37 protein-coding genes (1 of these 37 running past the window's edge) are annotated in these 57,671 nt (G+C 74.1%); 22 read left to right on the forward strand and 15 right to left on the reverse strand.

Annotated features, from left to right (window positions below):
- Positions 1 to 149 precede the first annotated feature (149 nt).
- From glgB to GWJ10_RS19160, 4 genes are all read right to left on the reverse strand, one after another.
- Positions 150 to 2,381, reverse strand: a complete 2,232-nt coding sequence (gene glgB / locus GWJ10_RS19145) for a 1,4-alpha-glucan branching protein GlgB (protein WP_163188921.1) — start codon at positions 2,379 to 2,381, stop codon at positions 150 to 152.
- A gap of 84 nt (positions 2,382 to 2,465) precedes the next feature.
- Positions 2,466 to 3,965, reverse strand: coding sequence for an aminoglycoside phosphotransferase (locus GWJ10_RS19150; RefSeq protein WP_163188922.1), 1,500 nt, complete (start codon positions 3,963 to 3,965; stop codon positions 2,466 to 2,468).
- 128 nt (positions 3,966 to 4,093) lie between these two features.
- The gene (gene treS, locus GWJ10_RS19155) at positions 4,094 to 5,899 is read right to left on the reverse strand and encodes a maltose alpha-D-glucosyltransferase (RefSeq protein WP_083711947.1); all 1,806 of its coding nucleotides are present in this window, start codon (positions 5,897 to 5,899) and stop codon (positions 4,094 to 4,096) included.
- Entirely contained in the window at positions 5,896 to 7,911 is a 2,016-nt protein-coding gene (locus tag GWJ10_RS19160; RefSeq protein WP_241005909.1) for an alpha-1,4-glucan--maltose-1-phosphate maltosyltransferase, read from the reverse strand. Before GWJ10_RS19160 ends, treS begins: the two co-directional genes overlap by 4 nt.
- 277 nt (positions 7,912 to 8,188) lie before the next feature.
- Between GWJ10_RS19160 and glgP the strand changes: the two genes are divergently transcribed.
- Positions 8,189 to 10,792, forward strand: a complete 2,604-nt coding sequence (gene glgP / locus GWJ10_RS19165; protein WP_086150736.1) for an alpha-glucan family phosphorylase — start codon at positions 8,189 to 8,191, stop codon at positions 10,790 to 10,792.
- A 465-nt stretch (positions 10,793 to 11,257) separates the two neighbouring features.
- Positions 11,258 to 12,169, forward strand: a complete 912-nt coding sequence (locus tag GWJ10_RS19170; RefSeq protein ID WP_163188924.1) for a DUF559 domain-containing protein — start codon at positions 11,258 to 11,260, stop codon at positions 12,167 to 12,169.
- Between the two features lie 86 nt (positions 12,170 to 12,255).
- Here GWJ10_RS19170 and GWJ10_RS19175 read toward each other — a convergent pair whose 3' ends face one another.
- From GWJ10_RS19175 to glgX, 3 genes are all read right to left on the reverse strand, one after another.
- Positions 12,256 to 13,431, reverse strand: coding sequence for a hypothetical protein (locus GWJ10_RS19175; RefSeq protein WP_061269337.1), 1,176 nt, complete (start codon positions 13,429 to 13,431; stop codon positions 12,256 to 12,258).
- A 20-nt stretch (positions 13,432 to 13,451) separates the two neighbouring features.
- Positions 13,452 to 15,206 (reverse strand): FAD-binding dehydrogenase, encoded by a 1,755-nt coding sequence (locus tag GWJ10_RS19180; RefSeq protein WP_163188925.1) that lies wholly within the window; start codon positions 15,204 to 15,206, stop codon positions 13,452 to 13,454.
- Positions 15,207 to 15,301: 95 nt separating this feature from the next.
- Entirely contained in the window at positions 15,302 to 17,752 is a 2,451-nt protein-coding gene (glgX, locus tag GWJ10_RS19185; protein WP_277394961.1) for a glycogen debranching protein GlgX, read from the reverse strand.
- A gap of 112 nt (positions 17,753 to 17,864) precedes the next feature.
- Here glgX and GWJ10_RS19190 point away from each other — a divergent pair, with 112 nt between their 5' ends.
- The 3 genes from GWJ10_RS19190 to GWJ10_RS19200 all read left to right on the forward strand — a co-directional run bounded on the left by GWJ10_RS19190 (position 17,865) and on the right by GWJ10_RS19200 (position 21,960).
- A complete protein-coding gene (locus tag GWJ10_RS19190) occupies positions 17,865 to 18,680 on the forward strand; it encodes an electron transfer flavoprotein subunit beta/FixA family protein (protein ID WP_061268713.1) in 816 nt (271 codons plus the stop codon).
- Positions 18,681 to 18,693: 13 nt separating this feature from the next.
- Positions 18,694 to 19,701 carry an electron transfer flavoprotein subunit alpha/FixB family protein gene (locus GWJ10_RS19195; protein ID WP_076406030.1) on the forward strand — a complete coding sequence of 336 codons (1,008 nt, stop codon included), beginning with the start codon at positions 18,694 to 18,696 and terminating at the stop codon, positions 19,699 to 19,701.
- A 126-nt stretch (positions 19,702 to 19,827) separates the two neighbouring features.
- On the forward strand, positions 19,828 to 21,960 hold the full coding sequence (locus GWJ10_RS19200; protein WP_163188926.1) for a PhoX family phosphatase: 2,133 nt from the start codon (positions 19,828 to 19,830) through the stop codon (positions 21,958 to 21,960).
- Positions 21,961 to 22,038: 78 nt separating this feature from the next.
- Here the strand turns inward: GWJ10_RS19200 and GWJ10_RS19205 are convergent, their stop codons facing one another.
- Entirely contained in the window at positions 22,039 to 23,085 is a 1,047-nt protein-coding gene (locus tag GWJ10_RS19205) for an aminoglycoside phosphotransferase family protein (RefSeq protein WP_163188927.1), read from the reverse strand.
- 290 nt (positions 23,086 to 23,375) lie between these two features.
- On the opposite strand from GWJ10_RS19205, the gene GWJ10_RS19210 reads away from it, so the two are divergent.
- A complete protein-coding gene (locus tag GWJ10_RS19210; protein WP_163188941.1) occupies positions 23,376 to 24,608 on the forward strand; it encodes a cysteine desulfurase family protein in 1,233 nt (410 codons plus the stop codon).
- Positions 24,605 to 25,792: a tRNA 2-thiouridine(34) synthase MnmA gene (gene mnmA / locus GWJ10_RS19215; RefSeq protein WP_061268717.1), complete on the forward strand. Its 1,188-nt coding sequence runs from the start codon at positions 24,605 to 24,607 to the stop codon at positions 25,790 to 25,792. Before GWJ10_RS19210 ends, mnmA begins: the two co-directional genes overlap by 4 nt.
- Here the strand turns inward: mnmA and GWJ10_RS19220 are convergent.
- On the reverse strand, positions 25,765 to 26,193 hold the full coding sequence (locus GWJ10_RS19220) for an ester cyclase (RefSeq protein WP_163188928.1): 429 nt from the start codon (positions 26,191 to 26,193) through the stop codon (positions 25,765 to 25,767). The genes mnmA and GWJ10_RS19220 overlap by 28 nt on opposite strands.
- A gap of 149 nt (positions 26,194 to 26,342) precedes the next feature.
- Here GWJ10_RS19220 and GWJ10_RS19225 point away from each other — a divergent pair, with 149 nt between their 5' ends.
- The 3 genes from GWJ10_RS19225 (at position 26,343) to GWJ10_RS19235 (ending at position 30,826) form a co-directional block, all read left to right on the forward strand.
- On the forward strand, positions 26,343 to 27,395 hold the full coding sequence (locus GWJ10_RS19225) for a hypothetical protein (RefSeq protein ID WP_163188929.1): 1,053 nt from the start codon (positions 26,343 to 26,345) through the stop codon (positions 27,393 to 27,395).
- A gap of 168 nt (positions 27,396 to 27,563) precedes the next feature.
- Positions 27,564 to 28,352, forward strand: coding sequence for a beta-phosphoglucomutase family hydrolase (locus tag GWJ10_RS19230; protein WP_061268720.1), 789 nt, complete (start codon positions 27,564 to 27,566; stop codon positions 28,350 to 28,352).
- Positions 28,349 to 30,826, forward strand: coding sequence for a glycosyl hydrolase family 65 protein (locus GWJ10_RS19235; protein WP_043656207.1), 2,478 nt, complete (start codon positions 28,349 to 28,351; stop codon positions 30,824 to 30,826). Before GWJ10_RS19230 ends, GWJ10_RS19235 begins: the two co-directional genes overlap by 4 nt.
- A gap of 95 nt (positions 30,827 to 30,921) precedes the next feature.
- Here the strand turns inward: GWJ10_RS19235 and GWJ10_RS19240 are convergent, their stop codons facing one another.
- A complete protein-coding gene (locus tag GWJ10_RS19240; protein ID WP_163188930.1) occupies positions 30,922 to 33,141 on the reverse strand; it encodes a prolyl oligopeptidase family serine peptidase in 2,220 nt (739 codons plus the stop codon).
- A 206-nt stretch (positions 33,142 to 33,347) separates the two neighbouring features.
- Between GWJ10_RS19240 and adhE the strand changes: the two genes are divergently transcribed.
- The 3 genes from adhE to GWJ10_RS19255 all read left to right on the forward strand — a co-directional run bounded on the left by adhE (position 33,348) and on the right by GWJ10_RS19255 (position 36,983).
- Complete coding sequence (gene adhE, locus GWJ10_RS19245) at positions 33,348 to 36,092, forward strand: bifunctional acetaldehyde-CoA/alcohol dehydrogenase (protein ID WP_163188931.1); 2,745 nt, start codon at positions 33,348 to 33,350, stop codon at positions 36,090 to 36,092.
- Positions 36,093 to 36,307: 215 nt separating this feature from the next.
- Complete coding sequence (locus GWJ10_RS19250) at positions 36,308 to 36,529, forward strand: helix-turn-helix transcriptional regulator (protein ID WP_031315411.1); 222 nt, start codon at positions 36,308 to 36,310, stop codon at positions 36,527 to 36,529.
- 64 nt (positions 36,530 to 36,593) lie between these two features.
- Positions 36,594 to 36,983, forward strand: a complete 390-nt coding sequence (locus tag GWJ10_RS19255; RefSeq protein ID WP_128957449.1) for a hypothetical protein — start codon at positions 36,594 to 36,596, stop codon at positions 36,981 to 36,983.
- A 7-nt stretch (positions 36,984 to 36,990) separates the two neighbouring features.
- Here the strand turns inward: GWJ10_RS19255 and GWJ10_RS19260 are convergent, their stop codons facing one another.
- Positions 36,991 to 37,716, reverse strand: a complete 726-nt coding sequence (locus GWJ10_RS19260) for a response regulator transcription factor (protein ID WP_277394962.1) — start codon at positions 37,714 to 37,716, stop codon at positions 36,991 to 36,993.
- On the reverse strand, positions 37,713 to 38,936 hold the full coding sequence (locus GWJ10_RS19265) for a histidine kinase (RefSeq protein WP_163188932.1): 1,224 nt from the start codon (positions 38,934 to 38,936) through the stop codon (positions 37,713 to 37,715). Before GWJ10_RS19265 ends, GWJ10_RS19260 begins: the two co-directional genes overlap by 4 nt.
- 195 nt (positions 38,937 to 39,131) lie before the next feature.
- On the opposite strand from GWJ10_RS19265, the gene GWJ10_RS19270 reads away from it, so the two are divergent.
- From GWJ10_RS19270 to GWJ10_RS19280, 3 genes are all read left to right on the forward strand, one after another.
- Positions 39,132 to 39,713 (forward strand): M15 family metallopeptidase, encoded by a 582-nt coding sequence (locus GWJ10_RS19270; RefSeq protein ID WP_081896044.1) that lies wholly within the window; start codon positions 39,132 to 39,134, stop codon positions 39,711 to 39,713.
- Positions 39,714 to 39,834: 121 nt separating this feature from the next.
- Positions 39,835 to 42,222 (forward strand): NAD-dependent DNA ligase LigA, encoded by a 2,388-nt coding sequence (gene ligA, locus GWJ10_RS19275; RefSeq protein ID WP_061268739.1) that lies wholly within the window; start codon positions 39,835 to 39,837, stop codon positions 42,220 to 42,222.
- A 34-nt stretch (positions 42,223 to 42,256) separates the two neighbouring features.
- Entirely contained in the window at positions 42,257 to 43,363 is a 1,107-nt protein-coding gene (locus GWJ10_RS19280; RefSeq protein ID WP_163188933.1) for a hypothetical protein, read from the forward strand.
- 4 nt (positions 43,364 to 43,367) lie between these two features.
- Here GWJ10_RS19280 and GWJ10_RS19285 read toward each other — a convergent pair whose 3' ends face one another.
- The 3 genes from GWJ10_RS19285 to GWJ10_RS19295 all read right to left on the reverse strand — a co-directional run bounded on the left by GWJ10_RS19285 (position 43,368) and on the right by GWJ10_RS19295 (position 46,194).
- Positions 43,368 to 44,267 carry a dihydrodipicolinate synthase family protein gene (locus GWJ10_RS19285; RefSeq protein ID WP_076406049.1) on the reverse strand — a complete coding sequence of 300 codons (900 nt, stop codon included), beginning with the start codon at positions 44,265 to 44,267 and terminating at the stop codon, positions 43,368 to 43,370.
- 10 nt (positions 44,268 to 44,277) lie between these two features.
- Positions 44,278 to 44,943: a ThuA domain-containing protein gene (locus GWJ10_RS19290; RefSeq protein ID WP_021483712.1), complete on the reverse strand. Its 666-nt coding sequence runs from the start codon at positions 44,941 to 44,943 to the stop codon at positions 44,278 to 44,280.
- Positions 44,944 to 45,012: 69 nt separating this feature from the next.
- Positions 45,013 to 46,194: an ROK family protein gene (locus GWJ10_RS19295; protein WP_061268728.1), complete on the reverse strand. Its 1,182-nt coding sequence runs from the start codon at positions 46,192 to 46,194 to the stop codon at positions 45,013 to 45,015.
- A gap of 398 nt (positions 46,195 to 46,592) precedes the next feature.
- Here GWJ10_RS19295 and GWJ10_RS19300 point away from each other — a divergent pair, with 398 nt between their 5' ends.
- The 6 genes from GWJ10_RS19300 to GWJ10_RS19325 form a co-directional block, all read left to right on the forward strand.
- A complete protein-coding gene (locus GWJ10_RS19300; protein ID WP_061268729.1) occupies positions 46,593 to 48,113 on the forward strand; it encodes a sugar ABC transporter ATP-binding protein in 1,521 nt (506 codons plus the stop codon).
- Positions 48,110 to 49,150 (forward strand): ABC transporter permease, encoded by a 1,041-nt coding sequence (locus GWJ10_RS19305; protein WP_241005907.1) that lies wholly within the window; start codon positions 48,110 to 48,112, stop codon positions 49,148 to 49,150. The genes GWJ10_RS19300 and GWJ10_RS19305 overlap by 4 nt, the downstream gene beginning before the upstream one ends.
- 116 nt (positions 49,151 to 49,266) lie before the next feature.
- The gene (locus tag GWJ10_RS19310) at positions 49,267 to 50,334 is read left to right on the forward strand and encodes a substrate-binding domain-containing protein (RefSeq protein WP_076406051.1); all 1,068 of its coding nucleotides are present in this window, start codon (positions 49,267 to 49,269) and stop codon (positions 50,332 to 50,334) included.
- Positions 50,335 to 50,453: 119 nt separating this feature from the next.
- On the forward strand, positions 50,454 to 51,626 hold the full coding sequence (locus tag GWJ10_RS19315; protein ID WP_021479936.1) for a Gfo/Idh/MocA family oxidoreductase: 1,173 nt from the start codon (positions 50,454 to 50,456) through the stop codon (positions 51,624 to 51,626).
- 252 nt (positions 51,627 to 51,878) lie between these two features.
- On the forward strand, positions 51,879 to 56,864 hold the full coding sequence (locus GWJ10_RS19320) for a ThuA domain-containing protein (protein WP_163188934.1): 4,986 nt from the start codon (positions 51,879 to 51,881) through the stop codon (positions 56,862 to 56,864).
- A gap of 255 nt (positions 56,865 to 57,119) precedes the next feature.
- Positions 57,120 to 57,671: the 5' portion of a hypothetical protein gene (locus tag GWJ10_RS19325; protein WP_163188935.1), read on the forward strand. It continues 246 nt past the right edge of the window; only the first 552 of its 798 coding nucleotides appear in the window; it begins with the start codon at positions 57,120 to 57,122; its stop codon lies off the right edge, out of view.

The raw sequence follows: 57,671 nt of genomic DNA on the forward strand, positions 1-57,671 counted from the left end.
GGCGGTGGCGCCGGGTCGTGGCGGGCCTGGCGGGAGCCGCGAGGAACGAGCGGCGGATGGTAGACCCGGCGCCACCGCCCCACCCACCACCCAGGGCGACCAGACCACGACCTCGGCGAACCAGGCCTCTACCTCGGCGGACCAGACCTCTACCTCGGCGACGGGACGAGGTACAGCGCGCCGAGCGGCGGGACGCGCAGGGCCGCGGAGTACGCGCGCCCCTTCCACGGGACGGGCTCCGCCTCGACCTCGCCGAGGTTGCCGACACCGGAGCCGCCGTAGACCTCGGCGTCGGTGTTGAGGACCTCGCGCCACGCGCCGCCCGACGGCAGGGCGACGCGGTAGCCCTCGTGCGGCGTCCCGGCGAAGTTCACGACGACGGCGACCTCGCTGCCGTCGCGCCCGCGGCGCACGTAGGCGAGGACGTTGTGGTCGGCGTCGTCGGCGTCGAGCCACTCGAACCCCGCGGGGTCGTGGTCGAGCTCCCACAGGGCCGGGGTCGCGCGGTACAGCGCGTTGAGGTCGCGCACGGCGTGCTGCACGCCCTGCCGGCCCGGGTCGGCCGCGAGGCCGTCCCAGTCGAGCGACCGGCCCTCGTTCCACTCGGAGTGCTGGCCGATCTCGCTGCCCATGAAGAGGAGCTGCTTGCCGGGGTGCGACCACTGGTAGGCGAGGAACGCGCGCACGCCGGCGCGCTTCTGCCAGTCGTCGCCGGGCATCTTCCCGTAGAGCGAGCCCTTGCCGTGCACGACCTCGTCGTGGCTGATGGGGAGCACGAACTGCTCGGAGTACGCGTAGACCATGGAGAACGTGATCTCGTGGTGGTGGTACCGGCGGTTGATCGGCTCCTCGGCGACGTAGCGCAGGGAGTCGTTCATCCAGCCCATGTTCCACTTGAGCCCGAACCCGAGGCCGCCCGCGGAGGTGGGCCGGGTGACGCCCGGCCACGCGGTCGACTCCTCGGCGATCATCATGACGCCGGGCGTGCGCCGGTACGCGGTGGCGTTGGCCTCCTGGAGGAACGCGATGGCCTCGAGGTTCTCGCGGCCCCCGTGCACGTTGGGGTGCCACTGGCCGGGGCCGCGCGAGTAGTCGAGGTAGAGCATGGACGCGACGGCGTCGACGCGCAGCGCGTCGACGTGGAACTCCTCGAGCCAGTAGGTGGCGTTGGCGACGAGGAAGTTGCGGACCTCGTTGCGGCCGAAGTCGAAGACGTACGTGCCCCAGTCGGGCTGCTCGCCGCGCAGCGGGTCGGCGTGCTCGTAGCAGGGCGTGCCGTCGAAGCGGGCGAGGGCCCACTCGTCGCGCGGGAAGTGCGCGGGGACCCAGTCGACGACGACGCCGATCCCGGCGGCGTGCAGGCGGTCGACGAGGTAGCGGAAGTCGTCGGGGTGGCCGAACCGGGACGTCGGGGCGTAGTAGCCCGTGACCTGGTAGCCCCACGACCCGCCGAACGGGTGCTCGGCGACGGGCAGGAGCTCGACGTGCGTGAACCCCTGCTCGACGACGTACGCCGTGAGCTGCTCCGCGAGGTCGCGGTAGGACAGGCCCTGGCGCCACGAGCCGAGGTGCACCTCGTAGATGCTGAGCGGCTGCGTGTGCGGGTCGTGCGCCGCGCGCTCGGCGAGCCACGCGTCGTCGGACCACTCGTACCGGGACTCGACGACGACGCTCGCCGTCGCCGGGGGCACCTCGGCCGCCTTGGCGAGCGGGTCGGCCTTCTGGCGCCACGAGCCGTCGGGCCCGAGGATCTCGTACTTGTAGCGCGCGCCCGCGACGACGCCGGGGACGAAGAGCTCCCACACCCCGGTGGACCCGAGCGAGCGCATCGGGTGCGTGGGTCCCCAGCCGTTGAAGTCGCCGATGACGCGGACCGCGCGCGCGTTGGGCGCCCAGACGGCGAACGCCGTGCCGGTCGTGTCGCCGAGCGCGCTCGGGTACGTGCGCACGTTCGCGCCGAGCACGCGCCACAGCTCCTCGTGCCGGCCCTCGCGGATCAGGTGCAGGTCGACGTCGCCGAGCGTGGGCAGGAACCGGTAGGGGTCGTCCACGGTCGTGGACTCGTGCCCGTAGCGGGCACGGACGCGGTAGTCGGGGGCGTGCCGAGTGCCGTCGGCGTCCTGGTGCACCGGCACGACGGCGGCCCATACTCCGTCCTGCTCGTGCACCGCCGGGTGCTCGCCGTCGGCGGTGACGACCACGACCTCGTCCGCGAGCGGGCGCAGGACGCGGACGACCGCCCGCGCGTCCGCGGCGTCGTCCGCGAGGTGCGGGCCGAGCACGGCGTGCGGGTCGAACGTGCGCCCGCCCGCGGCCGCGGCGAGCGCGTCCTGCGGCACGACGACGGGGGGCGGGGTGGCGGAAGCGGCGGGCCCGGTCATGGGGCAACCTTTCCACGTCCCGCGCACCCTCACAGGACGGGCTCGCCGGACGGTCCGGTGCGCGCGGCCGGGCGACCGCGCACGTCAGGCGTTGCCTGCGAGGAGGCGGTCCACGGCGGCGAGGGGGATGGGCTCCCAGCCGGGACGGTTGCGCGACTCGTAGACGACCTCGTAGAGCGCCTTGTCGAGCGTGAGCGCGCGGACGAGCGCCTCCGAGGTCGCGTGGTCGACGCCCGCGGTGTCCGCGCGCTCGTACGCGTCGAGGAACGCGGCGCGCGCCTGGACGGCCCACGCGGCGTCGGGAGCGCGCCCGACGGCGGCCGCGTAGTCGAACGAGCGCACGATCCCGGCGACGTCGCGCAGGGCGAGGTCGGGGCGGGTGCGCTCCGCGACCGGCCGCAGCGGCTCGCCCTCGAAGTCGAGCACCTTCCAGCCGAACCGGCGGGCGTGCAGCACCTGCCCGAGGTGCAGGTCGCCGTGGACGGTCTGGAGTCGCGGGAGGGCGTCGGGGACGCGCGTGACGGACGCGAGCCGCACGGCCGTGCGGTCCCAGAACGTGGCGATCTCGGTCGCGCGCCGGCCGAGCGCGCTCGACGACGCGACGGCCTCGTCCGAGCGGCGCCGCAGGTCGGCGACGAGCCAGCGCGCGTCGACGGGGGAGCCCACGTCGAACGCGCGCCGGAGCGCGGCGTGCAGGTCGGCGAGGACCCGGCCGAGGTCTGCGGCGAGGTCGGCGAACGACGACCCCTGCCCGGCGTAGGCGCACGCCAGGTCGAAGCCGTCGCGCGCGCCGTCGACGAACTCGCTGAGGATGGCGAGGTGCGCCGACCGGGGGGACGCCGGGTCGGGCGCGTGCCCGGGACCGGCGGGGTCGTCGGTCGCGTCCCAGCCCACCTCGAGCCACGCGAGCGGTCGCGGCACGCCCGCCCACCCCTGGGCGGCGAGCGCGCGCGGGATCGTCACGTCCGGGTTGGGGCCGATCGCGATGGCCCGCAGGACCTTGAGCATCGTGCCGCCGGCGACGCCGGGCAGCAGCACCGAGCTGTTCGACTGCTCGACGCTCAGCGCCCGCCCGCCCGCGAGGTCGAGCGGGGCGGCGTCCGCGGCCCCGGCCGCGGGGGACGTCTCCCAGTCGGCGACGGCCAGGAGCGCCGCCCAGCACGCGGGGTGCGCGGCGCCGTCGTGCACGAGCCAGGCCGTCCCGGCGGTCACGCCGCCCCCGGCGTCGTGCACCGTCCCGAGCGGCGCGGCGGGCGCGCGCCCCGGACCGGTGGACGGGGCCGCGCCGCCCGGGGTGCGCACGTCGCCCGGGGCCGCGGGCGTCGCGTCGACCGGCTCGAGGACGAGCGGCACCTGGACGACGAGGTCGACGCCGTCCCCGAGCAGCCGCAGCAGGTGGAGGACGACGCGCGGGGCCCGCGCCGGGTCCTGCCCGGCCGTCGCCGGGACGTCGAGCGCGAACGACAGCCACGGCACGTGCCGCACCGTGACGCCCTTGACGGGGTACCACCGGCGCTCCGGCAGCCACGCGTCGAGGAGCGTCATGAGCTCCGAGGAGGGAAGGTCCGTCCGTCGGAGCGTCATGCGCGCCTCCCTGTGGCTGGGTCGTCGGGTCGTCGGCAGGTCGTGCCCCGGGGTGCCCGGGGCCCCGCCGTCGGGTCACGACGGCGGCAGGCTCCATCCGACCACGACGCGCCCGATCTCGCCGGGCGTCAGGGGGTCGTGCCCTCGGGGCCCCCGACGACGAGCCAGTAGAAGTCGCGCGAGCCCCACGTCATGACGACGCGCCCGTCGTCCCCGACCGCCGGGAAGTGCGCGCCGCCGAACACGTCGGTGAGCGTCGCGCCCGCGTGCCCCGGCAGGTGCACCGCCGCGGACCGGGCGGTCGCGGAGAGGTTCGCCACGCACAGGATCGTCTCCGTGGGCGTGCGCCGCAGGAACGCGAGGATCGACTCGTTGTCGCACTCGAGCGCCACGAAGTCGCCCGTGCCGAACGCCTTGTGGCGGCGCCGGACCTTGAGCATGCCGTGCACCCAGTGCAGCAGCGACGTCGACTGCTCGAGCTGCGCCTCGACGTTGACGTAGCCGTAGTGGTGCACGAGCGACTGCACGAGCGGCAGGTACACCTTGCCCGGGTCCGCGGTGGAGAACCCGGCGTTGCGGTCGGGCGTCCACTGCATGGGGGTGCGCACGGCGTCGCGGTCGGGCAGCCAGATGTTGTCGCCCATGCCGATCTCGTCGCCGTAGTACAGGCACGGGCTGCCCGGGAGCGAGAGCAGGAGGGCGTGCGCGAGCTCGACCTCCTTGCGCGAGTTGTCGAGCAGGGGAGCCAGCCGACGGCGGATCCCGACGTTGGCGCGCATGCGCGGGTCGGGCGCGTACCACCCGTACATCGACGCGCGCTCCTCCGTCGAGACCATCTCGAGCGTGAGCTCGTCGTGGTTGCGCAGGAACGTGCTCCACTGCGCGCCCGCGGGGATGTCGGGCGTGTCGGCGAGGATCTCCAGGACCTGGTTCGCGCGCTGGTCGCGGATCGCGTAGAAGATGCGCGGCATGACGGGGAAGTGGAAGCACATGTGGCACTCCGGCTCCTCCTCGGTGCCGAAGTAGTCCACGACGTCGCGCGGCCACTGGTTCGCCTCGGCGAGGAGGATGCGACCCGGGAACTCGGTGTCCACCATGCGCCGCACGCGGCGCAGGAACTCGTGCGTCTGCGGAAGGTTCTCGCAGTTGGTGCCCTCGGCCTCGTAGAGGTACGGCACCGCGTCGAGACGGAACCCGTCGACCCCCATCTGCAGCCAGAACCGCGCGACGTCGAGCATCGCGTCGGCGACGCGCGGGTTCTCGAAGTTGAGGTCGGGCTGGTGGGAGAAGAAGCGGTGCCAGAAGAACTGGCGCCGCACCGGGTCGAACGTCCAGTTGGACGTCTCCGTGTCGACGAAGATGATGCGCGCGTCCTGGTAGCGCGTGTCGTCGTCGCTCCACACGTAGAAGTCGCCGTACGGGCCCTCCGGGTCGGCGCGCGACGCCTGGAACCACGGGTGCTGGTCGCTCGTGTGGTTCATGACGAGGTCGATGACGACGCGCATCCCGCGCGCGTGCGCCTCGCTCACGAGCTCGGCGAAGTCCGACGTCGAGCCGTACTGCGGCGCGATCGCGGTGTAGTCGGACACGTCGTAGCCGCCGTCGCGCAGGGGCGACGGGTAGAACGGCGGCAGCCACAGCGCGTCGATGCCGAGCCACTGGAGGTAGTCGAGGCGGTCGATGAGCCCGCGCAGGTCGCCCGTCCCGCTGCCGTCGGAGTCGGAGAACGCGCGGACGATCACCTCGTAGAACACCGCCGTGCGGTACCAGTCCGGGTCGTCGGACAGCCCCGGGCGCGTCTCGACGGGCGGCGCCGGCTGGCGGCGCGGCGGAAGGGCCGCGACGGGGACGGGCGCGGTGAGCGGGGGCACGGGAGCGGGACCGGCGGCGGGTCCCCGCACGGGGACCGGGGCCGCGTCCCGGGGGAGCGTCACGAGGCCCTCACGTGGATGACGTGCGCGACCTGGCGCAGCGGCTCGAGCCGCACGTACACGTCCTGCCCCCAGCCGTAGCTCTCGCCGGTCAGCTCGTCGTGCGCGACGAACGACGGCGCCCAGGGGTCCTGGCCGTCCGCGAGCGGGGGGAGGCCGAGGGCCGCGAGGTCCAGGTGCACGTTCGACTCCTGCGGGGAGTGGGGGTCGAGGTTCACCACGACGACGACCGTGTCCGCCTCGCCGGTCGGCGAGTGCTCGGCCGGCAGGTGGCGCGAGAACGCGAGCACCTGGTCGTTCGTCGTCGGGTGCACCGTGAGGTTCCGGAGCTGGCGCAGCGCGGGATGGTCCCGGCGGATCTCGTTGAGCCGCGCCAGCAGCGTCGAGATGCCGATCTCGTCGGCGAGCGCCCAGTCGCGCGGCTTGTACTCGTACTTCTCGTTGTCGATCTGCTCCTCGACGCCCGGGCGCGGCACGTTCTCGACGAGCTCGTACCCGGAGTAGATCCCCCAGGTGGGGGCACCGAGGGCGGCGAGCACCGCGCGCACGGCGAAGCCCGCCACGCCGCCGTGCTGGAGGTACGGCGGGAGGATGTCGTGGGTCGTGGGCCAGAAGCTCGGGCGCATGTAGGCGCCGGCCTCGCCCGAGACCTCGGTGAGGTACTCCGCGAGCTCGTCGCGCGTGTTGCGCCACGTGAAGTACGTGTACGACTGGTGGAACCCGATGCGCGCGAGGGTGTGCATCATCGCGGGCTTGGTGAACGCCTCGGAGAGGAACACGACCTCGGGGTTCGTCGCACGCACCTCGGCGAGCAGCCACTCCCAGAAGTCGAGCGGCTTGGTGTGCGGGTTGTCGACGCGGAACGCGGTGACGCCGCGGTCGATCCACACGCGCACGACGCGCAGCACCTCGGCGTAGATGCCCTCGGGGTCGTTGTCGAAGTTGAGGGGGTAGATGTCCTGGTACTTCTTCGGCGGGTTCTCGGCGTAGGCGATGGAGCCGTCGGCGCGCGTCGTGAACCACTCGGGGTGCTCGGCGACCCACGGGTGGTCGGGCGAGCACTGCAGCGCGAGGTCGATCGCGACCTCCAGCCCGTGCCGCCGGGCCTCCTTGACGAACGCGCGGAACGTGCGCTCGCTGCCGAGCTCGGGGTGGATCGCGTCGTGGCCGCCGTCCTTCGAGCCGATGGCGTACGGGCTGCCCGGGTCGCCGGGGAGCGCGGTGAGGGAGTTGTTGCGGCCCTTGCGGTGCGTCGTGCCGATGGGGTGGACGGGGGTCAGGTAGACGACGTCGAAGCCCATCTCCGCGATCGCGGGCAGACGGCGCGCGGCCGCGGTGAACGTGCCCGAGCGCCAGCGCCCGTCCTTGAGCCGCCGGGCGCCCTCGGAGCGCGGGAACATCTCGTACCACGCGCCCGCGAGCGCGAGCGGGCGCTCGACGCGCAGCGGGTACGTGGCCGACGCCGTGACGTGGTCGCGCAGGGGGGCGCGCTCCAGGACGTCGCGCACCTCGGGCGACGTCGCGGCGACGAGCCGGGCCTCGGCGGGGCGGGTCGCGTCGGCGAGCGCAGCGAGCGCGTCGGTGAGCGTGCGCTCGTCCGCGGGCGTCCGGCGGCCGGGCGTGCCGTCGCGCCCGGGGAGGGGGACGGCGTCGGCGAGGACGCGCTCGAAGAGCAGCACGCCCTCGGCGAGCATGAGCTCGACGTCGACGCCCGCCGCGACCTTGACCGTCGCGTCGTGCGCCCACGTGCCGTAGGGGTCGCTCCACGCCTCGACGCGCAGCGACCAGTCGCCGACCGCGTCCGGGTGGAGCGTGGCGCGGAACCGGTCGAGCCCGGGGGCGACGTCGACCATGGGCGCCGTGCGCTCGGTGCCGTCGGGCGCGACGAGGACGGCGGTCGCGGCGACGGCGTCGTGGCCTTCCCGGAAGACGGTCGCCTCGATCGGCACCATCTCGCCGACGACGGCCTTGGCGGGCCACCGGCCGCCCTCGACGACGGGCGACACCTCGAGCACGGGGATGCGTCCGACGGGTGCGGCGGGGGCGGGGGCGGGGGCGCCGCCTCGGGGGCGAGGGGCGCCGGTGGCGCGGGGGCGGCGCGGCGCGAGGGCCGGAGGGGTCGACGTCACACGCACAACGTATCGAGGGGCACGGGGGCCAGGCACCTGGGGGAGGGGTCGGCGCGTCGCGCACGGGTCGCGCACGATAGCCGGGTGAAATTTCATGCAAGCGTTACACACAGGTTGCGGCGCGGGGGTGTGCACCGGCGCCAGGCTGCGTAGTCTCGTCCCCGTGAGAGCCATCCGACGGTTCACCGTCCGCACCCTGCTGCCCGCCGAGCTGCGCGACCTGGACGAGCTCGCGCACAACCTGCGCTGGTCCTGGCACGCGCCCACGCGCGACCTGTTCGCCGGTATCGACCCCGAGACGTGGGCGGCGGTCCACGGCGACCCCGTCGCGCTGCTCGGTGCGCTCGGTCCCGAGCGTCTCGCGGAGCTCGCCGCCGACGGCGCGTTCGTCGAGCGCGTGCGGGCCGCGGCGGCCGACCTGCGCCACTACCTCGACGACGCGCTGTGGTACCAGCAGCGTGCCGCGGAGGCGTCGGAGGGCGGTGGCTCCCTCCCGGCCGCGATCGCGTACTTCTCGCCCGAGTTCGGCATCACGTCCGTGCTGCCCCAGTACTCCGGCGGCCTCGGCATCCTCGCCGGCGACCACCTCAAGAGCGCGAGCGACCTCGGCGTGCCGATCGTCGGCGTCGGGCTCCTCTACGGCGCCGGATACTTCAAGCAGTCGCTCACGCGCGACGGCTGGCAGGTCGAGACGTACCCGCTCCTCGACCCGGACGGCCTGCCGCTCACCCTCCTGCGCGACGACGACGGCACGCCCGCGCGCGTCTCGCTCGCCCTGCCCGGGGGCCGCACGCTCCACGCGCACGTGTGGGTCGCGGCCGTCGGCCGCGTGCCGCTGCTCCTGCTCGACTCGAACGTGCCCGGCAACGACGAGGCCGCGCGCAAGGTGACCGACCGCCTCTACGGCGGCGGCGGCGAGCACCGCCTCCAGCAGGAGCTGCTGCTCGGCGTCGGCGGCGTGCGCGCGCTGCGCCTGTGGTCGCGCCTCACCGGCGCGCCCGAGCCGGAGGTTTACCACACCAACGAGGGCCACGCGGGGTTCCTCGGCGTCGAGCGCATCCGCGAGCTCGTCGAGCAGGGCCTCACGTTCGACGCGGCGCTCGAGGCCGTCCGCGCCGCGACCGTCTTCACGACGCACACGCCCGTGCCCGCCGGCATCGACCGGTTCGGCCGCGACCTCGTCACCCAGTACTTCGGCGGCGACATGGCGGTCGACGGCCTGCCCGTCGAGCGCGTCCTCGCCCTCGGGGCCGAGGACTACGACGGCGGCGACCCGACCGTGTTCAACATGGCCGTCATGGGCCTGCGCCTCGGCGGGCGGGCGAACGGCGTCTCCCTCCTGCACGGCGAGGTGTCGCGCGGGATGTTCGAGGGGTTGTGGCCGGGCTTCGACGCCCGCGAGGTCCCGATCACCTCGGTGACGAACGGTGTCCACTCGCCCACGTGGGTCGACCCGGCGCTCGCGGCCCTCGAGGCCGAGCGGCTCGGGCTCGACGAGCTCACGGCCGAGCACGCGTCGTCGCGCTGGCTGCGCGGCGACGGGGAGGGCGCCGTCGGCGACGGCGAGCTCTGGGCGATCCGCCGCGAGATGCGCGGCCGGCTCGTCGACGAGGCGCGCCGCCGCGTGCGCAAGTCCTGGCGCGAGCGCGGCGCGACCCCGGCGGAGCTCGGCTGGGTCGACGACGTCCTCTCGCCCGACGTCCTCACCATCGGGTTCGCGCGCCGCGTCCCCACGTACAAGCGGCTCACGCTCATGCTCCGCGACCCGGAGCGGCTCAAGGCGCTGCTGCTGCACCCCGAGCGACCGGTCCAGCTCGTCGTCGCGGGCAAGTCGCACCCCGCCGACGACCAGGGCAAGCGGCTCATCCAGCAGCTCGTGCGCTTCACGGACGACCCCGAGGTGCGGCACCGCATCGTCTTCCTGCCGAACTACGACATCGCCATGGCGCAGTCGCTCTACCCGGGCTGCGACGTCTGGCTCAACAACCCGCTGCGCCCGCTGGAGGCGTCCGGGACGTCGGGCATGAAGTCGGCGCTCAACGGCGGCCTCAACCTGTCGATCCTCGACGGCTGGTGGGACGAGTGGTACGACGGCGAGAACGGCTGGGCCATCCCGACCGCGGACGGCGTCGAGGACGCGGACCGTCGCGACGACCTCGAGGCCGCCGCGCTCTACGACCTCGTCGAGCAGCAGGTCGCGCCCCGCTTCTACGACCGCGACGCCGACGGCGTGCCCGGCCGGTGGCTCGAGATGGTGCGGCACACGCTCGCGACGCTCGGCCCCAAGGTCCAGGCGACGCGCATGGTCGGCGAGTACGTCACGCGCCTGTACGCCCCGGCCGCCGCGGCCGGGCGCGCGCTGGCCGCCGACGGGCTCGCACCCGCCCGAGAGCTCGCGCAGTGGAAGCACGCCGTGCGCGACGGCTGGTCGCGCGTGCGCGTCGACCACGTCGACTCGGCCGGCATCGGCGAGGTGCCGCAGGTCGGCGACCGCCTCACGGTCCGCGCGTACGTGTCGCTCGGCGACCTGCGCCCCGAGGACGTCCAGGTGCAGGTCGTGCACGGGCGCGTCAGCGAGGCCGACGTCATCGAGGAGTTCACGGCCGAGCCGCTCGCGCTGGCCGAGACGTACGAGGCCGGCCGCTACGCGTTCGCGGGCGAGGTCGTGCTCGACGCGTCCGGACCGTTCGGCTACACCGTCCGCGTCGTCCCGACCCACGACGGCCTCCCGAGCGTCGCCGAGCTGGGCCTCGTCACCAACGCCTGACGCCCTCCGCCGAGGTAGAGCCTCCGCTCGCGAGGTAGAACCCTGGTCGCGCGAGGTAGAGCCGAGGTCACGCGAAGTAGAGGCATGGTCGCGTGAGGTAGCGCCGAGGTAGCGCCCTGGTCGCGCGAGGTAGAGGTGCGGTCGCGTGAGGCGGCTGCGTCATGCGATGGCGAGAGGGCCTGGCCGTCGTCGGCCAGGCCCTCTCGGCTCGCCCGTCCATGGACGGAGGTCGACGGCGGCGGACCGTCGTGCAGGGGCGGCGCCTTCGTCATCCACAGATCTGCCGTACTCGCCCCGCGACGGGGTGACGACCGGCACGCTGGGCCGATGGACGAGACGACGGGCAGCTTCCCGACCAGCCACGACCCAGCAGCACGGCGCAGGCTCGGGGCCGATGTGGCCCCGACCCGCCCCGCCGGTCGTTACACGGCGGACGGCAACGGGCCTCGGAGGGTTCCGCCAGCTGTGCCCTACGTGCGTCGACGCCGCGCGGAGCTGGCGGCGCGTGCGCGCGCCGGTGAGCTCGTGCGGGTACGGCGCGGCGTCTACCTGCCCTCGGCGCACTCCGCGCCGTCGGAGCGCGAGGAGTGGCTGCTCGGCGAGGTGCGCGGACTGGTCGACCGGCTCGTGACGCCGTTCTGGGTGAGCCACGACACCGCGGCTCTGCTCTGGGGCTGCTGGACCTGGCGGCTCCCGCCGTTCGCGCACCTGACTCAGCTCGGCCATCCGAACGTGACGAGAGAACGGGACGCGGCCGTACGTCGGCACTGGACCGATCTACCGGTCCGTGACCGCGCGGTCCTCGACGGCGTCCCTGTCACCAGCCTCGAGCGCACCTTGGTCGACTGTGCGCGGTCGCTGCCGCTCGAGCGCAGCCTCGTCGTGGTGGACTCCGCGTTGCGCCTGGGTGCGGACCGGGACGTGGTCGACTCGATCGTCGAGGAGTCGCGCGGCAAGCGCGGCGTCGTACGGGCGCGGCGCGCTCTCGAGCTCGCGGACCCGAGGTCGGAGTCCCCGGGGGAGACGCTCGTGCGGCTCGCGGCCGTGCTCGGCGGTCTGCCCGTGCCTCGCCCGCAGGTACCGGTGGTGACGTCACGTGGGAGGTACGTCGTCGACCTGGCCTGGCTCGACGCCCGGCTGGTGATCGAGTTCGACGGGGCGGTGAAGTACTCCGGCGGGGCGTACGGGGACCCGGCAGACGTCCGGCGCGCGCAGGAAGCCCGCGAGGCGGCACTCGTGGCGGCGGGATGGACGGTCGTGCGCTTCACCTGGGAGGACCTGGGCGACCCGGTGGCGGTCGGCTGTCGTCTCGCGGAGTCGCGTCGCCTCGCGCTCCGACGCCGCGCAGACAGCTCGCGACCTTCCTCGCCGAGGTAGAGCCCTGGTCCGTCGAGGGAGAGGCGTGGTCGTGAACCTGGCCTCTACTCCGGCGTACCTGACCTCTACCTCGGTCTACCTGGCCTCTATCTCGCGGGTGGGGGTGGGGCGAGGAGGTCGAGGTAGCGCGAGCGCGCGCGCAGCACGTCGGCGAGCTGGGTCTCGATGCCGTCCACGAACTCCTCCCGGTACACGGCGTCGACCTGCACGGAGATCGCGTAGTAGAGGCCGGTGAAGGTCGCGATCGCGACGGAGACGCGCAGCAGCGTCTGCGTCACGACGAGGTCCGCGCCGCCGACGCCACCCCCGCCGACGAGCGAGAGCGTGCGCTGCCAGGTGCCGCCGTCGACGTCCCACAGCGCCATGACCTCGGGGGTCACCGTGAGCGTGCCGAGCGCCATGAAGAACACGCCCATGCCGAGGCTCACGACGAGGACCTGGAGGAGCTGGCTCGTCGCGATCATCGTCGCGAGGTTCGCCGTCTGGCCGCGGCTGAAGCGCGCCGCGCGCTCGTGCCCGGGGTGGCGGGCGGCGGTCTCCGCGAGCGCCTCGCGCGCCTCCGCGGGCGAGCGCAGCCCGACGAACAGCACGACGAGCAGCGCGAAGAACGCGCCGAGCACGAGGTCGGCGACGCCGTGCGTGCGGTCGAACACCTGCCACACCTCGGCGTTGTAGAAGAGCACGAGGGAGAACACGAGCAGCAGCGGCAGCAGGCGCACGAGCCGCAGCAGGGCGGCGCCGAGCTCGTCGGTGACGCGCGCAAGCCCCCACCACAGCGACGACAGCACGCCGTACCCGACGACGACCCGCACGACCCCGAGCAGCACGAGGTTGCCGACGACGGTGAGCAGGGCGTCGCCCCACTGCCCGCCGAACACGACCGGCAGGAGGGCGGGCACGAGCACAAAGAACGCGAGCTCAGGGACGCCGACGGACTGGGGGAGCGTGGACCACGGCCGACCGCGCACCACGTTGAGCCCCGCGTACGCGGCCGCGACGAGGGCCGCTGCGCCGAGGAGCGCGAGCGCGTTCGCCCACGCGGGCCAGCCCGAGCGCACCGCGCCGGAGAGCTCGGCGAGCAGCACGACGAGCAGGAACGGCGCCGACCGCCCGAACACGTCGCGGTCGAGCGAGTGCCCCTCGACGAGCAGCGGGAGACCGTTGCGGCGGAACAGGCGCTCGCACGCGGGGACGTCGAGGTGGTCGACCGCCGCGGGGGCGCCGGGCGCGGGGGCCGGGGACGCGTCGTCGGGCACGGTCATGGTCGCCGACCCTACCCGGGTCAGCCCAGGTCGGCGGCGACCGCGCGGCCCGCGACACGGCCGGAGTAGAGGCACCCGCCGAGGAACGTCCCCTCGAGCGCGCGGTGGCCGTGCACGCCGCCCCCGCCGAACCCGGCCGCCTCGCCCGCGGCCCAGAGCCCGGGCAGCACGGACCCGTCCGCGCGCAGGACCCGCGCGGAGGTGTCCGTCCACAGGCCGCCGAGCGTCTTGCGCGTCAGCACGGAGAGGCGGACGGCGAGCAGCGGCCCGTCCTTCGGCGCCGTCAGGGGTCGTGGCGGCGACACGCGGATGAGCCGGTCGACGCGGTAGCGGCGCGCCATCGCCGTCGCGACGACCTGCGGGTCCTTGCCCAGCCCCGTGCGGACCTGCTCGTCGCGCAGGCGGACGACGCGCGCCAGGGCCGCCGGGTCGACGTGCCCGCGCGAGCCCGGCGTCGCCTCGACGAGCGCGTTCATCCGGGCGGCGAGCTCCTCGGGGGTGTCCGCCCACACGAACTCCGGCGACTGCTCGGCGAACCGTGCGACCGGCCCGACGGCGCCGGGCAGCACGCGCTGGGCGAGGAGCCGCACGTCCTTGCCCGTGAGGTCGGGGTTCTGCTCCGAGCCGGACAGCGCGAACTCCGACTCCATGATCGCCTTGTTGAGCACGAACCAGGAGTGGTCGTCGCCGCGCTCGGTGACGTGCTGGAGCGCGCCGAGGGCGTCGAAGCCGGGGAACAGCGGGGCGGGCAGCCGGTTGCCGTCGGCGTCGAGCCACAGCGAGCTCGGCCCGGGGAGGATGCGGATCCCGTGGTCCGTCCACACCGGCGAGTGGTTCGCGATCCCCTCCGGGTAGTGCCACATGCGGTCCTCGTGCACGAGGGCCGCGCCCGCGTCGGCGGCGACGCCGATCATGAGCCCGTCGGTCGAGTCGGGGACGCCGGACAGCATGCGGGCGGGGAGCCGGCCCGCCGTCTGCGGCCAGCGGGAGCGCACGAGCTCGTGGTTCGCGCCGATGCCTCCCGAGGTCACGACGACGGCGCTCGCCGCGATCTCGACCTCCCCGACGACGTCGCGCGACGACGGCACCCCGCGCCCGGCGTCCGACGGCGCGAGCACCTCCGCACGCACGCCCGTCACCGCGCCGTCGGTCACGACGAGCGACGTGACCCGGTGCCGGAACCGGACGTCGAGCAGGCCCGCGGCGCGCGCGTCCAGGGCGGCGCGGACGAACGGCTCGAGGATGCCCGGGCCGGTGCCCCACGTGACGTGGAAGCGGGGCACGGAGTTGCCGTGCGCGCCGGCGGCGGACCCGTCGGCGCCCGATCGCACCGGGTACCCGCCGCGCTCCGCCCACTGCACGAGCGGGAACCACCGCACGCCCTTGTCGTGCAGCCAGCCGCGCATCTCCCCGGCGGCGAAGTCGACGAAGCCCTGCGCCCACGCGTAGCCGTGGCGGTCGGGTCCCTCGCCGCGGTCCGCGCCGGGCGCGAACTGCGCGGACCCGAGCCAGTCGTCGAACGCGAGCTCGGCGGAGTCCGTGACGCCCATGCGCCGCTGCTCGGGAGAGCCCACGAGGAACAGGCCGCCGAACGACCACCACGCCTGGCCGCCCAGGCTCGCCGCCGGCTCCTGGTCGAGCAGGACGACCCGGCGACCCGCGGCCGTGAGCTCGGTCGCCGCGACGAGACCGGAGAGCCCGGCCCCCACGACGACGACCTCGGGGTCCTCGATCGTGGGCGGGGTGGGGGAGGAGTCGACCGCGCTGTCACTCATGCGGGAAGAGTAGAGCACGTGTCCAGACCCCGGCGGGCAGGGGCGACCACGGCTCTACCTCGGCGACCTCGGCTCTACCTCGGGAGACCTCGGCTCTACCTCTGCGGGGTGGGGGAGACGTACACGCGCAGGCTCAGCGCCTCGAGCCCGACGACGTCGCCCGGGCGGGCGGCGCTCTCGCCCGGGGAGCGGTCCGGGTCGTCCGGGTGCTCCCAGTCGGAGTCCCATGCGAGCTCCCAGCGCTCGGGCTCGCCGCCTGCGGCGGCCCGCAGCCCGGGGAGGGTCACGTCGACCGGGTCGAGCGCCCCGGTGAGCACGACGAGCACGTCGGCGTCGCCCGGTTCCGGGGCGGTGCGCAGCATCTGGAGCGTCCGGACGCCCGGGTCGTGCCACGCCCCGTGGTCGAGCGGTCCGCCGTCGGCGTCGAACCACGCCAGGTCGGGCACCGCTGTCGGGCGGGGGCCCTGGCCGCTGCCGGCCCCCGTGCCGCCTTCCCCACCCGCCGCCGTGCCGGCCCCCGTGCCGCCTTCCGCACCGGTCCCCGCACCGGTCCCCGTGCCGGCTGCCGCACCAGTCCCCGCACCGGACACCGCACCGGCTGGGCCGTCCGGCGCCGCCGGGCGCGGGCGGCCGGTGAAGAACGCGTCGGGGCGCAGCGCGGGGTGCTCGCGCCGCAGCGCGAGGAGGTGGCGCGCGGTGGCGAGCAGGTCCTTGCGCCACGGGGACAGGTCCCACGACACCCACGACGTCTCGTCGTCCTGCACGTAGGCGTTGTTGTTGCCGCGTTGGGTGCGGCCCATCTCGTCGCCCGCGGTGATCATCGGGGTGCCCGCGGCGAGCACGAGCGTCGCGAGGAGGTTGCGGATCGAGCGGCGCCGCAGCGGGGCGATCTCGACGCCGAGCCCGTCGAGCACGCCGCCCGCGGTGGCGTCCGGGGTGACGGGGCCCTCGAGCCCGTGGTTCCAGGACCGGTTGTCGTCCGTGCCGTCGCGGTTGTTCTCGCCGTTCGCGAGGTTGTGCTTGTGGTCGTAGGCGACCAGGTCGGCGAGCGTGAAGCCGTCGTGCGCGGTCACGTAGCTCACCGACGCGACCGGCCCGCGCACGAGCGGCGGGTCCGAGTGGCCGAACAGGTCGGCCGACCCCGCGAGCCGCGTCGCGAGGTCGCGCACGCCGTGCCCCGGGCGCCCGTGCGACGCCTCGCGCGCGTCCGCGAGCCAGAACTGGCGGGCCGCGTCGCGGAACCGGTCGTTCCACTCGGCGAGCGGCGGCGGGAACTGGCCGGTGCGCCAGCCACCGGGGCCCACGTCCCACGGCTCGGCGACGAGCTTGAGCCCGCACAGCACCGGGTCGGTCTGGAGCGCGACGAGGAACGGGTGGTCCGGGTCGAACCCGGTCGCGCCGCGGCCCAGCGTCACCGCGAGGTCGAACCGGAAGCCGTCGACCCCGACGACCTCGGCCCAGTACCGCAGCGAGTCGAGCGCGGCCCGCACGACCGCGGGGCGGCGGAAGTCGAGCGCGTTGCCCGTCCCGGTGACGTCCGCGAGGCGCGCGGGCGTGCCGCCGTCGTGCAGGTAGTACCCGGCGTTGTCGAGGCCGCGCCACGACAGGTGGTACCCGTCGGCACCGCCCTCGCACGTGTGGTTGTGCACGACGTCGAGCAGGACCTCGATCCCCGCCTCGTGCAGCAGGTGCACCATGCCGCGCACCTCGTCGAGGACGGCGGCCGGCCCGGCGTCCTGCGCGGCGCGCGTCGCGTACGCGGCGTGGGGCGCGAAGAACCCGAGCGTCGAGTAGCCCCAGTAGTTCGTGCGGCCGCTCGCGAGCAGGTGCGGCTCCGGCACGTTCGCGTGCACGGGGAGCAGCTCGACGGTGGTCACGCCGAGGCTCCGCAGGTGCTCGATCGTCACCGGGTGCGCGACGCCCGCGTACGTGCCGCGCAGGTGCTCGGGCAGCGCCTCCAGGCGCTGCGTGAGGCCGCGCACGTGCGCCTCGTAGACCACCGTGTCGCGCCACGGGACGCGGGGGCGGGCAGCGAGCGTCCCGGCCGGCTCGGCGACCACGATCGAGTGCGGGACGAACGGCAGCGAGTCGCGCGGGTCGGGCGGGCCGTACGGGTCGTCGCCGACCTGGCCGCGGATCGCCGGGTCGTCGACGAGCTCGCCCACGAGGCCCCGCGCGTACGGGTCGACGAGCAGCTTCGCGGGGTTGTGGCGCAGCCCGGCCGCGGGCTCCCACGGGCCGTGGACGCGGAAGCCGTAGCGCTGGCCGGGGCCGACGCCCGGGACGTGCGCGTGCCAGACGCCGTAGGCCGGCCCGGCGAGCGGGACCCGGCGCTCGCGGTAGCGCGCCGGGTCGTGCGCGGGCAGCGCCGGGTCGACGACGTCCACGAGGCACAGCTCGACGGCAGTCGCGTGCGACGCGAGCACGGCGACGTCGACGCCGTCCCCGGCGGGGCGAACCCCGAGGGACGGGACGAGGGCGTGCCGGTCGACGCTCCCAAGCGTGGTCGGCGGGGCGGGTCTCGGGTCGGGCGATGGCTCGTGCACCCGTCCATTGTGGCGGGTGTCACCGGCTCCTCCGGTCGCCCGCCGGTAGGCTTCGGCGGAGCGGGCCGGGTACCTCTCCGGCCGACCGCCCAGCGCACAGGGAGAGCAGCCGATGCGGATCGTCGTCGCCGTGAAGTACGTCCCGGACATCCACGCCGACCGGGGCTTCGAGGACGGCCGCGTGGTGCGCCGGGCCGACGAGGGCACGCTCAACGAGCTCGACGAGAACGCGGTCGAGGCCGCGCTGCGCCTCAAGGAGGCGCTGCCGGAGGCGGAGCGCGAGACCAGCGAGGTGGTCGTGCTCACCGTCGCGGGGCCGGACGCCGACGGCGCCGTGCGCCGCTCCTTCCAGCTCGGCGCGGACCGCGGCGTGCGCGTGAGCGACGACGCGATCGCGGGCTCCGACTACTTCGGCACCGCGCGCGTGCTCGCCGCCGCGGTGCGCCGGCTCGCGGACGAGGCCCCGGTGGACGTCGTCGTGACGGGCATGGCCGCGCTCGACGGCCTGGGCTCCGTCGTCCCGACGCTCCTGTCGGCCGAGCTCGGCCTGCCGCAGCTCACGCTGGCCGGGAAGCTCGAGGTCGAGGGCGAGCCGGGCGCGCGCACCGCGCGCGTCACGCGCGAGCTCGACGGCGTCGAGGAGGTCCTCGAGGCGCCGCTGCCCGCCGTCGTGTCGGTCACCGACCACGCGAACGACCCGCGCATGCCCAACTTCAAGCTCATCATGGCGGCGCGCACGCGCCCCGTGGAGGCGTGGAGCCTCGCCGACCTCGGCGTCGACGCGGCGCTCGTCGGCGACGCCGGAGCCCGCACGCGCGTGCTCGACGCGTCGCCGCGGCCGCCGCGCCCCGACGCCGAGATCGTCGTCGACAAGGGCGAGGGCGGCCGCGCCCTCGCCGAGTTCCTCATCCGCAACGACCTGGTCTGAGAGGCGTCCGCACATGAGCACCCCCGGGGCCCGTACCGTCCTCGTCCTCCTCGACTCCGCGGCCACCGAGCTGCGGACGCCCGTGCTGGAGCTGATCACCCTCGGCCGCGCGCTGGGTCGCGTGGAGGCCGTCGCGCTCGAGGCGCCGAGCGTCGGCGTCCTCGCCCAGCTCGGCGCGCACGGCGTCGCGCTCGTGCGGCAGGCGGAGCCGTCGTCGGGCGGGGAGGTCGTCACCGGCGACGCGCTGCACCTGACGCCCGTCGTCGCCGAGGTCCTCGCCGCCGCCGCGCGCGCGTCGCACGCCGACGCCGTCCTGCTGACGTCGTCGTTCCCGAACAAGGAGGCCGCGGCGCGCCTCGCGTTCCTCACGGGCGCCGGCCTCGTCGTCGACGCCTCCGCGCTGCACGACGACGGCACCCACCTCGTGGCGGACAAGCGCGTCTTCGCGGGTTCGTGGGACGTGCGCAGCGAGATCCTCACCGACCCGGCGGTGCTGACGCTCCGCGCGAACTCGGTCGTGCCGCAGCCGGCGGACGCCGCCGTCGCGACCGAGGTCGAGGCGCTGCGCGTCGAGCTGACCCCGGCGGCGACCGCGGCGCGCGTCGTGTCCCGCACGGTCGACGCGTCCGCGGGCGCGGGGCGCCCCGCGCTCGGGGAGGCTGCGATCGTCGTGGCCGGGGGCCGCGGCACGAACGGCGACTTCGGCCCCGTGGTCGAGCTCGCCGACGCGCTCGGCGCCGCCGTGGGCGCGACGCGCGACGCCGTCTACGAGGGCTGGCACGACCAGTTCGTCGGGCAGACGGGCGTCACCGTGGCGCCGCGCCTGTACATCGGCGCGGGCATCTCGGGCGCTCCGCACCACCGCGGCGGCATGCAGGCCTCGCAGGTGATCGTCGCGGTGAACAACGACCCGGAGTGCCCGCTGTTCGAGATCTCGGACTTCGCGGTCGTCGGCGACCTCGCGGACGTGCTGCCGCAGGCGGCCGAGGTGCTGCGCGAGCACCGGGCGTCGAAGGGCTGAGCACCCGGCCGGCGCCGAGAGTTCACCCGGTGTCCTCCGGGCGGTGGCCGGCCGGTCATCGATCGTTCCTAGCGTCGGGCCGACTCCCCGGTGACGGGGAGGCCCCCCGACCCGTGGAGACGACCGATGACGATCACGCCTGCCCCTGAGCATCGCCCCCTGCTCTCCGTCGCGCCGCACGCGCGCGGCAAGCGCAGCCCCGTCACCTGCCGGCTGAAGTGCGCGGACGCGTGCTCGCACCCGGTCCCCAACGAGAGCGCGAACGAGACGTTCCGCGACGTGGTCGCGGGCGCGCTGTCGCGCCGCGCGCTGCTCGGCGGGCTCGCGGTGGGAGCCGCGGCCGTCGTGCTCGGCGCCCAGACCGTCGCCGCGCCGTCCGCCGCCGCCCAGGACGTCGTGGCGCACGGCGGCCACGGCGGTGGCCGCCCGCAGAAGGGCCTCGCGTTCGGCGCGATCTCGCCCCAGCCCGCGACGCGCGACGCGCTCGTCGTCCCCGAGGGCTACCGGTGGCGCCCGGTGATCCGCTGGGGCGACCCGATCCTGCGCGGCGGGGCGCCGTTCGACGTCTCGCGCCAGACCCCGGAGCAGCAGGCGCGGCAGTTCGGCTACAACAACGACTACCTCGACATCCTGCCGTTCGAGCGCCAGCACGCCCTCGCCGGCGGCCGTGGCGCGGGGAAGGGGCCGGGCCGGGGGACGCGCGGGCTGCTCGTCGCGAACCACGAGTACACGAACCCGGCGATCATGTTCGACGCCTCGTACGACGCCCCGACGCGCCGGGCGATCGAGCGCGCGGCGCACGGCATGTCCGTCGTCGAGGTGCGCCGTCGTCGGACCGGGACGCCGTGGGACTACGTGGCCGACAGCCGGTACAACCGCCGGGTGCACCTCGGGACCGAGTTTCGCCTCACCGGGCCCGTCGCGGGGTCGGACCTCGTCAAGACGGTCGCCGACCCGTCGGGGACGCGCGTGCTGGGCACGCTCAACAACTGCGCGGGCGGCACGACCCCGTGGGGCACCGTGCTCTCGGGCGAGGAGAACTACAACGGCTACTTCCGCACGTCGGGCACGGGCCACGACGCGCGCTACGGCCTGCGCGACGCCGCGACCGGGTACGGGTGGGAGCTCGACGACCCGCGGTTCGACGCCCGCAACCCCGGGTACGAGAACGAGCCGAACCGGTTCGGCTGGATCGTCGAGATCGACCCGTACGCGCCCGACGAGCCGCCGGTGAAGCACACCGCGCTCGGCCGGTTCAAGCACGAGGGCGCCAACGTGATCCTGTCGCGGCGGGGGAACGCGGTCGCGTACATGGGCGACGACGAGCGCTTCGACTACGTGTACAAGTTCGTCTCGTCGCGCACGATGCGCCCGGGGAACAGCGAGGGCGCGCGCCGCCACAACAAGGCGCTGCTCACCGAGGGCTCGCTGTACGTCGCGCGGTTCCGCGGCGACTCGCCGGCGTCCGAGATCGACGGGTCGGGCGCGGTGCCGTCCGACGGCGCGTTCGACGGCTGGGGCGAGTGGGTCCCGCTCGTCGTCGACGGCCGCAGCGAGGTCGAGGGCATGAGCCTCGAGGAGGTGCTCGTCTACACGCGCGTCGCGGCCGACAAGGTGGGGGCGACGAAGATGGACCGCCCCGAGGACGTCGAGCCCAACCCGGTCACGGGTCGCGTCTACGTCGCGTGCACCAACAACACCGCGCGCGGGCCGGCGGCGGCCGAGGCCGCGACCGAGCCGAACCCGCGCAACACCAACCGCGACGGGCACGTCGTGGAGATCGTCGAGGACCGCGACGACGCCGCGTCGCTGACCTTCCGCTGGAACCTGCTGCTGGTCGCGGGCGACCCCGCGACGAACACCTCCACCTACTTCTCGGGTTACCCGAAGGAGAAGGTCTCCCCGATCTCCTGCCCGGACAACCTCGCGTTCGACGCCGAGGGCAATCTGTGGATCTCGACGGACGGCCAGCCGAGCACGATCCAGAAGTGCGACGGGCTGTTCAAGGTCACGCCCGACGGCCGCGAGCGCGGGCGGGTCGAGCAGTTCCTCTCGGTGCCGCGCGGCGCCGAGACGTGCGGGCCCGTCGTGGACTCGGCGGACCGCATGGTCTACGTCGCGGTGCAGCACCCCGGCGAGGACGGGACGTTTGACGCGCAGGTGTCGCACTTCCCGGACTACCTCACGCCGGGCGCCCCGGTGCCGCCGGGAGCCTTCGCCGGGCCGCGGCCCGCGGTCGTGCAGGTCTGGCAGGACTGACGCCCGGGCCCTGACGCCACGACGGCCCTGACGCCACGACGGCCCCGGCGCCACGACGGCGCCGGGGCCCGCCCGCGCTCAGAGCCCGAGCTGCTCCAGCCACGCGACGGCCGCGACGCCCTGGGCGCGCTGGAACGGTCGCAGGCGGGGGACGGTCGGGATCGCGGGCTGCCGCGCGGAGTGCAGGAAGTACCCGGCGATCCCGGCGACGACGGCGCGCAGGTCCGTGGGGTGCACGTCCTGGCCGAGCGGGTGCGCGGCGAACGTCGCAGCCGCCCAGGCGCCCCCGCGCGCGCGTCGCGCCGGGTCGGCGCTCACCGTGACGGGCTCGCACACGTCCCGGACGCCCTGCATGACGACGCTCGGCAGGAGCATCGCGAGGTCGAGCCACGCGGCGCCGCGCGACGCGTACGGCCAGTCCACGAGGTACACCTTCTCCGGGGTCAGCAGCACGTTGTCGGCGCGCAGGTCGCCGTGCACGAACGACTCGCCCTCGCACGCGACGAGCGCCCCGCGCTCAGCCTCGGCGAGCGCGTCGAGGTGCTCCGCGGCCCAGGGCACGAGCGTGGCGAGGCCGGCGTCGGGGTGCGCGCGCAGAGCCCGCCAGCCGGTCGCCATGTCGGCGAAGTCGGGGCCGGTCGGCGGCAGGCGCATCGCCCGGGCGCCGGGCACGGACGCGACGCGGACGAGCGCCGCGAGCACGCGGTCGAGCTCGTGCGGGTCCCACGGCGTGCCGGGCGAGCGCCCGTCGACCGCCTCGTACGCGAGCGCGACCCAGTCGCCGTCGCCGTGGCCCCACGCGAAGCGCGGCGCCGGGACCGCGCGGGGCAGCCGCGTCGCGACCTTCGCCTCGGCGCGGTGCAGGTCGGCGGCCACGGGCTCGTCGGCGGTCCGAGCGGCCTTGACGAAGAGGCGGCTGCCGTCGTCGAGCGTGAGGACGGACGCGAGCCCCGGGCTGAACCCCGCCGGGACCGACCGCTCGTGCACGACCCTGCCCCCGGCGACCGCCTCCAGCTCGTCGCGCAGCGCGAGCGGCAGGTCGGCCCAGCGCAGGCGTCGGCCGCCCGAGGCGACCGGGACGTCCCCGGCGGCCTCGACGGCGGGCGGCGCGACGTCGTCGGGCATCGAGAGGCCACTTCCCCTGTCGGTGGCTGGACGGTCCCGCCCGCGGCACGTTCCCGTCCCGCGGCGACGTGTGGCGCGCGACGGCGGTCCTGCGACCAGGGCGAGCACCCGGCGACGGCCGGGCGTAGATGCCCACAACCTAGCGGTTTCCGCCGGGATGTCCAGCGCCGCCCACCCCTCGGACCGCGAGTGTCGCCCCGCGGTTCGTAGACTGGGTGACCGTGACCCCTGCTCCCGGCCCCGTGACCGGCGCCCGCCCCGGCGCGCACGGCGGGCCGACCCCCGTCCCCGTGACGGCGTACCTCGACCACGCCGCCACGACGCCGCTGTCCCCGGCGGCGCGCGACGCGTTCGTCGACGAGCTGACCCGCACGGGCAACCCGTCGTCGCTGCACGCCGCGGGGCGCGCCGCGCGGCGCACGGTCGAGGAGGCGCGCGAGTCGGTCGCCGCCGCGCTCGGCGCGCGACCGAGCGAGGTCGTCTTCACGGCGGGCGGCACGGAGGCCGACAACCTCGCGGTCAAGGGCCTGTTCTGGGGCCGCCGCACGACCGACCCGCGCCGGCGGCGCATCGTCGTGTCCGCCGTCGAGCACCACGCGGTGCTCGACCCCGCGTTCTGGATGGCGGAGCACGCGGGCGCCGAGATCGTCCTGCTGCCCGTGGACGCCGAGGGGCGCGTGGACCTCGCCGCCCTGCGCGCCGAGATCGCGGAGCACGCGGACGAGATCGCCCTGATCTCCGTCATGTGGGCCAACAACGAGGTGGGGACGTTGCAGCCCGTGCCGGAGGTCGTGCAGCTCGCGCGCCCGCACGGCATCCCGGTGCACTCCGACGCCGTGCAGGCCGTCGGGCAGGTGCCGGTCGACTTCGCCGCGAGCGGTCTCGACGCGATGACCGTCTCCGGGCACAAGCTCGGCGGCCCGGTCGGAGTCGGCGCGCTCGTCGCCCGGCGCGACGCCCCGCTCACGCCCGTGCTGCACGGCGGCGGCCAGGAGCGCGGCGTGCGCTCGGGGACGCTCGACGCCCCCGCGATCCGCGCGTTCGGCGTCGCGGTCACCGAGGCGGTCGCGCACCGGGCCGAGCGGGCCGCGCACCTCGCCGCGCTGCGCGACGAGCTCGTCGCGGGCGTGCGCGAGCGCGTCCCGGACGCCGTGCTCAGCGGACCCGAGCCCGGCGCGCACGACGACGTCGACCGCCTGCCCGGCAACGCGCACTTCACCTTCCCCGGGGCCGAGGGCGACTCCCTGCTCTACCTGCTCGACTCCGCGGGCGTGCAGGCCTCGACCGGCTCGGCGTGCCAGGCCGGCGTGCCGCAGCCGTCGCACGTCCTGCTCGCCATGGGCGTCCCCGAGGCGGACGCGCGGGGTGCGCTCCGCTTCTCGCTCGGCGTGACGTCGACGCGCGACGACGTCGCGCGCCTCCTCGACGCCCTGCCCCGAGCCGTCGAGCGCGCCCGGGCCGCGGGCCTCGCGTCGAGCCCGGCGCGCACGCGCGTCACGAGCCGCACGGGAGGCGCCGCGTGAGGGTCCTGGCCGCCATGTCGGGCGGCGTCGACTCGGCCGTCGCCGCGGCGCTCGCGGTCGAGGCCGGGCACGAGGTGGTCGGCGTGCACATGGCGCTCTCGCGCGACCGGGACCAGTTCCGCACCGGCTCGCGCGGGTGCTGCTCGATCGAGGACGCGGGGGACGCGCGCCGCGCGGCCGACGTGCTCGGCATCCCGTACTACGTGTGGGACCTCTCCGAGCGGTTCGAGGACACGGTGGTCGCCGACTTCCTCGCCGAGTACGAGGCCGGGCGCACGCCCAACCCGTGCGTGCGCTGCAACGAGCACATCAAGTTCGAGGCGCTGCTCGACAAGGCGACCGCGCTCGGGTTCGACGCCGTCGCGACGGGCCACTACGCGCGCGTCGAGACGCGCGAGGTCCCCGACGCGTCCGCGCCGGACGGGGTGCGCACGGTGCGCGAGCTGCACCGCTCCCCGAACACGGCGAAGGACCAGTCCTACGTCCTCGCGGTCATGGGTCCCGAGCGGCTCGCGCGGGCGGTCTTCCCGCTCGGCGGCTTCGCGTCCAAGGACGAGGTCCGCGCCGAGGCGGCGCGGCGCGGCCTGTCGGTCTCCGCGAAGCCCGACTCCTACGACATCTGCTTCGTCGCCGACGGCGACACCCAGGGCTTCCTGCGCGCGCGCCTCGGCGCACGGCCGGGGGAGATCGTCGACGCGGAGGGCACGGTGCTCGGCGAGCACGACGGCGCCTACGCGTACACGGTCGGGCAGCGCAAGGGGCTCGGGATCGACCGGCCCGCGCCCGACGGCCGCCCGCGCTACGTGCTCGACGTCCAGCCCGCGAGCAACCGGGTGGTCGTCGGCCCGGCCGAGCTGCTGAGCGTCGACCGGATCGAGGCGGGGTCCGCCGTCTGGTTCGACGACGCGCGCCCGCCCGCGGGCGAGGCGGCCGACGTCGAGGTGCAGGTGCGCGCGCACGGCGCGCCCGTCCCCGCGCGCGTGCGCGCCGTCCCCGGCGGGTCGATCGAGGTCGAGCTCACGGGCACGCCGCTCCGGGGTGTCGCGGCCGGTCAGTCGCTCGTCGTCTACGCCGGCACGCGCGTGCTCGGGCAGGGCACGGTCGACCGGGCGTACCGGGCCGGCCGAGGCTCCGGCGCCCCGCGTGAGCCGGAGGCTCAGCCGACGCCGACGGCCGCCGGGTGAGCGAGCGCCCGCACGAGCGCCGACTCGTCGCGCACGCACCAGTGCTCGGCTGCGCGTCCCTCGGTGAAGCGGAGCACGTGCATCTCGCGGACGCGGAACCGGCGGCCCGTCGGCGCGACGCCGCGGAAGTAGCCGGTGTGCCGCGCGCTGAGCTCGACGTGCAGCGCCACGAGGTCGCCCTCCGCGACCGCGTGCAGCACCTCGACGTGCTGGTCCTCGAACGCGTCCGCGTACCAGTGCATGGTCGCGACGAGGCCCTCGTCGCCGCCGTCGCCGCCCGGTGCCGCGTCGTGGTTGCGGAAGCCCGGCGCGAGCAGCGCCGCGACGGCGTCGGCGTGGTTGCCCGGGATCGCGTGCGTGTGCACGGCGACGGCGGCGGCCTTGTTCTCGTGCGTGCCCATGGCGGGGTCCTTCCGCGGGACGGCCGTGCGGCCCCCGGACCCCGGCGGGGTCACGGCACGGCTCGGTGTTCCGATGTGCTCCTGGAGAGAGGTGGACGGCTCGTGGTTCGTGACGAGGTGCGTGGCACGTGTGCACGCGAGGGCGCGGCGTGACGGCGGTGAGCGGCCTCGGGCCGTGGCCCGGGGGCGATGGCGCGGACGTCCTGGAAGCACAGCTCACGGTGCTCGGCGATCTCGCCGCCGTGCCGTCGGGCGTGCGGGGGGTGCCGTTCCTCGTCCAGTTCCCGGGCCGCGGGCCCGGCGCCGACGCGACGGGGCGGACGGCGGCGCTGCTGCCCGGGCTGCCCGTCGAGCTCGGCCCCCACGGCTGGAAGCTCGCGGACCACGGCGGCGCGGACCTGCGCCGCGCGGAGGCGTACCTGCGCGAGGACGTGGAGGCGCTCACCATCGCGGGCGCCGGGTACGCGGGGCCGCTCGCCGTGACGGTCACCGGGCCGTGGACGCTCGCCGCCGAGGTGTACCTCGCGCGCGGCGACCGCGTGCTGTCCGACCGCGGCGCGGTGCGCGAGGTCGTCGAGGCGCTCGCCGCGGGCGTGGCCGAGCACGTCGCCCAGGTCCGCCGCCAGGTCCCGGGGGCGGACGTCGTCGTGCAGGTGGACGAGCCGCTGCTCGCGCAGGTGGGCGCGGGCGTGCTGCCCACGTTCTCGGGCTACTCGCGCCTGCGCGCCGTCCCCGGCCCGGACCTCGTGGACGGGCTGCGCCCGGTGCTCGACGCCGCGCGCGCCGCGTCCGCGTCGACGGTCGTCCACGTGGGCCCCGCCTGGGTGGGCGTCGCGCCGGTCGTCCTCGCGGGCGCCGACGCGGTCGGCCTGACGCTCGGCGCGTGGGACGAGCGGTCCTGGGAGACGGTCGCGCGCGCGGTCGAGCGCGGCGTGCGCCTCTGGGCCGCGCTGCCGCCCGCGAAGGTCTCGCAGTGCGCGGGGCCGGCGCTGGGCGAGCTCGCCGACCTCGTCAGCGTGCCGTGGCGCCGCATCGGGCTCGGGCTGCCCGCGCTCGACGACGTGACGCTCCTCGGCGCGCCGCGGTCCGGCGTCGGGGGTGACCTCGGTGGCGGGGTCGCCGGCACGCCCGACGAGCACCGTGCGCTGCTCGCGAACCTCGGCCGCGTCGCCGACGTCCTGGCCGAGCGCGCGCACGCCTGAGCGTCGCCCGGACACGCCCTGAGCGCTTTCCGCGCACGGCTCCGGGTGCGTACGCTTGACCTCGCGCGACGGTCACGACGGCGACGTGCGGACGGCCGTCCCGCGGCCTCCGGACGGCGCGGGAACGGCCGGGCGCAGACCCTCGTCCCCCCACCGCGAAGGATCTCCATGCCCGTCCTGCGAGCCGTGCTGTTCGACCTCGACGGCGTCCTCACGCCGACCGCCGAGCTCCACATGCGCGCCTGGGAACGGCTGTTCGCGCCCTACTGCGCCGCGCACGGCCTCGCCCCGTACACCGCCGCGGACTACTTCGCGTCGATCGACGGGAAGCCCCGGTACGACGGCGTCGCGACGTTCCTCGCGTCGCGGGGCGTCACGCTGCCGCGCGGCGAGGTCACGGACGCGCCGGGGGAGTCCACCGTGTGCGCGCTCGGCAACCGCAAGGACGAGATCGTCAACCGCATGTTCGCCGAGGAGGGCATCGCGCCGTACCCGGGCTCGGTCCGGTTCCTCGACGCCGTGACCGCGGCGGGCGCGGCGGTCGCCGTCGTGTCGTCGTCGCGCAACACGCCCGCCGTCCTCGCGGCGGCCGGGCTCACGCACCGGTTCGCGGTCGTCGTGGACGGGAACGTCGCGGCGCGCGAGCACGTCGCCGGCAAGCCCGCACCGGACACGTACCTGTACGCGGCGCAGCTGCTCGACGTCCCCGCCGCGGAGGCCGTCGTCGTGGAGGACGCGCTGTCGGGCGTGCAGGCCGGCGCGGCCGGTGGGTTCGGGCTCGTGCTCGGCGTCGACCGCGGGGTGGGCGCGGACGCGCTGCTCGCGCACGGGGCCGACGTCGTCGTGGCCGACCTCGGCGAGCTCGACGCGACGGTCCTCGACCGTCCTCGCGCGGCGACCGCCGACGCCGTCCGTCCCGCCGTGACCGCCCCCGCCGACGAGGAGGCGGGCGCGTGATCCGCCGGACCGCCGACGAGCGCGGCACCGTGGACCGCCTGCGCTTCCCGGCCGACCCGTGGCGGCTCGTCGAGTCGCAGTTCTCCGCGGAGGACCTCGGCGTCACCGAGACGCTGTTCGCCGTCGCGAACGGCTACCTCGGCATGCGCGGCAACGTCGAGGAGGGCCGCGAGTCCCACTCGCACGGCACGTTCGTCAACGGCTTCCACGAGACGTGGCCCATCCGGCACGCGGAGGAGGCGTACGGCTTCGCGCGCGTCGGGCAGACGATCGTCAACGTCCCGGACGCCAAGGTCATCCGCCTCTACGTGGACGACGAGCCCCTCCTGCTGCCCGTCGCGGACCTCATCGACTACGAGCGCTCGCTCGACCTCCAGGACGGCGTCCTGCGGCGCGAGCTGCTGTGGCGCACGCCGTCGGGCAAGCGTGTGCAGATCCGCTCGCAGCGCATGGTGTCGTTCGTCGAGCGCCACCTCGCCGTCATGACGTTCGAGGTCACGCTCCTCGACGCGGCCGCGCCCGTCGCGATCTCGTCCCAGATCCTCAACCGCCAGGACGGCCAGGACGAGTACCACGTGCGGTCCGCGTCGCTGGGGGAGGGCTTCGACCCGCGCAAGACGAACCAGTTCACCGGGCGCGTGCTGCAACCGCAGACGCAGTTCGGCGACGACGAGCGCCTCGTGCTCTCCTACCGCTGCACCAACTCCGGCATGACGCTCGCCGTCGCGGCCGACGACCTGCTCGAGACCGAGAACGAGTGGGACGTGCGCACGCTCGCCGAGGACGACCTCGCGAAGCACGTGTTCCGCGTGCACGCCGAGCCCGGGCGGCCCATCCGGCTCACCAAGCTCGTCGCGTACCACACGTCGCGCGGCGTGCCGTCGCGCGAGCTCGTCGACCGCTGCCGGCGCACGCTCGACCGGGCGCGCGAGACCGGCGTCGAGGCCCAGCTCGCGCTCCAGCGCGAGTGGCTCGACGACTTCTGGGCCCGCTCCGACGTCGAGATCCCCGGCCAGCCGGGCGTCCAGCAGGCCGTGCGCTGGAACCTGTTCCAGCTCGCGCAGGCCACGGCGCGCGCCGAGGGCAACGGCGTCCCCGCGAAGGGCCTCACCGGCTCCGGGTACAGCGGGCACTACTTCTGGGACACCGAGATCTACGTCCTGCCGTTCCTCACGTACACGAGCCCGCGGTACGCGCGCAACGCGCTGCGCTTCCGCTACCAGATGCTCGACGCCGCCCGGCGCCGCGCCGCGGAGCTGTCGCAGAAGGGCGCGCTCTTCCCCTGGCGCACGATCAACGGCGAGGAGGCGTCCGCCTACTACGCGGCCGGGACGGCGCAGTACCACATCGACGCCGACGTGAGCTACGCGCTCGTGCAGTACGTGCGCGCGACGGGCGACGAGGACTTCCTGCGCCGCGAGGCCGCGGACATCCTCGTCGAGACGGCGCGCATGTGGGAGGACCTCGGCTTCTGGCGCGCCAACGGCGACGACAACTTCCACATCCACGGCGTCACCGGGCCGGACGAGTACACGACCGTCGTCAACGACAACCTCTTCACGAACGTCATGGCGCGCTTCAACCTGCGCGCCGCGGCGTACGTCGTCGAGCGCATGAAGGCCGACCACCCCGAGGACTACGCGCGTCTCGTGGACCGGCTCTCGCTCGGCGCGTACGAGGCCGCGGAGTGGGTCCGCGCGGCCGACCACATGTCGATCCCGTACGCCGAGAGCATCGGCATCCACCCGCAGGACTCGCACTTCCTCGAGCGCGAGATCTGGGACCTCGCGCACACGCCCGAGGACAAGCGACCCCTCCTGCTGCACTACCACCCGCTCGTCATCTACCGCTACCAGGTGCTCAAGCAGGCCGACGTGGTGCTCGCGCTGTTCCTCCAGGGGCAGCACTTCAGCGCCGAGGAGAAGCTCGCCGACTTCGAGTACTACGACCCGTTGACGACGGGCGACTCGACGCTCTCGGGCGTCGTGCAGTCCATCGTCGCGGCCGAGGTGGGGTACCACGAGCTCGCGCTCGAGTACTTCGTGTCGTCGATCTTCGTCGACCTCGCGAACCTGCACGCCAACGCGTCCGACGGCGTGCACGTCGCGTCCGCAGGCGGCACGTGGTCCGCGCTCGCGTACGGGTTCGGCGGCATGCGCGACTCGGAGGGCGATCTCACGTTCGACCCGCGCCTGCCCCAGGAGTGGGAGTCGCTCACGTTCCGCGTACAGTGGCGCGGCTCGCGGCTGCGCGTCACCGTGCTGCCCGACGCGATCGAGCTCGACGCCGAGACCGGCGACGGCGCGCAGGTCGTCGTGCGGGGCGAGCAGGTGAAGGTCGTCCCGGGCGAGGTCGCGCGCGTCGCGCTCGACGGCCAGGGCCCGGTCAGGCCGGGCCGCCCGAGCCTGCGCGCCCTCTCCGGCAACCGCCGCGAGGACGGCACCCTCATCACCGCGACGGTGCCGCACTCCTGAGGCCCGCCCGAACCTCGCCGACCAGGCGGTCCTGGCGCGTCCGGTCTCGCGGACGCGCCAGGACCGCCTGCTCGGCAAGGTGCGGGCGGGCCCGGTCAGCCGAGGCGCTCGGCGAGGAAGCGGTAGTGCACCGCGGCCATGTGCGCGGCCTGGGCGTTGTTCGCGGCGCCGCCGTGGCCGCCCTCGATGTTCTCGTAGTACGTGACGTCCTTGCCCTCGCCCAGCATCTTCGCGGCGAGCTTGCGCGCGTGGCCCGGGTGGACGCGGTCGTCCTTGGTCGACGTCGTGAACAGCACGGGCGGGTAGTCGCGCTCGGCGTCGAACAGGTGGTACGGCGAGAACGTGCGGATGAACTCCCACTGCTCGGGGTCGTCCGGGTCGCCGTACTCCGCGGCCCACGACGCCCCCGCGAGGAGCTTCGTGTAGCGACGCATGTCGAGCAGCGGCACGCCGACGATGACGGCGCCGAAGAGCTCGGGGTACTGCGTGAGCATGTTGCCGGCGAGCAGGCCGCCGTTGGAGCGGCCCTCCATCCCCAGGTGCTCGGGGGTGGTGATCCCGCGGGCGACGAGGTCGCGCGCGACGGCGGCGAAGTCCTCGTAGGCGCGGTGGCGGTTCGCCTTGAGCGCGGCCTGGTGCCACGCGGGCCCGTACTCGCCGCCGCCGCGGATGTTCGCGACGACGTAGACGCCGCCCTGCGACAGCCACGCGCGGCCGAGCGCGCCGGAGTAGGCGGGCGTGAGCGAGATCTCGAAGCCGCCGTACCCGTACAGGAGCGTGGGCGCGGTGCCGGTGCCGGTTCCGGTACCGCCGTCGCCCGCCCCCGCGACGAGGTCCGCGCGGCCCACGACGAAGTACGGCACGCGGGTGCCGTCGTCGGACGTGGCGAAGTGCTGCGCGACCGTCATGCCGTCGGCGTCGAAGAACGCGGGGTTGGACTTGACGACCTCGGGCGCGCCCGCGTCGCCCGGGTGCTCGCCGAGCGACAGCAGCGAGAGGGTCGTCGGCGTGAGGTAGTCGGTCGTGACGAGCCAGAGGTCGTCGGTGTCGACGGGGTCGACGGCCCCGACGGCGACCGTGCCCAGCGCGGGCAGGCCCGGGATCTCCGAGCGCACCCACGGCGCGTCCGCGGCCTCCTGCCCGACGGCGCCACCGGCGTCCGGCGGCGTCAGCACGTGCAGCCGGTTCTTCACGTCGTCGAGCACGTTGACGACGAGGTGGTGGCGCGTCCACGTGGCGCCGGCGAGGGAGGTCGTCGCCGTCGGCTCGAAGAGCACGGTAAAGCCGCGGTCGCCCGCGAGGAAGTCGTCGAACCGGGCCGCGAGGAGCGACCCGGCGCGGTACGTCGCGCCGCCGACGGTCCAGTCGTCGCGCAGCTCGACGAGCAGCCACTCGCGCCGCACGCCGACCTCGGCGGAGTCCGGGACGTCGATCTTCGTCAGGCGCTGCTCGGGCGTGCCGGTGCGCTCGGCGAGGTAGAGCTCGTCGGAGTAGAACGCCTTGGAGCGGTGCACGAAGTCGCGCTCGAACCCGGGCGTGTGCGAGCGCCAGGCCGAGATGTACATGTCGTCGTCGGTGCCCTCGTAGACGGTCACCGCGGCGTCGAGCGGGGTGCCGCGCGTCCAGCGCTTGACCACGCGCGGGTACCCGGACGGCGTGAGCGTGCCCTGGCCGAAGTCGGTGAAGACGTAGACGGTGTCGGCGTCGATCCAGCCGAGCGAGCCCTTGGCCTCGGCGCGGTGGAAGCCGCCGTCCTCCGGCGCGACGAACCGCTTCTCCACGAGGTCGAACTCGCGCGTGACGTCGGCGTCGGAGCCGCCGGGGGAGAGCTCGACGAGCGCGTGCCGCCACGGCTCGCCCGCGGCGAGCTGCTCCGGCGTCGGGCGCAGGACGCTCGCGCCGTGCCAGACCCACGACTCGCCCTCGGCCGCGGCGAGCGCGTCGAGGTCGAGGACGGTCTCCCACTCCGGGTCGTCGGTGCGGTAGGACTCGAGCGTCGTGCGCCGCCAGACGCCGCGCTCGTGCTGCGCGTCGCGCCAGAAGTTGTAGTACCGGTCGCCGATCTTCGAGACCTCGGGGATCTTCGCGTCGGAGTCGAGCACCTCGCGGATCGCGCGCTCGGTCGCGGCGAACTCGTCGGCGGTCTCGAGCGTGTCGGCGACCTCGGCGTTGCGGGCGCGGACCCAGGCCAGCGCCTCGTCGCCCTCGACCTCCTCGAGCCAGAGGTACGGGTCGTGGGGGGTGCCGTCGGGTCGGTCGGTCGCGGCGCGGCTCTCGGTCGCGGGCGAGGGGCTCGTCGTCTGCTCGGCGGTCATGGTCACCCACCCTACGGCGCGCGGGCCGTGGTCCGGAGGTCACGAGGAGGCGGGGACCTTCGGCCCGCATCGGGGCTCGACCCTTGTGGGCACGAACGCCTTGTGAAAACCTTCACAAGTAGAGAGACCGCCGAAGGAGCCGGGGCATCCCGGCCCCGGCACACCCGCGGCCGACGCCCGGCGAGGTCGGGCACCGGAGGGGACGCATGAGCGCGAAGAGCGCCAGCACGAAGGTCGAGAACCGCACCGAGGACACCCGCACGACGCACGAGATCGACGTCCTCGTCGAGCGGGCCCGCAAGGCGCTCGACCAGTACATGAGCCTCACGCAGGAGGACGTCGACCGGATCGTCCTCAAGGCGTCCGTCGCCGGCCTGCACCAGCACGGCCACCTCGCGCAGATGGCCGTCGCCGAGACCGGGCGCGGCGTCTTCGAGGACAAGGCGACCAAGAACATCTTCGCGTGCGAGCACGTGCCCAACTCGATGGCGAACCTGAAGACGGTCGGCATCATCGGGCGCGACGAGCTCACGGGCGTCGTCGAGATCGCCGAGCCCGTCGGCGTCGTGTGCGCCGTGACGCCGGTGACGAACCCGACGTCGACCACGATCTTCAAGTCGCTCATCGCGCTCAAGACGCGCAACCCCGTGGTGTTCGCGTTCCACCCGAGCGCGCAGCGCTCGTCGGTCGAGGCGGCCCGCATCGTGCGCGACGCCGCGGTCGCGGCCGGCGCGCCCGACGACTGCATCCAGTGGGTCGAGCACCCGTCGATCGAGGCGACCAGCACGCTCATGCACCACCCCGGCGTCGCGCTCATCCTCGCCACGGGCGGCAACGGCATGGTCCGCGCGGCCTACTCGGCCGGCAAGCCGGCGCTCGGCGTCGGGGCCGGCAACGTCCCCGCCTACGTCGAGAAGAGCGCCGACCTCGGCCGCGCGATCAACGACGTCGTCATGTCGAAGGCGTTCGACAACGGCATGGTGTGCGCCTCGGAGCAGGCGCTCATCCTCGACGACGTGATCTACGACGACGCGATGCGCGAGCTCGCCCGCCTGCACGCCTACCGGGTGACGCCCGCCGAGAAGGCGATGCTCGAGCGCCTCATCTTCGGGGTCGAGGCGAACGGCACGAACTGCGCCGGGGCGAAGCTCAACCCGAAGGTCGTGGGCAAGTCGCCCGTGTGGATCGCGCGCGAGGCGGGGTTCGAGGTCCCCGACGACACGTCGATCATCCTCGCCGAGATCGACGACGTCGGCCCCGACGAGCCGCTGAGCCGCGAGAAGCTCACGCCCGTCCTCGCCGTGCTGCGCGCGCGGGACACCGAGCACGGCGTCCGCCTGGCCGAGCGCATGGTCGAGCTCGACGGCCTGGGCCACTCGGCCGCCATCCACACGTCCGACGAGGCGCTCGTCGAGCGCTACGGGTCGCGCGTGAAGGCTGTGCGCGTGCTGTGGAACAGCCCGACGTCGCTCGGCGGCATCGGCGACATCTACAACGCGCTGCTCCCGTCGCTCACGCTGGGCTGCGGCAGCTACGGCGCGAACTCGGTGTCGAACAACGTGTCGGCGGTCAACCTCATCAACGTCAAGCGGATCGGGCGGCGCAACAACAACATGCAGTGGTTCAAGGTGCCCGCCAAGACGTACTTCGAGCCGAACTCGATCCAGTACCTCGCGCAGATGCGCGACGTGCACCGCGTCACGATCGTCACCGACAAGGTCATGAGCCGCATCGGCGTCGTCGACCGCGTGCTCGACGTCCTCGCCCGCCGCGAGGAGAAGGTCGCGATCCAGATCATCGACGCGGTCGAGCCGGAGCCGAGCGTCGGCACCGTGAACCGCGGCGCGGAGTCGATGCGCGACTTCGAGCCCGACACGATCATCGCGATCGGCGGCGGGTCGCCGATGGACGCCGCCAAGGTCATGTGGCTGCGGTACGAGCACCCGGAGATCGAGTTCTCCGACATGCGGGAGAAGTTCTTCGACGTGCGCAAGCGCGCGTACAAGTTCCCGGAGCTCGGGGGCAGGGCGAAGCTCGTGTGCATCCCGACGTCGTCGGGCACCGGCGCGGAGGTGACGCCGTTCGCGGTGATCACCGACCCGGAGACGGGCTTCAAGTACCCGCTCGCGGACTACGCGCTCACCCCGACCGTCGCCATCGTCGACCCCGTGCTCACGGACACCATGCCGGCGAAGCTCGCGGCCGACTCGGGCTTCGACGCCCTCACGCACGCGACCGAGGCGTTCGTCTCCGTCTACGCGAACGACTTCACCGACGGGCTGTGCCTGCAGGCGATCAAGATGGTCTTCGAGCACATCGAGGACTCGGTCACGCAGGGCGCGGCGGCCCCGAAGGCCCGCGAGAAGATGCACAACGCGGCGACCATCGCGGGCATGGCGTTCGGCTCGGCGATGCTCGGCATCGTGCACGCCATGGCGCACACCGTGGGCTCGACCTTCCACCTCGTGCACGGGCGCACCAACGCGGTGCTCCTGCCGCACGTGATCCGCTACAACGGCCAGGTGCCCACGAAGCTCACGAGCTGGCCCAAGTACGAGCGCTACGTGGCCCCGGAGCGGTTCCAGGAGATCGCGAAGCACCTCGGGCTGCCGGCCTCCACCCCGGAGGAGGGCGTCGAGTCGTACGCGAGGGCGGTCGAGGAGCTGCGCGCCAAGGTGGGCATCGAGGCGACGTTCGCCGCGCAGGGCGTCGATGAGCGGGCGTTCATGAGCCGCCTGGACGACCTCGCGCTCCGGTCGTTCGAGGACCAGTGCGCCCCGGCGAACCCGCGGATGCCGGTCCTGGAGGACATGCGCGACATCCTCGTCGCGGCCTACCGCGGCAGCAGCCGCGAGGTCGTGCGGGCAGAGCGTCTCGCGGCCCACGAGGGCGCGAGCACCGAGGACGGGCAGGCGGCGACCCCGCCTGCCGGGAGCGTGGCGGCCGGCTGACCCTTCCCGGCCCCACGAAACCCGGAGCCCGACGGCGCGAGTCCCCTTCCGCCGTCGGGCTCCGTCGTGTGACGAGAGGGCCTGCAGTGTGCTATCTATGAGTAGCACGCGTCGCGCGGGCGCCCCTCGCGGAGCGGGGGAGGGGGTCGTTCGAGAACGGGGTGATACCGATAAGTCTGTAGACCGAGGAGTAGCGCTGGGTGACGGTTGCACGCGTGCAAGGAGATCTGCAGCGCGCGCTGGGTGAGAACCTGCGGACCCTCCGGGTCGGCCGCGGGATGAGCCAGGAGGACTTCGCCGAGTTCCTCGGCGTCCACCGGACCTACATGGGCGGGGTCGAGCGCGGGGAGCGCAACCTGACCCTCCGCTCGGTCGAGAAGCTCGCCGAGCGGCTCGACGTCGACCCCGTCTCGCTCCTCCGTCCACCGCCTTCGTAACGGCGCGGTCCGGCGTGTCGGACGCCCCCGGCATCATGGTCCCGTCGCCGGGGAGGTGATCGGCATGACCGACGTGCTCGACAGCACGACAGGGGGATCAGCAGTGTGGGCTTCGCCGCTCGGGAGGCCGTCCTGGCAGGTGGACGACTGCCCGCCGTGGTGCGTGGCCGTCCACGAGGAGGGCGACCACCCGCACGACCGCAAGCACCTCGGCCCGGAGCTCACGGTGCCCGCCACGACCCTCGCGGCGCACGCGTCGCCGGACGGCGTGCACCGGGACGAGCGGTCGGCGTCGGAGCTCGTGGTGTCGCTCCACCGCAGGGACGGGTCGCACGACACGTGGGTCTACGTGGGCGACGGGTTCGAGCAGCGCCTCGAGGTGCTGCTCGGCGACATGTGGCGCATCGTCGAGGCGTTCGGGCGCGCGGTCGAGGGCCTGCCCCCGGAGGCGTGAGCCTGGCTCAGGCCGTGCCGCCCGGCCGCACGAACCCGGCCTCGTACGCGAGGATCACGAGCTGCACCCGGTTCGTCAGCCCGACCTTGGTGAGCAGCGACCGCACGTGGCTCTTCACGGTCGCCTCGGTGAGGTGCAGCTCCGCCCCGATCTCGCGGTTCGACAGGCCGCGCGCGACCGCGAGGAGGACCTCGCGCTCGCGCGGGGTCGCCGCGTCGAGGCCGGTGACCGCGGACCCGGTCTCGACGGCGTCGGAGGCCGCGAGCGGCGCCTGCCGGGCGAGCTCGACGTAGGTCGAGATGATGCGGCCCGTGACCGCCGGGTCGAGCAGGGAGTCGCCGGCGTGGACGCGGTGCACGGCGTCGACGAGCGACTGCGGGTCCGCGTCCTTGAGGAGGAACCCGGCGGCGCCCGCGCGCAGCGCGCCGTAGACGTACTCGTCGTCGTCGAACGTCGTGAGGACGAGCGTGCGCACCGCCGCGAGCTCGGGGTCGGCCACGATGCGCGCGGTCGCCTCGATGCCGTCCAGCCGGGGCATGCGCACGTCCATGAGCAGGACGTCGGGGCGCAGGGCGCGCGCCGTGGCGACCGCCGTCTCCCCGTCCCCGGCCTCGCCGACGACCGTGACGTCCGGCTCGTTGTCGAGGATCATGCGCAGGCCCAGCCGGATGGTCGCCTGGTCGTCCACGACGACGACGCGGACCGGCGTCGTGCCCGTGCCGGGGGCGCTCACGCCGCGGCCCGCGGGACTCGCGCCTCGACCGTCCAGCCGCCGCGCCCGTCCGGCCCGGCGGACAGCGCGCCCCCGGCCGCGAGCGCCCGCTCGCGCATGGAGGTCAGGCCGTGGCCCTGCCGCCCGTCGGTGCTCGGCAGCGGCGGTCCGGCGTCGTGGACGCGCAGGCGCAGGTCGCCCGCACGGTCGGTCAGCGTCACGGTCACGTCGTGGGCGAGGGAGTGCAGCAGCACGTTGGTCAGGGCCTCCTGGGCGATGCGGACGACGGCGAGGCCGGACTCGGCGCTCGTCGCGGGCCACGGGTCGGGGAGCGTGAGGTCGACGGCGCGCCCGGCGTCGCGCAGGCGGCGGGCGGCCGCGCGCAGCTCGTCCGCGGCCCGGTCGCCGTCGGGCGTCGGGGCGAGGGCCGCGGTGCCGCCGTCGGCCTCGGTGCCGCGGCGCAGCACCTGCACGACGGACCGCATCGCGGTGAGCGCCTGCTTGCCCTCGTCGGCGATCCACCGCACGGCCTCGGCCGGCGCGTCCGGGCGGTTCGCCGCGACGCGGTCCGCCGCCTGGGCGCGCACGACGATCGCCGACATGTGGTGCGCGACGACGTCGTGCAGCTCACGCGCGATCCGCGTGCGCTCGGCGAGCACGGCGCGCTCCGCGAGCTCGGCCTGGAGCTCCTGGAGCTCGGCGTTGCGCTCGCGCAGGCTCTCGGACGTGAGGGCGAGGCGGCGGAAGAAGTACCCGGCGGCGACCGCGACGAGCACGAGGGCGAGCGCGAGGACGACGTCGGAGGGGGAGTTCGCGACCCAGAGCTCCTCGACGAAGAAGGGCCGGGGCGGCAGGACGAGGCCCGGGCGCCCCGCGAGCTGCAGCGCGAACGCCGCGAGGCCTGCGCCGACGGTCGCCAGGACCGGCGGCACCGCCCCGGACCGGGTCGCCGCGAAGGCCGCGATCATGAGCGGCACGAGCTCGAACGGGGTCTGCATGATCCAGGGGATCGCGAGCGGGTAGAGCGTGACGGTGCCCCAGAACAGCGGGCCGGGCGCGACGCGCCGCAGCGCGAGCGCGAGCACGATCCCCAGCCCGGCGACCCGGTACGAGTCGGGGAAGCGCGGGTACCAGTAGTCGCCGCGCTCCATGACCATGACCACGGTGAACCACACGGCGCCCGCGACGAGCGCGGTCGCGAGGTCCTGCGCCCACACGGGCAGGCGGGTCGTCGGGGGCACGCGTCCACGGTAGCCGGGGCGGGTCGTGCGCGGCACCGCCCCGGGTGGGAACCCGGCCCGTGCCGCCTCCGCCCCAGGGCGGAACGACGTCGGGCCGGGGGCGGACGCTCCCCGCCCGGCTGCACCGCACGGCGGGGTCGAGGAGTCGCCGTCGGGTCGATGTGGCGCGAGGTCTCCGCGGGCGAGCCTCGTCCCATGACCACGACACCCCTGCGCCCCACCCCGCCCGCCCGCCACGTCCCGGGCCCTCGCGGCCCGCGGCGCGTCGCCCGGACCGTGCTCGGCGTCCTCGCCGTCGGCGCGCTCGGCGCGGCAGGCGCGCTCACGTACCTCACCGTGACGACGCACGACGGCGACGCCGTCGCCGACCCGTCGCCCACGTTGCGCCCCCAGACCGCGACCGGGCTGGACCCCGAGCTCGAGCGGCGCTTCGACGAGGCGCGGGCCGCCGCAGACGCCGAGGGGGTCGAGCTGACGCTCACCTCGGGGTGGCGCACCGCGGCGGAGCAGGAGCAGCTCGTCGAGGCGGCGCTCGAGCGCTACGGGTCGCCCGAGGAGGCCCACCGGTGGGTGCTCCCGCCCGAGACCTCCGAGCACGTCGCGGGCCTCGCGATCGACGTCGGGCCGACGGACGGCGCGCTGTGGCTCGGCGAGCACGGCCCCCGGTTCGGCCTGTGCCGCACGTACGCGAACGAGATGTGGCACTTCGAGGCCGCGACGGAGCCGGGCGGGACGTGCCCGCCGATGCACGAGGACGCCTCGCACGGCTGGGGGTGAGGGCCCGCCGGGGTGCGGTCCGGGGGCGGCAGATGTGGGCGGTCCGCGCGATGATGTGCGGGTGAGCGAGAGCACCCCCGCGACGTCAGCGCCGACCCCCCCGACCCCGACGGACGAGGACGTGCCCGCGGCGTCGTCCGCCGCCGAGCTCGACGAAGCCGCGGCGCAGCGGCGCTGGGCCGAGCTCGTCGCGCAGGTCGAGGCCGACCAGCGGGCCTACTACGAGGAGGACCAGCCGGTCTCGTCCGACGCGGAGTACGACGCGCGGATGCACGAGCTGCAGGCGCTCGAGGCCGCGCACCCCGCCCTCCAGACGCCCGAGTCACCGACGCAGCGCGTGGGCGGGCGGGCCGCGGCCGGCTTCGCGACCGTCCAGCACCTCGAGCCCATGCTCTCCCTCGACAACGCCTTCAGCGCCGAGGACCTCGCCGCGTGGGCGGCACGCGTGCACCGCGACCTGGGCGTGGCCGCGGACGCCGAGGTGGACTACCTGTGCGAGGTCAAGATCGACGGCCTCGCGATCGCGCTGCTCTACGAGAAGGGCCGTCTGGTGCGGGCCGCCACGCGCGGCGACGGGCGCACGGGCGAGGACGTGTCCGCCAACGTGCGGACGATCCCGAGCATCCCGCAGCGCCTCGCCGGCGACCCCGCGACGCACCCCGACGTCATCGAGATCCGCGGCGAGGTGTTCATGGGTGTCGCGGACTTCGCCGCGCTCAACGAGAAGCTCGTCGCCGCGGGCCAGGCGCCGTACGCGAACCCGCGCAACACCGCGGCCGGGTCGCTGCGCCAGAAGGACCCGGCCGTCACCGCGAGCCGCAACCTGCGCATGTACGCGCACGGCGTCGGCGCGCTCCAGTGGGAGGCCGGCGAGCACGCCGAGCTCGCGCGGCAGTCCGACGCCTACGCCCTGTTCGAGCAGTGGGGCGTGCCGGTGTCGCCGCACAACCGGGTCGTGCACGGCCTCGACGAGGTCATGGAGCGCATCGCCTACTTCGGCGAGCACCGGCACGACATCGAGCACGAGCTCGACGGGATCGTCGTCAAGGTCGACGAGCTCGCGCTCCAGAGGCGGCTCGGCGCCACGAGCCGCGCGCCCCGGTGGGCCATCGCCTACAAGTACCCGCCCGAGGAGGTCAACACGCGCCTCCTCGCGATCCAGGTCGGTGTCGGCCGCACGGGCCGCGCGACCCCGTACGCCGTCATGGAGCCGGTCAAGGTCGCGGGCAGCACGGTGCGCCAGGCGACCCTGCACAACCAGGACGTCGTCCGCGCGAAGGGCGTGCGCATCGGCGACATGGTCGTGCTGCGCAAGGCGGGCGACGTCATCCCCGAGATCCTGGGCCCGGTCGCGGCGCTCGCGGACGACGGCTACCCGCGCGAGGACTTCGTCATGCCCGCGGACTGCCCGGAGTGCGGCACGCCGCTGCGCCCCATGAAGGAGGGCGACGTCGACCTGCGCTGCCCCAACGCCGAGTCGTGCCCCGCCCAGGTGCGCGGCCGGGTCGAGCACATCGGGTCGCGCGGGGGGCTCGACGTCGAGGTGCTCGGCGAGGTGACGGCGGCCGCGCTCACGCAGCCGCTCGAGCCGGCCGAGCCGCCGCTGCGCACGGAGGCCGGGCTGTTCGAGCTGAGCGTCGAGCAGCTCGTCCCGATCCGGGTCGTCGTGCGCGACTCCGAGACCGGGCTGCCGCGCGAGTACGACGGCACGGGCGAGCCGGCCGAGATCACCATGCCCGACGGCTCGACCGCGACCGTCAAGTCCGTGTGGCCGTTCCGGAAGAAGCGCAAGCTGTCGAAGGCCGCGGAGCGTGAGGCGATCGAGGCGGGGGAGCCGCTCTTCGAGGCGTCGACCAACGCGACGAAGCTCGTGGAGGAGCTCGAGCTCGCGAAGACGAAGGACCTCTGGCGCATCCTCGTCAGCCTGAACATCCGGCACGTGGGCCCGGTCGCGGCGCGTGCCCTCGCGGACTGGTTCGGCTCGCTCGACGCGATCCGGGCCGCGACGCGCGACGAGCTCGCCGCGGTCGAGGGCGTCGGGCCCGTGATCGCCGACCAGGTCGTCGAGTGGTTCACCGTCGGCTGGCACGTCGAGATCGTCGACCGCTGGCGGGCGGCCGGGGTGCGCTTCGAGATCCCCGACCACCCCGGCCCCGGCGCGCGCCAGGAGCCGACCGGTCCGCTCGCCGGGCTGACGGTCGTCGTGACGGGATCGCTCGAGGGGTTCAGCCGCGACGGCGCCAAGGAAGCCGTCATCGCGGCGGGCGGCAAGGCGTCCGGGTCGGTCTCGAAGAAGACGGACTACGTCGTCGTCGGGGCGAGCGCCGGCTCCAAGGAGACGAAGGCGCGCGACCTCGGGCTGCCGATCCTCGACGAGGAGGGCTTCGTCGCGCTCCTCGCCGGAGGGCCCGACGCCGTGGCCGACCGCCTCGGTGCGGGCCCGGCCTCGGACGACGCGGGCGACGCCCCGGCCACGGACGGCGGGGGAGAGCCCGGCGCGGACGGCTGAGCCGCGCGTCGGGCCGGGCGCCTACGATGCTCCGGTGCTCGACGCCACCACCGCCCCGTCCCGGACCCTCCCGACCCTGCGTGGCGCCCACCTCGTGGGCTCCGTGAACCTGCCGACCGCGCGTGAGACCTTCCGGGCGGTGGGGGAGCGCCTCGGCGACCACGTGCGCCGCGTCCCCGACGGGGAGGTCGGCGAGCGGTTCCACTGGATCCTCTTCCAGGGCGAGCGGTTCTCCGCCGTAGACGGCCTCGCACGCGTCCCGGTGGACCCGGTCGTCGTCGCGGGGTTCGACGTGCGCCCGCACGTCCTCGACGGCTCCGTCGACGCGGCGGACCTGCGGTTCGGCCCGCTCGGCTACGCCGACGCGGCCCTCGCCTCGTTCGCCGACTTCGTCGCGCTGCGCGAGGAGGGGGCACTCCCGGCCGGGGCCCGCTTCCAGGTGTGCCTGCCCTCGCCGCTCGCGCCGGTGACGGCGTTCGTCGCGCCCCAGGACCGCGCGGCGGTGCACCCGGCGTACGAGGCCGCGCTCGTCCGCGAGCTCGCGGCGATCACCGCCGCGATCCCCGCGGAGGACCTCGCGGTCCAGGTCGACCTCGCGACCGAGTTCGCGTTCGTCGAGGGCGCGAACCTCGGCGGCGGGGCCGCGCGCGCGTGGTTCGACGCCGAGGCCGGGGGAGACGAGGACGTCGTCGCGGGGTGCGCGCACCGGGCCGCGGCGTTCGCGCGGCACGTGCCCGCCGGGGCCGAGCTGGGGTTCCACCTCTGCTACGGCGACGTCGCGGAGAAGCACTTCGTCGAGCCGACGGACGCCGCGAACCTCGTCCGCGTCGCGAACGCCCTCGTGGAGCACCTCGACCGGCCGGTCCAGTGGGTCCACCTGCCCGTCCCGATCGCGCGCGACGACGTCGCGTACGTCGCGCCGCTGGCGGACCTGCGCCTGGACCCGGCGACGGAGCTCTACCTCGGGCTCCTGCACCACGAGGACGGTGTCGAGGGCGCCCGCCGTCGGCTCGCCGCGGCGGCGTCGGTGCTCGGCGACCGTCCGGTCGGCGTCGCGACGGAGTGCGGCTTCGGCCGCGGCCCGAGCGAGCGCACCACCGGCCTGCTCGACCTGCACGCCGCGGTGCTCGCGGCGGTCTGACGCCTCAGCCCCCAGGCCGCCGGGCGACGACCTCGCGCAGCCGCGCGACGCCGTCGGGCGGGACGGGGAGCGACGGCCCGCGCGGGGGAGCGGTCGGCATGCCGAGCAGGGTGGCGAGAGCGTGGAACCCGCTCACCGGGCGCAGGTCGGCGAGCGCGGCGGTCAGGTCGTGCAGCCAGCGGGCGACCCGCGCGTCGGGCACCGCGCGCGCGGTGCGGGCGCGGCGGAGCGCGACGTACTCCGCCGGGACGAGCGCGGCGAGCCCGGTGTGCCAGGCGTCGGCCGGCTCGGCGCCGCGCACGAGAGGGACGTCGCCGCTCAGCCCGACGCTCACACCTAGGCCGTCGGTCGCGGCCCGCAGCTCGGCGACCCGCCCTCCGGGTCGCGCGGGCGTCGACGCCGCGTCCTTGACCGCGACGACGTTCGTCGTGCGGGCGAGGTGCGCCAGGGCGCCCGGCGTGAGGTCGTACGCGGTCTGGACGCTGCGGTTGTAGAAGCACACCGGCAGGTCGACGTCCGCCGCGACCGCCTCGAACAGCGCCACGACCTCCGCCTCGTCGAGCGGGAGGTAGGAGAACGGCGCGAGCACGAGCCCGTCGGCGCCCGCGTCGCGCGCGGCACGGGACCGTGCGAGGACCTCGCGCGTCGACGCGCCGCTCACGGCGACGTGGACGGGTACGGCTGTGGGGCCCGTCGACCCCGCGGCCACGGCCGCCCGCACGACGGCGTCACGCTCGTCCGGGTCGAACGTGACCCCGGCGCCCGACGACGCGAGCACCACGACGCCGTCGACCCCGGCCCCGGCGGCGTCCCGGACCAGGCGGCCGAGAGCGTCGAGGTCGGGGGCGTCGTCGTCGGTGAGGGGCGTGATCGGGTAGGCGAGCAGGCCGCGGAACGCGGTCATGCGCGCGGGCTCAGCGGCTCGCCCAGAGGATGCCGCGCTCGACGATCGTGCGGATCGGAGGCACCTCGAGGTCGGCGAGCTGGTGCCCCGCCGCGCACACGAAGATGCGCCCGGCGCCCCAGCGTCGCGTCCACACGGCGGGGGAGACGACGGGCTCGTGCCACGGGTCGCCGTCGCGCGGGAGGATCGTCGTCGTCGCGAGGACGTCGTTGTACGAGTCGGCGAGCACCCAGTACTGCTCCGAGTGCAGCGCGATCGAGTCGATCCCCGCGACGATCGGGTGGTCCCCGCGCTCGGGCACGATCTCGATCGTGTGGTCCACGAGGTCGTGCGCGTGGGCGGCGAACTGCCCGCCCACCATCTGCAGGTAGTCGGTGGCGAGCCGGAACGAGTCGACGATGCCGCCGTGCCAGCCCGCGAACCCGGTGCCGTTCGCGATGGCCGTGCGCAGGCCGCGCATCTCGTCCGGGAGGATCTCGCCCATCGTCCAGCACTGCACGACGAGGTCGAGGCTCGTCATGAACTCCTCGTCGGCGTACGCCTCGAGCGACCCCTCGAGCGTCACGTCGTAGCCGGACGCCTCGAGGAACGGGATGAACAGCTCGGCGGCCTCCTCGGGTGCGTGCCCGGGCCACCCGCCCCGGACCACGAGCGCTCGACGGTTCCGCTCGGTCATGACTCCTCCTCGTGCTTCGTCACACTCGTCGCGCCCGCGCGCGCGGGCAGCGGCCCCCGTCGACCGCGCTCAGGCGATGAGCGCGTCGATCGCTGCGGGCGAGAGTACGTGATCGACGGCCATGGCGCTCGCACCGAGCACGCCGGCCTGACCTCGTGCCTGCGAGGTGACGATGCGCAGGTGCTGCGTCGCGAGGGGCAGCGAGCGCTGGTAGACGATCTCGCGGATGCCCGCGATGAGGTGCTCGCCCGCCTCGGCGACGATGCCACCGATGACGATGAGCGAGGGGTTGAGCAGGCTGACGCACGCCGCGAGCACGGAGCCGATGTCGCGCCCGGCCTGGCGCACGGCCTGGCTCGCGGCGAGGTCGCCGCCGCGGACGAGCGCGACGACGTCGGAGCTGGTGGTCGCGTCGAGGCCCGCGGCGGCGAGGGCTGCGGCGACTGCCTGGCCGCTCGCGACGGCCTCGAGGCAGCCCACGTTGCCGCAGCGGCACGGGACGTCGGCGGCGCTGGGGACGGCGACGTGCCCGATGTCGCCCGCGGCGCCCTGCGCGCCGCGCCGGAGCTCGCCGTCGGCGATGATGCCCGAGCCGATGCCCGTCGCGACCTTGACGAAGAGCATGTCGGTGACCGCGGGCCACGCGGTGCGGTGCTCGCCCAGCGCCATGATGTTCACGTCGTTGTCGACGAGCACGGAGGCGTCGAACCGCTTCTGCAGGATCCCGGGGACGTCGACGTCGTCCCACGCGGGCATGATCGGCGGGTTGATGGGCCGCCCGGAGGAGTGCTCGACGGGGCCGGGGAGGCCGACGCCGACGCTGACCAGGTCGTCGATGCTGCGCCCCGTGGTCGCGACGAGCTTCTCGCCGGTGTCCGCGACCCAGGACAGGACGACGTCGGGCCCGTCCGCGATCGCGAGGGCGGCGTCGGTCTCGGCGAGCACGTTGGACGCGAGGTCCGTGACGGCGAGGCGGGCGTGGGTCGCGCCGAGGTCCACGGCGAGCACGATGCGCGCCTCAGGGCTGAAGGCGAAGGTCACGGGCGGGCGCCCGCCGGTCGAGCTGGCCTCGCCCGCGGGGGCGATGAGGCCGGCCGACATGAGGAGGTCGATCCGCGCGGCGATGGTGGACCGCGCCTGTCCCGTGATCGCTGCGAGGTCCGCACGGGTGCGCGGCTGACCGTCCCGGAGCAGCTGGAACATGTCGCCGGCACCGGTCGGGCGCGGCGCGAACTTCAGCAGTTCCTCCATGGGCACAGTGAATCACGGAGCCTCTCGTCGGTCGTCCGTACCAGGCGGACGAGTCATCGGCTTTTGCTTGACGATCGCCAAAAGGTACCCTACTGTCCCCTCCCAAGGCGACATGGACGTCGTCGAAAGGTGTGGAGGTCCGACGGTGGGCCTCCGGTCCGGGCGACGACCGCCCCACGAGCTCCCCCTGGTCCCCGATCGCACGTCGCATCTTCGGCATCCCTGCTCGTGCAGGGCTTGCCGGACACTATCGCCTCCGCAGCACCCCGGGAGCCGCGGGAGCGTTCCCATTCGGCGATCAGGGCGCGCACACTTTTGTCGGTCACGGAGTGGTAACAGTGGCAAAAGACGACAACCTTATGATTGACGCTCGTCAAAAGGTTCGCTAGGTTCACCGCATGGTCACCGCAGACCCTCCCCAGCCGCTCCTGCAGATGCAGGGCATCGTCAAGGTCTTCCCCGGGGCTCGTGCGCTCGACGGCGTCGATCTCGAGATCCTCCCGGGCGAGGTCCACTGTCTCCTCGGCCAGAACGGGGCCGGCAAGTCCACGCTCATCAAGGTGCTCGCCGGTGCTCACCAGCCCACCGAGGGCCAGATCCTCCTCGACGGCGAGCCCATCACCATCTCCGACCCCGTGGCAGCGCTGAAGCACGGCGTCGCGACGATGTACCAGGAGCTCGACGTCGTCGACGGCCTGACCGTCGCGGAGAACGTCTACCTCGGGCACGAGCTCGCGACCATGGGGTTCTCCCAGCGTCGCGAGGCGGTGCGCAAGACGCGCGAGCTGCTCCAGCGACTCGGGCACTCGGAGGTCTCGCCGAGCACGGAGGTCGGACGGCTGTCGGCCGCCGGCAAGCAGATCGTCTCCATGGCCCGGGCGCTGTCCCACGACGCGCGCGTCATCATCATGGACGAGCCCTCGGCGGTGCTCGACTCCGAGGAGGTGGGCAACCTCTTCCGTGTCGTCAAGGAGCTGACCAAGGCGGGGGTCGCCGTCGTCTACATCTCCCACCGGCTCGAGGAGATCCGCGAGATCGGCGACCGCATCACCGTCCTCAAGGACGGCCGGACCGTCGCGCAGAACCTCCCGGTGTCCGAGACCCCGACGGCGAAGCTCATCACGCTCATGACCGGCCGCTCGGTCGAGTACGTCTTCCCGGACTCCGACGGCCCGGTGGACGCCGCTCCCGTCGTGCTCGACGTCGCGGGACTGAGCCTGCGCGGCGTGTTCGCGGACGTGTCGTTCCAGGTGCGCGCCGGGGAGATCGTCGGCCTCGCCGGGCTCGTGGGCGCGGGCCGCTCGGAGATCATCGAGACGGTCTACGGGGCACGCAAGGCGACCGCGGGCACCGTGACCGTCGACTCGACGAGGCTGCGGTCCGGGTCCGTCGCCTCCGCCGTCGGTGCCGGGATCGGGCTCGCGCCCGAGGAGCGCAAGAGCCAGGGCCTGCTCCTCGACGAGCCCGTCTACCGCAACGTCACGCTCTCGACGTTCTCGCGCTTCGCGCGCTTCGGTCTCCTCGACGAGAGCGCCGAGCGCAAGGCGGCCAAGGAGCAGGCCGACTCGCTCGAGCTGCGCCCCACCGGCGTCGACCGGGCCATCCGCACGCTGTCGGGCGGCAACCAGCAGAAGGCGATGCTCGCCCGCTGGCTCGTCCACGGCTGCCGCGTGCTGCTCCTCGACGAGCCCACGCGCGGCGTCGACGTCGGCGCGCGCGCCGAGATCTACGCCCTCATCCGCAGGCTCGCCGACGAGGGTGCCGCCGTCGTCGTCGTGTCCAGCGAGATCCCCGAAGTCCTCGGCCTCGCCGACCGCGTCCTCGTCGTCTCCGAGGGTCGCGTCGTCCACGAGGGGCCCTCGAGCTCCATCGACGAGCACCAGGTGCTCGACATGGTCATGGAAGGAAGTGTCGCGTGAGCGAGCAGCAGGTGTCGGCGTCGATGCCGACGAAGAAGCCGGAGGCCGACGAGTCGGCCCGGGTCGAGAAGGCCGCGGGCGAACGCCGCAGGAGCGGGTTCATGTCCGGCGCCGCGGGGCGGAACATCGGCCTCGTCGTCGCTCTGCTCCTCCTGTGCGTCGTGGGCTTCGCGACGGGCGGCGAGCGGTTCGCGAGCGTCAGCAATCTCATGACCATCCTGAGCCTCGGGTCGATCCTCGGCGTCTTGGCCATCGGCATGACGTTCGTCATCACGACGGGCGGCATCGACCTGTCGGTCGGCTCCGTGGCCGGGCTGGCCTCCGTCTGGGCGACGACGCTCGCGACGCAGTCGTACGGCTGGGTCGTCATGGTGATCTGCGCGCTCGCGGTGGGCATCGGCGCCGGCCTCCTCAACGGCCTGATCGTCGCCTACGGGAAGGTCGTGGCGTTCATCGCGACGCTCGCGATGCTCGTCGCCGCCCGCGGCCTCGCCGAGCTCATCGCGCAGAAGCGCACGCAGATCGTCCAGGTCGACGGGTTCAACGACGTCTTCCGCGGCAACCTCCTCGGGGTGCCGAAGATCGTGTGGATCTTCGCGGTCGTCGCCGTGCTCGGCTGGTTCCTCTTCAACCGCACGACGTTCGGCCGCCGGACGGTCGCCGTCGGTGGGAACCCGGAGGCCGCGCGCCTCGCGGGCATCAAGGTCAAGCGCCACCTCCTGTACGTGTACGCGCTGTCCGGCCTCACCGCCGGCATCGCCGCCGTCATGTTCCTCGCCCGCACGAGCGCCGGCTCCTCGACCAACGGCCTGCTCATCGAGCTCGACACCATCGCGGCGGTCGTCGTCGGCGGCACGCTCCTCGCGGGCGGCCGGGGCACGATCGTCGGCACCGTCCTCGGTGTCCTGATCTTCACGACGCTCACGAACGTCTTCATCATCAACAACATCGACAGCTCCGTGCAGCAGATCGCCAAGGGCGCGATCATCGTCGGCGCGGTCCTGCTCCAGCAGCGCCTCTCCCGGCGCACCACCTAGCGACCCGAGCCCCGCGGCGCCCCCGCACCCCGCCGCAGCCGGACGAGCCCCGCACCACCCACACCCCGCCAGTTCCCCTGAGGTTCCACCCGCAGGACAGCATCGAAGGAGATCCCATGTCCGCACGCACCACCCTCCGCCGCCGCATCACGCTCGCGACGGTCTCGGCCGCCTCGATCGCGCTGATCGCGACGGCGTGCACCTCCAACACGCCGCAGGACGAGGGCACGGCCGAGGGCGACGGCGGGGGCAGCGCCAACCAGGCCGTCTCCGACAACGACGCCCCGGGCGACCCGATCGTCATCGGCTTCTCGGCCCCCGCCGCCGATCACGGCTGGATGGGCGCCATCACGACCGCCGCCGAGGCGGAGGCCGCGGAGTACGAGGACGTCGAGCTCCGTGTCGCCGACGGCACGAACGACGTGAACGTCCAGATCAGCCAGATCGAGGGCTTCATCAACGACGGCGTCGACGCGATCGTGCTGCTGCCGTTCGACGGCGCCGCGCTCACCGAGGTCGCGACCAAGGCGATGGAGGCGGGGATCCCCGTCATCAACGTCGACCGTGAGTTCTCCAGCCCCTTCGCCGCCCGGACGACGGTGCTCGGCGACAACTACGGCATGGGCGTGAGCGCCGGCCAGTACATCTGCGAGCAGCTGGGCGACAACCCGGACGCCGTGGTCGCCGAGATCGCCGGCATCGACTCGCTGCCGCTCACGCAGGACCGCAGCCAGGGCTTCGAGGACGCGCTGTCCGACTGCGGCCTCGACGTCGACAACCGCGTCGCCGCCGACTTCACGGTGCAGGGTGGCGAGGCCGCGACGGCCAACCTCCTCCAGGCCGCGCCGCAGATCGACGCCATCTGGAACCACGACGACGACCAGGGCGTCGGCGTGCTCTCCGCGATCGAGAACGCGGGCCGCGACGAGTTCTTCATGGTCGGCGGCGCCGGCTCGAAGCAGGTCATGGAGCACATCCAGGCCGGTGACTCCGTCCTCCAGGCGACGGTCGTCTACCCGTCGACGCAGGCCGCGGACGGCATCAAGCTCGCCCGCCTCGTGGCGCACGAGAAGAACCTCAGCGACCTCGCGTCGTCCGACGTGCCGCGCACGGTCCAGCTCTTCGCGCCCGTCGTGACGAAGGACAACGTCGACCAGTACCTGCCCACCGCGTTCCAGTCCTGACGGACCCGCTGACACCCGTCAGCACGCAGCAGGAAGCACGCGGACCACGCCCACGGTCCGCCCGGGTACCGCCCGGCCGGACCGTGGGCGTGCGCCGTGAGAAGCACGGAAGGAACGTCATGGCAGGAAACGACGGCGCGCAGCTCGGCGTCGGCATGGTCGGGTACTCGTTCATGGGGGCAGCGCACTCGCAGGCCTGGCGGACCGCCCCCCGGTTCTTCGACCTCCCCCTCGACCCGCGGATGCGGGTCCTCGGCGGCCGCAACCCGGAGGCGGTCGCCGCCGCCGCGCAGCGGCTCGGCTGGGAGTCCACGGAGACGAGCTGGCAGGCGCTCGTCGGCCGGGACGACGTCGACCTCGTCGACGTGTGCACGCCCGGCGACACCCACGCCGAGATCGCGATCGCCGCGCTCGAGGCCGGCAAGCACGTGCTCTGCGAGAAGCCGCTCGCGAACACGGTCGCCGAGGCCGAGAAGATGGTCGCGGCAGCCGAGGCCGCCGCGCGGCGCGGGCAGGTCGCGATGGTGGGCTTCACCTACCGCCGCGTGCCGGCGATCCAGCTCGCGCGCCAGCTCGTGGCCGACGGCCGCATCGGCACCGTGCGGCACGTGCGCGCGCAGTACCTCCAGGACTGGATCGCGGACGAGGACGCGCCCCTGTCGTGGCGTCTGGACAAGACCAAGGCGGGCAGCGGCGCGCTCGGCGACATCGGCGCGCACGTGATCGACCTCGCCCAGTTCATCACCGGCGAGCGGATCACGAGCGTCTCCGGCCTGCTCGAGACGTTCGTCAAGGAGCGACCCGTCGCGACGGAGTTCGCCGGTCTCTCAGGACAGGGCGGCACCGAGCGCGGCCCCGTCACCGTGGACGACGCCGCGATCTTCCTCGCCCGCATGTCCGGCGGCGCGATCGGCACGTTCGAGGCGACCCGGTTCGCCTACGGCCGCAAGAACGCGATCCGGCTGGAGATCAACGGGTCGAAGGGCTCGGTCGCGTTCGACTTCGAGGACATGAACGTCCTGCACTACTTCGACGCCGCCGACGACCCGGCCGTCGCGGGCTTCCGCCGCATCGTCGTGACGGAGCCGCAGCACGCGTACGTCGGGCACTGGTGGCCCGCGGGCCACGGCCTCGGCTACGAGCACGCCTTCACGCACCAGGTCGTCGACCTGGTCGAGGGCATCGCCGCGGGGACGCACCCGGCGCCGACCTTCGCGGACGGCCTGGTGGTCCAGCGCGTGCTCGACGCGGTCGAGCGCAGCGCGGCGTCGGGCGGCTGGGTCGAGCCCTAGGTCTCGACCCGCCGCACGGACGGCAGGCCGGTCGTCGGCCGCGCGCAGGTGCACGGCCGACGACCGGGACGACGAGAGGAGGTACGACCGCCGCGCTGGCGGCGAGGAAGGTGCCCGGCGGAGCACCGAGACAGTCCGCCGACGAGCCCGGGACGGACGGCAGGCCGATGGCGCCGACCCGGCGGAGCGCAGCACAGTTCCCCATCTCGACGAGGAGACCTTGTGAGAAACGTGCTTGGAGGATCGCTCGCCATGAGGCGCACGGTCGCGGCAGCAGCCGCGGCGGCGATCGCTCTCCCCCTGACCATCGCGACGGCGGTGTCGGCCACGGCGGCCCCCGCCGCCGGGAGCGTCGCCCCGGCGGCTCCGGTCGCAGCCGCCGCCGACACCGCACCGTTCGACGTGCTCGTCTTCAGCAAGACCGCCGGGTTCCGGCACGGGTCGATCCCCGCGGGCATCGCGGCGATCCAGCAGCTCGGCGCGGAGAACGACTTCGACGTGACCACGACCGAGGACGCGGGAGCGTTCACGGACGAGAACCTGGCGCAGTACGACGCCGTCGTGTGGCTGTCCACGACGGGCGACGTCCTCAACGACGACCAGCAGGCCGCGTTCGAGCGCTACATCCAGAACGGCGGCGGGTACGCGGGCATCCACGCGGCGTCCGACACCGAGTACGACTGGCCGTGGTACGGCGAGCTGGTCGGCGCGTACTTCAGCAGCCACCCGCAGAACCAGGACGCGACCGTCAAGGTCGAGGACCACGCCCACGAGTCGACGGCGCACCTGCCGTCGCGCTGGGACCGCTACGACGAGTGGTACAACTACCGCACCAACCCGCGCGACACCGTGCACGTGCTCGCGAGCCTGGACGAGACGTCCTACACCGCGGGGTCGGGCGCGATGGGCGCCGACCACCCGATCGCCTGGTGCCAGGCGTACGACGGCGGCCGCTCGTGGTACACCGGTGGCGGCCACACGAACGAGTCCTACGCGGAGCCGGAGTTCCTCCAGCACCTGCTCGGCGGCATCCAGACCGCCGCGGGCGTCGTGCCGTCGGACTGCGCCGCGTCGCAGTCGGACAGCTACGAGGTCGTCTCGCTCGACGAGGAGACGTCCAACCCGATGATGCTCGACGTCGCCCCCGACGGGACGGTCTTCTACGTCGAGCGCGACGGGCGCGTCCGCCTCATCGACCCGGAGAGCAACCAGACCACGACGGCGATGACCCTCGCGGTCACGCAGGCCAACGAGGACGGGCTCACGGGCGTCGTCCTGGACCCGGACTTCGGGGAGAACGGCTGGGTCTACCTCTTCTGGTCGCCGCAGGACGTCGGGACGGACGGGCCGCACAACCGCGTCTCGCGCTTCACGTACGACGAGGCGACCCGGACGATCTCGGCCGCGAGCGAGGAGAAGGTCCTCGTCATCCCGACGCAGCGCGAGACGTGCTGCCACGCGGGTGGTGACATGGTCTTCGACGGCGACGACAACCTCGTGATCGTGACGGGCGACAACACCAACCCGTTCGAGTCGGCCGGCTACGCGCCGCTCGACGAGCGCGCGGGCCGCACGTCGTACGACGCGCAGCGCACGTCGGCGAACACGAACGACCTCCGCGGCAAGGTGCTGCGCATCCACCCGGAGGACGACGGCACGTACACGATCCCCGAGGGGAACATGTTCGCCCCGGGGACGGACAAGACGAAGCCCGAGATCTTCGCGATGGGCTTCCGCAACCCCTTCCGCATCGGTGTGGACCAGAAGACGGGCAACGTGCTCGTCGGCGACTACGGCCCCGACGCGCAGAACGCCAACCCGAGCCGCGGCCCGGGGAACACGGTCGAGTGGAACATCGTCGCGGAGCCGGGCTTCTACGGGTGGCCGTACTGCACCGGTGACAACGCGGCGTACATCGACTACAACTTCGCGACCGGCCAGTCGGGCCAGGCGTACGACTGCGCCAACGGGCCCGTGAACGACTCGCCGAACAACACCGGCCTGACCCAGCTCCCGCCGGCTGTCGCGGCCGACGTCTGGTACAACTACGCCGGCAACCCGCTCTTCCCGGAGATCGGCGGCGGCGGTGCGCCCATGGGCGGCCCCGTCTACGACTACGACCCGGAGCTCGACTCGGACGTCAAGTGGCCCGAGTACTGGGACGGCAAGGCGATCTTCGGCGAGTGGAACCAGGGCAAGATGTACTCGTTCCAGCTCGACGGGGAGAACCGCGACGAGCTCGTCGACATCAACCGGATCCTGCCGAAGCACTTCGACCCCGCGGCGGGCTTCTACCGCGCGATGGACTTCGACTTCGGTCCGGACGGCTCGCTCTACGTCATCGACTGGGGCCAGGGCTTCGGCGGCAACAACACGACGTCGGGCATCTACAAGGTCAACTACGTGCAGGGCGACCCGACGCCGATCGCCCGCGCCAGCGCGGACGTGACCAGCGGCGCCGCGCCCCTCACGGTGCAGTTCTCCTCGGAGGGCACCCGCCACCCGGCGGGCGACCCGATCTCGCTGCAGTGGACGTTCGGCGACGGGTCCGACCCGTCGACCGAGGCGAACCCGGTGCACACCTACACCGAGAACGGCAGCTACACCGCGCAGCTCGTGGCGACCGACGCGAACGGCCAGACGGGCTTCGCGAACGTCAGCATCGTCGTCGGGAACCAGGCGCCGAGCGTGACGATCACGTTCCCGGACAACGGTGGCGTGTTCGAGTGGGGCGACCAGGTGCGCTACGTCGTCGAGGTCGAGGACCCCGACGGCGAGGTGGACTGCTCCAACCTCCAGATGATGACCGCGCTCGGGCACGACGCCCACGCGCACCCGATGGAGGAGCTGACCGGCTGCGAGGGCGTCATGCAGACGGCCCGCGACGAGGGCCACGGGCTCGAGGCCAACATCTTCTGGGTGCTCGAGGCGTTCTACACCGACGACGGCGGCGAGGTGGGCGTCCCGCTCACGACGAACTCGCTCCAGATCCTGCAGCCGAAGCTGCTCCAGGCCGAGTACTACACCTCGACGGGCCGGCTCCCCGGCTCGGCGAGCACCGGTGACCCGGGCGTCCAGACGGAGCAGACCAGCGACAGCGCGGGGGGCGGCCAGAACCTCGGCTACATCGAGGTGGACGACTGGTGGGCCTACGAGCCCATGTCGCTCTACAACGTCGAGGGTCTCGGCATGCGCGTCGCGTCGCCCTCGGGCGGCACGGTGTCCGTGCGCTGGGACGCGCCCGACGGTCCGGAGATCGGCCGGGTGACCGTGCCGAACACCGGTGACTGGCAGGCGTACACGATGGCGACGACGGAGATCACCGACGTGCCCGAGGGCACGGGGACGCTCTACTTCGTCAACGTGGCCGGCCAGATGAACGTCAACTGGCTCGAGTTCGACGGCCGCGGCGTCACGGACAACGTGCGCCCGACCATCGACACGTTCGAGGTCACGCCGACGGAGGGCACCGCTCCTCTGGAGGTCACGGCGTCGGTCACGGCGACCGACCCCGAGGACGAGGCCGTCACGTTCGCGTGGGACGCGGGCCTCGGCGACGGTTTCGTCGACGGCACCGACTCGTTCGCGGTCACGTACGACCAGCCGGGCACCTACCGGCTCCAGGTGCGGGCCACCGACGAGCGCGGCGCGTACTCGGTCGAGTACACGACGGTGACCGTCAAGGCGCCCGAGACCGGTCCGGGGCTCTGCTTCTCCGGCCGCTCGGACGACTTCCTCGGTACCGACCTGGACGAGGACCGCTGGACCGTGACGAACCGCGACCAGAACCTCGTCGTGCGCGACGGGCGCCTGGTGGTCCCCACGGCGACGCGGGACTTCTACGGCACGGACAACACCGTCGTGCCGAACCTGGTGCTCCAGGACCTCCCGGACGGACCGTTCACGGCCACCGCGAAGGTGACCCTGCCGGCCCGCCAGCAGTACCAGCAGGCCGGTCTGCTGATCTGGGAGGACCAGGACAACTACGCGAAGATGGTCCTCCAGGGCCGGTCGGCCACGGCGGACCCGGCGACGCGGATCTTCCAGTTCATCCGTGAGGAGAACGCCCAGCCGAACGAGGTCAACGAGTCCAACTCGGCCGCGCTCGGTGCCGACTACCCCGACACGGTCTACGTGCGGTTCGTCAGCGACGGCGCGAGCCTCCAGGCGGCCTACTCGGCCGACGGCATCGACTTCACGACGATGCCGCAGACCAAGTCGATCGCCGACCTGGAGAACGCGAAGATCGGGCTCGTGGCCCTCAAGGGCAACAACACGACCACCCCGGTCGTCGACGCCGAGTTCGACTGGTTCCACATCACGCCCGACGACACGGCGGCGGCCCCCGGGCCGGACGACGAGTTCGACGGCGACGCCCTCGACACGTGCCGCTGGTCGATCGTCCGCGAGGACCCGACCGGCTACCGCGTGACGGACGGCTCCCTGCAGATCGACACGACGCCCACGGACATCTACGGGACGGACAACCGCCCGGTGCCGAACATCGTGCTGCAGGACCAGCCGGGTGACGAGTGGACGATCGAGACCGTCGTCGACGGCTCCGCGTTCGACCGTCAGTACCAGCAGGGCGGTCTGATCGTCTACGGCGGCGACGACGACTACGTGAAGCTCGACTACGTGGTCGACAACCAGGCCGGCCAGGCGCGCAACGCCCGGATCGAGCTGCGCAGCGAGGTCGGCGGAGTGGTGCAGAACCCGCAGCCGCAGACGGGGAGCCTCGCCGAGTCGGTGTGGCACCTGCGCCTCACGCGCTCCGGTGACACGTTCACCGGCGCGTACAGCGCGGACGGCGAGACGTGGACCACGTTCGACGAGAGCGTGACCAACGCGCCCGCCGCGGACGCCAAGGTCGGTCTCTTCGCCCTCGGGGCGTCGGCCGACACCGGTGCTCCGGCGTCCTTCGGCCACTTCCGGGTGGTCGAGGACGAGGCCGAGCCGATCGCCGTCACCATCACCGCGGAGACGCGCTGCATGGCCGGCAAGGTGTTCGTCGCGGTCCGCGCGGCGAACGACGACACGGTCCCGCTCGCGATCACGCTCGAGACCCCGTACGGGTCGAAGCAGGTCGCGGACGTCGCGCCCGGTGCGAACGCGTACCAGTCGTTCGCGTCGCGCGCCGTCGCGGTCGACGCGGGCATCGTGACCGTGACCGCCACGGACGCCGAGGGGAGGACGTTCTCCGGGACCGCGGACTACGCGGCCCGGTCCTGCTCCTGACGAGCTCCGGCGGGTCGGTGCGCTGAGCACCGGCCCGCCGGGCACCGCGCTCGGCGCGCGGGCGCTCGGGCGTCCGGGCGGCCCATCGGCCGGGCCGACCGTACGCTGCCCGCACGACGAGCACGACGGGGACCTCCGGGTCTCCGGCCCCGGCGCCCGGGAACGGGCGCTCCGGCCCGGCGCCGGGGCACCCCGGGGGACCGGCGACGACCGCCGCCCCCACCGCACACGGACCCACGACGAGGTGATGACCCGATGTCCCGTACGCCCCGCCAGCGCACCAGCCCCCGGCCTCCGGGCGGCACGCGGCTCCTGCCGCTCCGCCGGACGGCCGCCCCCGTGCGGCATCGCGCCCGCGCGCTCCTCACCGCGGCGCTGGGCCTCCTGCTCGGCGGCGTGCTCGCGCTCGTCGGCGCGGCCCCGGCCGGCGCCCACGGCGGCGACGTCGTCATCTCGCTCGGCACGGACGGCCAGGGCGGCGTGTCCGCGAACCTCACCTGGAAGGTCGACGGCCACCCCGTCGAGGAGGCGGCCGACGTCTCGGTGACGGGGGAGTCCGCGGCCGGCGAGACCGTCGGCCCCCTCACGCTCCGGTCGGCGTCCGAGGGCGTCGGCTGGTACACGTCCGACCCCGGCGTCCTCGCCGACGGCAACTGGACGCTCACCGCCACGATCACCCACCCCGCCGAGGCCACCGCGTCGGCGCAGGTCGACGTCGTGCCGCTGCCGGAGCCCGCCCCGCGCGAGGGCGACGACGCGGCGGCGCAGGAGGGCGGCGACGCCGCCGGCGCGGAGGGTGAGGCGGCA

The organism is Cellulosimicrobium sp. SL-1 (genome assembly GCF_011033075.1).
GTDB lineage: Bacteria > Actinomycetota > Actinomycetes > Actinomycetales > Cellulomonadaceae > Cellulosimicrobium > Cellulosimicrobium funkei.

Excerpts from the sequence above, each read along its gene's own strand:
- GWJ10_RS19240 (WP_163188930.1), bottom strand. The coding sequence starts at position 33,141 with ATGACCGCCGAGCAGACGACGAGCCCCTCGCCCGCGACCGAGAGCCGC.
- GWJ10_RS19230 (WP_061268720.1), top strand. The coding sequence starts at position 27,564 with ATGCCCGTCCTGCGAGCCGTGCTGTTCGACCTCGACGGCGTCCTCACG.
- GWJ10_RS19320 (WP_163188934.1), top strand. The coding sequence starts at position 51,879 with ATGAGGCGCACGGTCGCGGCAGCAGCCGCGGCGGCGATCGCTCTCCCC.
- GWJ10_RS19205 (WP_163188927.1), bottom strand. The coding sequence starts at position 23,085 with ATGCCCGACGACGTCGCGCCGCCCGCCGTCGAGGCCGCCGGGGACGTC.
- GWJ10_RS19190 (WP_061268713.1), top strand. The coding sequence starts at position 17,865 with ATGCGGATCGTCGTCGCCGTGAAGTACGTCCCGGACATCCACGCCGAC.
- GWJ10_RS19255 (WP_128957449.1), top strand. The coding sequence starts at position 36,594 with ATGACCGACGTGCTCGACAGCACGACAGGGGGATCAGCAGTGTGGGCT.
- GWJ10_RS19300 (WP_061268729.1), top strand. The coding sequence starts at position 46,593 with ATGGTCACCGCAGACCCTCCCCAGCCGCTCCTGCAGATGCAGGGCATC.
- GWJ10_RS19290 (WP_021483712.1), bottom strand. The coding sequence starts at position 44,943 with ATGACCGAGCGGAACCGTCGAGCGCTCGTGGTCCGGGGCGGGTGGCCC.
- GWJ10_RS19150 (WP_163188922.1), bottom strand. The coding sequence starts at position 3,965 with ATGACGCTCCGACGGACGGACCTTCCCTCCTCGGAGCTCATGACGCTC.
- adhE (WP_163188931.1), top strand. The coding sequence starts at position 33,348 with ATGAGCGCGAAGAGCGCCAGCACGAAGGTCGAGAACCGCACCGAGGAC.
- GWJ10_RS19270 (WP_081896044.1), top strand. The coding sequence starts at position 39,132 with ATGACCACGACACCCCTGCGCCCCACCCCGCCCGCCCGCCACGTCCCG.
- GWJ10_RS19195 (WP_076406030.1), top strand. The coding sequence starts at position 18,694 with ATGAGCACCCCCGGGGCCCGTACCGTCCTCGTCCTCCTCGACTCCGCG.
- GWJ10_RS19315 (WP_021479936.1), top strand. The coding sequence starts at position 50,454 with ATGGCAGGAAACGACGGCGCGCAGCTCGGCGTCGGCATGGTCGGGTAC.
- GWJ10_RS19220 (WP_163188928.1), bottom strand. The coding sequence starts at position 26,193 with ATGGGCACGCACGAGAACAAGGCCGCCGCCGTCGCCGTGCACACGCAC.
- GWJ10_RS19310 (WP_076406051.1), top strand. The coding sequence starts at position 49,267 with ATGTCCGCACGCACCACCCTCCGCCGCCGCATCACGCTCGCGACGGTC.
- GWJ10_RS19175 (WP_061269337.1), bottom strand. The coding sequence starts at position 13,431 with ATGACCGTGCCCGACGACGCGTCCCCGGCCCCCGCGCCCGGCGCCCCC.
- GWJ10_RS19180 (WP_163188925.1), bottom strand. The coding sequence starts at position 15,206 with ATGAGTGACAGCGCGGTCGACTCCTCCCCCACCCCGCCCACGATCGAG.
- GWJ10_RS19200 (WP_163188926.1), top strand. The coding sequence starts at position 19,828 with ATGACGATCACGCCTGCCCCTGAGCATCGCCCCCTGCTCTCCGTCGCG.
- glgB (WP_163188921.1), bottom strand. The coding sequence starts at position 2,381 with ATGACCGGGCCCGCCGCTTCCGCCACCCCGCCCCCCGTCGTCGTGCCG.
- GWJ10_RS19285 (WP_076406049.1), bottom strand. The coding sequence starts at position 44,267 with ATGACCGCGTTCCGCGGCCTGCTCGCCTACCCGATCACGCCCCTCACC.
- GWJ10_RS19295 (WP_061268728.1), bottom strand. The coding sequence starts at position 46,194 with ATGGAGGAACTGCTGAAGTTCGCGCCGCGCCCGACCGGTGCCGGCGAC.